General features: G+C 66.9%; 53 protein-coding genes and 2 tRNA genes (1 of these 55 running past the window's edge). 26 read left to right on the forward strand and 29 right to left on the reverse strand.

The window, feature by feature from the left end:
* A protein-coding gene (locus tag ACFQXB_RS04750) for a ComEC/Rec2 family competence protein (protein ID WP_377399905.1) crosses the window boundary here: on the forward strand, positions 1–83 show its 3' end. Its footprint begins 2008 nt before the window's first position; 83 of the gene's 2091 nt are visible here — the last part of the coding sequence; its start codon lies off the left edge, out of view; its stop codon occupies positions 81–83.
* Positions 84–798: 715 nt separating this feature from the next.
* On the opposite strand, the gene lexA is transcribed toward ACFQXB_RS04750, so the two are convergent.
* The 6 genes from lexA to ACFQXB_RS04780 all read right to left on the reverse strand — a co-directional run bounded on the left by lexA (position 799) and on the right by ACFQXB_RS04780 (position 5607).
* Complete coding sequence (gene lexA, locus ACFQXB_RS04755; protein ID WP_377399908.1) at positions 799–1488, reverse strand: transcriptional repressor LexA; 690 nt, start codon at positions 1486–1488, stop codon at positions 799–801.
* Positions 1489–1552: 64 nt separating this feature from the next.
* The gene (locus ACFQXB_RS04760; RefSeq protein WP_377399911.1) at positions 1553–2722 is read right to left on the reverse strand and encodes a molybdopterin molybdotransferase MoeA; all 1170 of its coding nucleotides are present in this window, start codon (positions 2720–2722) and stop codon (positions 1553–1555) included.
* Entirely contained in the window at positions 2719–3198 is a 480-nt protein-coding gene (moaC, locus tag ACFQXB_RS04765; RefSeq protein WP_377399915.1) for a cyclic pyranopterin monophosphate synthase MoaC, read from the reverse strand. Before moaC ends, ACFQXB_RS04760 begins: the two co-directional genes overlap by 4 nt.
* On the reverse strand, positions 3198–4007 hold the full coding sequence (gene trpC, locus ACFQXB_RS04770; protein ID WP_377399918.1) for an indole-3-glycerol phosphate synthase TrpC: 810 nt from the start codon (positions 4005–4007) through the stop codon (positions 3198–3200). The genes moaC and trpC overlap by 1 nt, the downstream gene beginning before the upstream one ends.
* Positions 4004–5029, reverse strand: coding sequence for an anthranilate phosphoribosyltransferase (gene trpD, locus ACFQXB_RS04775; RefSeq protein ID WP_377399921.1), 1026 nt, complete (start codon positions 5027–5029; stop codon positions 4004–4006). The genes trpC and trpD overlap by 4 nt, the downstream gene beginning before the upstream one ends.
* On the reverse strand, positions 5026–5607 hold the full coding sequence (locus ACFQXB_RS04780) for an anthranilate synthase component II (protein ID WP_377399924.1): 582 nt from the start codon (positions 5605–5607) through the stop codon (positions 5026–5028). Before ACFQXB_RS04780 ends, trpD begins: the two co-directional genes overlap by 4 nt.
* Positions 5608–5740: 133 nt before the next feature.
* Between ACFQXB_RS04780 and ACFQXB_RS04785 the strand changes: the two genes are divergently transcribed.
* Positions 5741–7153: a hypothetical protein gene (locus ACFQXB_RS04785; protein WP_377399927.1), complete on the forward strand. Its 1413-nt coding sequence runs from the start codon at positions 5741–5743 to the stop codon at positions 7151–7153.
* Between the two features lie 650 nt (positions 7154–7803).
* Here ACFQXB_RS04785 and ACFQXB_RS04790 read toward each other — a convergent pair.
* The 6 genes from ACFQXB_RS04790 to fabI form a co-directional block, all read right to left on the reverse strand.
* Complete coding sequence (locus tag ACFQXB_RS04790) at positions 7804–8316, reverse strand: GNAT family N-acetyltransferase (RefSeq protein ID WP_377399930.1); 513 nt, start codon at positions 8314–8316, stop codon at positions 7804–7806.
* Positions 8317–8343: 27 nt separating this feature from the next.
* Entirely contained in the window at positions 8344–9855 is a 1512-nt protein-coding gene (gene trpE / locus ACFQXB_RS04795; protein WP_377399933.1) for an anthranilate synthase component I, read from the reverse strand.
* 1 nt (position 9856) lies between these two features.
* Positions 9857–11707, reverse strand: coding sequence for a peptidyl-prolyl cis-trans isomerase (locus ACFQXB_RS04800; RefSeq protein ID WP_377399936.1), 1851 nt, complete (start codon positions 11705–11707; stop codon positions 9857–9859).
* 79 nt (positions 11708–11786) lie between these two features.
* Positions 11787–12965, reverse strand: a complete 1179-nt coding sequence (locus tag ACFQXB_RS04805) for an aminotransferase (protein WP_377399939.1) — start codon at positions 12963–12965, stop codon at positions 11787–11789.
* Positions 12966–12998: 33 nt separating this feature from the next.
* Complete coding sequence (gene gpt, locus ACFQXB_RS04810; protein WP_377399942.1) at positions 12999–13502, reverse strand: xanthine phosphoribosyltransferase; 504 nt, start codon at positions 13500–13502, stop codon at positions 12999–13001.
* A gap of 3 nt (positions 13503–13505) precedes the next feature.
* Positions 13506–14327: an enoyl-ACP reductase FabI gene (gene fabI, locus ACFQXB_RS04815; protein ID WP_377399945.1), complete on the reverse strand. Its 822-nt coding sequence runs from the start codon at positions 14325–14327 to the stop codon at positions 13506–13508.
* 137 nt (positions 14328–14464) lie between these two features.
* Between fabI and pdxH the strand changes: the two genes are divergently transcribed.
* The 4 genes from pdxH to ACFQXB_RS04835 all read left to right on the forward strand — a co-directional run bounded on the left by pdxH (position 14465) and on the right by ACFQXB_RS04835 (position 16333).
* Positions 14465–15070, forward strand: coding sequence for a pyridoxamine 5'-phosphate oxidase (gene pdxH / locus ACFQXB_RS04820; RefSeq protein ID WP_377399948.1), 606 nt, complete (start codon positions 14465–14467; stop codon positions 15068–15070).
* A gap of 124 nt (positions 15071–15194) precedes the next feature.
* Entirely contained in the window at positions 15195–15734 is a 540-nt protein-coding gene (locus ACFQXB_RS04825; protein ID WP_377399951.1) for a cold-shock protein, read from the forward strand.
* Positions 15701–16198 carry a DUF192 domain-containing protein gene (locus ACFQXB_RS04830; RefSeq protein ID WP_377399954.1) on the forward strand — a complete coding sequence of 166 codons (498 nt, stop codon included), beginning with the start codon at positions 15701–15703 and terminating at the stop codon, positions 16196–16198. The genes ACFQXB_RS04825 and ACFQXB_RS04830 overlap by 34 nt, the downstream gene beginning before the upstream one ends.
* 58 nt (positions 16199–16256) lie before the next feature.
* Positions 16257–16333 (forward strand) — tRNA-Pro (locus ACFQXB_RS04835).
* A gap of 581 nt (positions 16334–16914) precedes the next feature.
* Here the strand turns inward: ACFQXB_RS04835 and infC are convergent.
* A complete protein-coding gene (infC, locus tag ACFQXB_RS04840) occupies positions 16915–17463 on the reverse strand; it encodes a translation initiation factor IF-3 (protein ID WP_449301242.1) in 549 nt (182 codons plus the stop codon).
* A gap of 177 nt (positions 17464–17640) precedes the next feature.
* Here infC and ACFQXB_RS04845 point away from each other — a divergent pair, with 177 nt between their 5' ends.
* Complete coding sequence (locus ACFQXB_RS04845; protein ID WP_377399957.1) at positions 17641–18291, forward strand: hypothetical protein; 651 nt, start codon at positions 17641–17643, stop codon at positions 18289–18291.
* Between the two features lie 328 nt (positions 18292–18619).
* Here the strand turns inward: ACFQXB_RS04845 and ACFQXB_RS04850 are convergent, their stop codons facing one another.
* A complete protein-coding gene (locus tag ACFQXB_RS04850; RefSeq protein WP_377399960.1) occupies positions 18620–18937 on the reverse strand; it encodes a hypothetical protein in 318 nt (105 codons plus the stop codon).
* Between the two features lie 83 nt (positions 18938–19020).
* Between ACFQXB_RS04850 and ACFQXB_RS04855 the strand changes: the two genes are divergently transcribed.
* Positions 19021–19743: a hypothetical protein gene (locus ACFQXB_RS04855; protein ID WP_377399963.1), complete on the forward strand. Its 723-nt coding sequence runs from the start codon at positions 19021–19023 to the stop codon at positions 19741–19743.
* Between the two features lie 633 nt (positions 19744–20376).
* On the opposite strand, the gene ilvN is transcribed toward ACFQXB_RS04855, so the two are convergent.
* The 5 genes from ilvN to ACFQXB_RS04880 form a co-directional block, all read right to left on the reverse strand.
* On the reverse strand, positions 20377–20937 hold the full coding sequence (gene ilvN, locus ACFQXB_RS04860) for an acetolactate synthase small subunit (RefSeq protein ID WP_377399966.1): 561 nt from the start codon (positions 20935–20937) through the stop codon (positions 20377–20379).
* Positions 20938–20978: 41 nt separating this feature from the next.
* Positions 20979–22733 (reverse strand): acetolactate synthase 3 large subunit, encoded by a 1755-nt coding sequence (locus tag ACFQXB_RS04865; RefSeq protein WP_377399969.1) that lies wholly within the window; start codon positions 22731–22733, stop codon positions 20979–20981.
* Positions 22734–23076: 343 nt separating this feature from the next.
* On the reverse strand, positions 23077–23913 hold the full coding sequence (locus ACFQXB_RS04870) for an arginyltransferase (RefSeq protein ID WP_377399972.1): 837 nt from the start codon (positions 23911–23913) through the stop codon (positions 23077–23079).
* Positions 23914–24225: 312 nt separating this feature from the next.
* The gene (locus ACFQXB_RS04875) at positions 24226–24618 is read right to left on the reverse strand and encodes a DUF2852 domain-containing protein (RefSeq protein WP_377399975.1); all 393 of its coding nucleotides are present in this window, start codon (positions 24616–24618) and stop codon (positions 24226–24228) included.
* A 112-nt stretch (positions 24619–24730) separates the two neighbouring features.
* Positions 24731–25201 (reverse strand): YbaK/EbsC family protein, encoded by a 471-nt coding sequence (locus ACFQXB_RS04880; RefSeq protein ID WP_377399978.1) that lies wholly within the window; start codon positions 25199–25201, stop codon positions 24731–24733.
* 72 nt (positions 25202–25273) lie between these two features.
* Here ACFQXB_RS04880 and ACFQXB_RS04885 point away from each other — a divergent pair, with 72 nt between their 5' ends.
* Positions 25274–28048 carry a [protein-PII] uridylyltransferase family protein gene (locus ACFQXB_RS04885; protein ID WP_377399981.1) on the forward strand — a complete coding sequence of 925 codons (2775 nt, stop codon included), beginning with the start codon at positions 25274–25276 and terminating at the stop codon, positions 28046–28048.
* Between the two features lie 507 nt (positions 28049–28555).
* Here ACFQXB_RS04885 and ACFQXB_RS04890 read toward each other — a convergent pair.
* Positions 28556–29209, reverse strand: a complete 654-nt coding sequence (locus ACFQXB_RS04890; protein WP_377399984.1) for an alpha/beta hydrolase — start codon at positions 29207–29209, stop codon at positions 28556–28558.
* A gap of 166 nt (positions 29210–29375) precedes the next feature.
* On the opposite strand from ACFQXB_RS04890, the gene ACFQXB_RS04895 reads away from it, so the two are divergent.
* The 10 genes from ACFQXB_RS04895 to ACFQXB_RS04940 all read left to right on the forward strand — a co-directional run bounded on the left by ACFQXB_RS04895 (position 29376) and on the right by ACFQXB_RS04940 (position 37432).
* Positions 29376–29837: a Fe-S cluster assembly transcriptional regulator IscR gene (locus ACFQXB_RS04895; protein ID WP_377399987.1), complete on the forward strand. Its 462-nt coding sequence runs from the start codon at positions 29376–29378 to the stop codon at positions 29835–29837.
* Complete coding sequence (locus ACFQXB_RS04900) at positions 29834–30880, forward strand: cysteine desulfurase family protein (protein WP_377399990.1); 1047 nt, start codon at positions 29834–29836, stop codon at positions 30878–30880. The genes ACFQXB_RS04895 and ACFQXB_RS04900 overlap by 4 nt, the downstream gene beginning before the upstream one ends.
* A 44-nt stretch (positions 30881–30924) precedes the next feature.
* On the forward strand, positions 30925–32445 hold the full coding sequence (gene sufB, locus ACFQXB_RS04905; RefSeq protein ID WP_377399993.1) for a Fe-S cluster assembly protein SufB: 1521 nt from the start codon (positions 30925–30927) through the stop codon (positions 32443–32445).
* The gene (locus ACFQXB_RS04910) at positions 32445–32672 is read left to right on the forward strand and encodes a hypothetical protein (RefSeq protein WP_377399996.1); all 228 of its coding nucleotides are present in this window, start codon (positions 32445–32447) and stop codon (positions 32670–32672) included. Before sufB ends, ACFQXB_RS04910 begins: the two co-directional genes overlap by 1 nt.
* Before the next feature lie 44 nt (positions 32673–32716).
* Positions 32717–33472, forward strand: coding sequence for a Fe-S cluster assembly ATPase SufC (gene sufC, locus ACFQXB_RS04915; RefSeq protein ID WP_377399999.1), 756 nt, complete (start codon positions 32717–32719; stop codon positions 33470–33472).
* A complete protein-coding gene (gene sufD, locus ACFQXB_RS04920) occupies positions 33472–34761 on the forward strand; it encodes a Fe-S cluster assembly protein SufD (RefSeq protein ID WP_377400002.1) in 1290 nt (429 codons plus the stop codon). The genes sufC and sufD overlap by 1 nt, the downstream gene beginning before the upstream one ends.
* Positions 34762–35256 carry a YIP1 family protein gene (locus tag ACFQXB_RS04925; protein WP_377400005.1) on the forward strand — a complete coding sequence of 165 codons (495 nt, stop codon included), beginning with the start codon at positions 34762–34764 and terminating at the stop codon, positions 35254–35256. It abuts the gene before it with no gap.
* A 20-nt stretch (positions 35257–35276) separates the two neighbouring features.
* A complete protein-coding gene (locus ACFQXB_RS04930) occupies positions 35277–35861 on the forward strand; it encodes a Yip1 family protein (protein WP_377400008.1) in 585 nt (194 codons plus the stop codon).
* Complete coding sequence (locus ACFQXB_RS04935; protein WP_377400011.1) at positions 35854–37074, forward strand: cysteine desulfurase; 1221 nt, start codon at positions 35854–35856, stop codon at positions 37072–37074. The genes ACFQXB_RS04930 and ACFQXB_RS04935 overlap by 8 nt, the downstream gene beginning before the upstream one ends.
* Before the next feature lie 281 nt (positions 37075–37355).
* Positions 37356–37432, forward strand: a tRNA-Arg gene (locus ACFQXB_RS04940).
* A 65-nt stretch (positions 37433–37497) separates the two neighbouring features.
* Here ACFQXB_RS04940 and ACFQXB_RS04945 read toward each other — a convergent pair.
* Positions 37498–37896 (reverse strand): hypothetical protein, encoded by a 399-nt coding sequence (locus tag ACFQXB_RS04945; protein ID WP_377400014.1) that lies wholly within the window; start codon positions 37894–37896, stop codon positions 37498–37500.
* A gap of 144 nt (positions 37897–38040) precedes the next feature.
* Between ACFQXB_RS04945 and ACFQXB_RS04950 the strand changes: the two genes are divergently transcribed.
* From ACFQXB_RS04950 to ade, 6 genes are all read left to right on the forward strand, one after another.
* Entirely contained in the window at positions 38041–38796 is a 756-nt protein-coding gene (locus ACFQXB_RS04950) for an RNA methyltransferase (protein WP_377400017.1), read from the forward strand.
* Between the two features lie 45 nt (positions 38797–38841).
* Positions 38842–39984 carry a heme A synthase gene (gene ctaA, locus ACFQXB_RS04955; RefSeq protein WP_377400020.1) on the forward strand — a complete coding sequence of 381 codons (1143 nt, stop codon included), beginning with the start codon at positions 38842–38844 and terminating at the stop codon, positions 39982–39984.
* Complete coding sequence (locus ACFQXB_RS04960) at positions 39981–41450, forward strand: carboxypeptidase M32 (protein WP_377400023.1); 1470 nt, start codon at positions 39981–39983, stop codon at positions 41448–41450. The genes ctaA and ACFQXB_RS04960 overlap by 4 nt, the downstream gene beginning before the upstream one ends.
* A gap of 149 nt (positions 41451–41599) precedes the next feature.
* Positions 41600–42769, forward strand: a complete 1170-nt coding sequence (locus ACFQXB_RS04965) for an MFS transporter (protein ID WP_377400026.1) — start codon at positions 41600–41602, stop codon at positions 42767–42769.
* A gap of 54 nt (positions 42770–42823) precedes the next feature.
* Positions 42824–43246 (forward strand): PaaI family thioesterase, encoded by a 423-nt coding sequence (locus ACFQXB_RS04970; RefSeq protein ID WP_377400737.1) that lies wholly within the window; start codon positions 42824–42826, stop codon positions 43244–43246.
* Positions 43243–44928 (forward strand): adenine deaminase, encoded by a 1686-nt coding sequence (ade, locus tag ACFQXB_RS04975; RefSeq protein ID WP_377400029.1) that lies wholly within the window; start codon positions 43243–43245, stop codon positions 44926–44928. The genes ACFQXB_RS04970 and ade overlap by 4 nt, the downstream gene beginning before the upstream one ends.
* Before the next feature lie 659 nt (positions 44929–45587).
* On the opposite strand, the gene ACFQXB_RS04980 is transcribed toward ade, so the two are convergent.
* The 7 genes from ACFQXB_RS04980 to ACFQXB_RS05010 form a co-directional block, all read right to left on the reverse strand.
* Complete coding sequence (locus tag ACFQXB_RS04980; RefSeq protein WP_377400032.1) at positions 45588–46745, reverse strand: iron-containing alcohol dehydrogenase; 1158 nt, start codon at positions 46743–46745, stop codon at positions 45588–45590.
* Positions 46742–48130, reverse strand: coding sequence for an aldehyde dehydrogenase family protein (locus ACFQXB_RS04985; protein WP_377400035.1), 1389 nt, complete (start codon positions 48128–48130; stop codon positions 46742–46744). Before ACFQXB_RS04985 ends, ACFQXB_RS04980 begins: the two co-directional genes overlap by 4 nt.
* A 20-nt stretch (positions 48131–48150) precedes the next feature.
* Positions 48151–49518: a glutamine synthetase family protein gene (locus tag ACFQXB_RS04990; protein ID WP_377400038.1), complete on the reverse strand. Its 1368-nt coding sequence runs from the start codon at positions 49516–49518 to the stop codon at positions 48151–48153.
* Between the two features lie 114 nt (positions 49519–49632).
* Entirely contained in the window at positions 49633–50712 is a 1080-nt protein-coding gene (locus ACFQXB_RS04995) for a TRAP transporter substrate-binding protein (RefSeq protein WP_377400041.1), read from the reverse strand.
* A gap of 33 nt (positions 50713–50745) precedes the next feature.
* The gene (locus ACFQXB_RS05000; protein ID WP_377400044.1) at positions 50746–52068 is read right to left on the reverse strand and encodes a TRAP transporter large permease; all 1323 of its coding nucleotides are present in this window, start codon (positions 52066–52068) and stop codon (positions 50746–50748) included.
* Positions 52065–52577: a TRAP transporter small permease subunit gene (locus tag ACFQXB_RS05005; protein ID WP_377400047.1), complete on the reverse strand. Its 513-nt coding sequence runs from the start codon at positions 52575–52577 to the stop codon at positions 52065–52067. Before ACFQXB_RS05005 ends, ACFQXB_RS05000 begins: the two co-directional genes overlap by 4 nt.
* Before the next feature lie 20 nt (positions 52578–52597).
* Positions 52598–53353, reverse strand: a complete 756-nt coding sequence (locus ACFQXB_RS05010) for a DeoR/GlpR family DNA-binding transcription regulator (protein ID WP_377400050.1) — start codon at positions 53351–53353, stop codon at positions 52598–52600.
* A 427-nt stretch (positions 53354–53780) separates the two neighbouring features.
* Here ACFQXB_RS05010 and ACFQXB_RS05015 point away from each other — a divergent pair, with 427 nt between their 5' ends.
* Positions 53781–54074 (forward strand): DUF4389 domain-containing protein, encoded by a 294-nt coding sequence (locus ACFQXB_RS05015; protein WP_377400053.1) that lies wholly within the window; start codon positions 53781–53783, stop codon positions 54072–54074.
* 7 nt (positions 54075–54081) lie between these two features.
* Here the strand turns inward: ACFQXB_RS05015 and phnF are convergent, their stop codons facing one another.
* Entirely contained in the window at positions 54082–54810 is a 729-nt protein-coding gene (gene phnF, locus ACFQXB_RS05020; protein WP_377400056.1) for a phosphonate metabolism transcriptional regulator PhnF, read from the reverse strand.
* Between the last annotated feature and the right edge of the window lie 17 nt (positions 54811–54827).

Raw genomic sequence — 54827 nt, forward strand, 5'->3', positions numbered from 1 at the left:
GCCGCTACCGCCCTCCCGCGCCCCCGCCTGACGCAGCGGGTCCGGACGTGCTGCATCTGGCCGCGTCCTCCGGGTCCGGGTGATGCGGCGACCGGGCGCGGGGCGACCGGGTGGAACAGCGCCCGGCTGCTGCCCGGGCAGCTGCGCCATGCTGCAGACCGCTGGCAGATGAACGGCAGCTGGAACAGCAGATGGCACCTGCGCTGCACAAGCGCTGCTGGCTTGCGCCGGGGCCGAAGGCTCAGGGCCGATGCGCCAGTCGCCGCCGAGGTCTTGCGTTACCTGGGGAAGCAGCCTCCGACGCCCTGGCCGAGTGTCACCGACCGGCTTTGCGGCATTTCGGTCGCGGCCCTGCGCCTCGCGCCAAAGGGAATGCGCCTGTGCCGCCGCGGCTGAATACCCCAGTCGCCGCGGTTCGTTGCGGGATCTTGCGCGGCGGCTCCGACGTTGCCCTGATCGCTCCTGCGGCGAGCGCTGCGCCCTGGCGCGCGCGGCTGGCAGATCTGCCTGTTTCCCGGCCATGAGCGGACAGGACCGCGCGGGGATCCTGCTGACAGGCGCGGATCCCGGACCCACGGACTGGCCCCGCAAGACCGACTTTCGTCCTCGGCCGCGATCGCGGGGTTCTCGGTTGGACGCGCAAGGGCAACGGTTCCGTATTCCGGCAGCGGACCGGCTCCACGGACCGAGAGGCGCACCATTCGCCCGTCCAGCAGATATGCGTGATCGCGAGCCCTGCCCACGCCGCGGGGCTGAAGCCCTGCGGACATACACGTCCCTGCCAACCCTGCGGCGCGGTCAGTAGTTGCGGATGAGTCCGACAAGCCGCCCCTGAACCCGCACCTGCGACTCGGGAAGCATGCGGGTTTCATAGGCAGGATTGGCGGCTTCGAGTGCGATCATGCTGCCCTTGCGGCGGAACCGCTTGAGTGTGGCCTCCTGGCCCTCGATCAATGCGACGACGATATCGCCGTTATCTGCGGTCGTCTGTTCGCGGATCACGACGATATCGCCATCGTTGATCCCGGCCTCGATCATGGAATCACCGCGCACCTCAAGGGCATAATGCTGACCACGCCCTGCAAGCATCGATCCCGGCACCGCGACATGATGCGAGACCTCCGATATCGCCTCGATCGGTGTGCCGGCGGCAATGCGCCCCATCACCGGAAGTTCAAGCGCATGGACGGCATCCACGGACAGCGCGTTGTGCGGGCGATCCGGGCGGTCCCCCTCGATCACGCGGGGCGAAAATGCTGCCCCTTTCCCCATGGCCTCGGGCAGCTTGACGATCTCGATCGCACGGGCCCTGTGGGCGAGGCGGCGGATGAAGCCGCGTTCCTCAAGCGCCGTGATCAGCCGGTGAATGCCGGATTTCGACCGCAGTGCCAGCGCCTCCTTCATCTCGTCGAACGAGGGGGGGACGCCGTCCGTCTGAACCCGCTTGTGGATGAACTCCAGCAATTCCGATTGCTTGCGGGTCAGCATGTCGTCCTCCGTGCCTGTTGGGAATGTTCTACAGACGTTCCCGTTTCGGGTCAAGCACTTCCGCTCAGATCGGCAGGTATTCGACCAGTTCGCCGGGCGCCCGTGCCCCATCGCCAGCGGGGCGCAGCAGCAGCGCGTCGGCCTGCGCAAAAACGGACAGGAGCGAGGAATCCTGTTGATCCATCGGCGCGATCCCCGCGTCGGTCAGGCGCGCGCGCATGTAATGGGCGCGCTGTCCGTTCGGGCCAACCGGGCCGGCAAGGCGCCCTGTCTGCATGGCGGCAGGATGACACCCAAGCCCCAGAAGCGCGCGCAGCGCCGGCAGCAGGAACAGATGCCCGCAGACGATCGCGGAAATCGGATTCCCGGGCAGGCCCAGCATCGGCACCCCGTTCAGCGTGCCGGCGATCAGCGGCTTGCCCGGCCGCATGGCGATCTTGTAGAAGGCGCGTCTGAGGCCAAGCTCCTCGCCGATCCGCGCCACCAGGTCGTGATCCCCGACCGAGGCGCCGCCGATCGTGACGATCAGATCCGCCCCTTCGGCCAGATCGAAGGCCATCCGCAAGGCGGGCGCGGTATCGCGGGCGATCGGCAGAACCCGCGCCCGGCCGCCCTCGGCCTCGATCATCGCCCGCAGCGCAAAGATGTTCGAGGCGATGATCTGGTCGTCCCGCGGGATCTCGCCCGGCATGACAAGCTCATCCCCGGTCGCGATCAGCGCCACATCGGGACGGCGGGTCACCGAAACCTCGGCGATGTTCATCGCGGCCAGGAGCGCAAGATCGGCCGGACGCAGCCGGCGGGGGGCCGCAACTTCAGCGCCGATCCCGAAATCGACCCCGGCGGGGCGAATATGGGTCCTGCCATCCAGCCGGGCGGCCAGAACGATGCGGTCTCCCTGAAGATGCACATCTTCCTGCATGACGACGCGGGTGGCGCCTTCGGGCACCGGGGCGCCGGTCAGGATCCGCACCGCGGTGCCGGGGGCAAGGCTGCCCCCGAAGGCACGGCCTGCCGCCGCTTCGCCCACGATGTGAAACACCGCTCCGGGACGCGGATCGCCCGCAAGGGCATAGCCATCCATCGAGGCCGCCGGGAAGGGCGGCTGGGCGCGGGCGGCCCGCACCGGATGGGCCAGAACCCGGCCGGCCGCCTGCGCCAGCGGCACGGTTTCCGCGCCAAGCGGCGCAAGCAGTGCAAAGATCTGCGCAAGCGCCTCGTCGACCGAGATCATTCCGCGGTGTAACGGCCCGATTTGCCGCCCTCTTTCATTTCAAGGCGGATATCGGTGATGATCATCCCCTTCTCGACGGCCTTCACCATGTCATAGACGGTCAGCGCGGCGGTGCTGACGGCGGTCAGGGCCTCCATCTCGACGCCGGTCTGCCCGGTGGTGCGGACGGTCGCCTCGATCCGGATGCCGGGCAGGCCGGGGTCGGGGGCAAGCTCCACCGCGACCTTGGTGATCGGCAGCGGATGGCAGAGCGGGATCAGATCGGCGCATTTCTTCGCGCCCATGATCCCCGCCAGACGGGCCACGCCCAGAACGTCGCCCTTCTTTGCGCGACCCTCGGTGATGAGGGCCAGCGTTTCCGGCTGCATGATCACGGCGCCGCTGGCAATGGCCGTGCGCGAGGTCACGGCCTTGTCCGAGACATCGACCATATGCGCGTGGCCTTCCGCGTCGAAATGGGTCAGGGGGCTGCTCATCACAGCGGGCCCGCGGTCAGGGGATTGGCCAAGAGGCGCCGGGTGGCATCGGCCACATCCGGCTGGCGCATCAGGCTTTCGCCGATCAGGAAGCAGCGCGCGCCATAGCGGGCCAGATCGGCAAGATCTTCGGGTGTTGCAAGGCCACTCTCCGAGATGATCGTGCGGCCTTCCGGCACGCGCCGTGCCAGCTTGCGCGATGTTTCAAGTGTGACCTCGAACGTATTGAGATCACGGTTGTTTATCCCGATCAGGGATGAACGGAGCTTGGTTGCCCGTTCCAGTTCGGGCTGGTCATGCACCTCGATCAGCACGTCCATTTCCCAGGCTTCGGCGGCGGCTTCCAGCTCTGCCGCCTGGCTGTCCGAAACGCTGGCCATGATGATCAGGATGCAATCGGCGCCCCAGGCACGGGCCTCGACCACCTGATAGGGATCATAGAGAAAATCCTTGCGCAGCGCCGGCAGGCGCGTCGCCTCGCGGGCGGCGGTCAGATATTCGGGCGCGCCCTGGAACGAGGGGCCGTCGGTCAGCACCGAGAGACAGGCGGCGCCGCCCTCCTCATAGGCACGCGCCAGGGCGGCGGGATCGAAATCGGCCCGGATCAGGCCCCTGGAGGGGCTGGCTTTCTTGATTTCGGCGATCAGCCCGTAACCCTTGCGCGCCGCGGCGACCAGCGCCTTGGCAAATCCGCGTGGGGCGGTGGCTTCGCGTGCGGCGGCCTCAAGCTCGGCCAGCGGGCGGGCTGCCTTGGCAGCGGCGATCTCCTCCAGCTTGTAGGCCTTGATCTTGTCGAGAATGCTGCTCATCGCGGCTGTCCTTCCGATGTCAATGCGGCAAGTGCCGCGACCTTGGCGCCTGCGGCACCCGAGTCGATGCTTTCCCGTGCAATGGCAACGCCATCGCCCAGCGATGCGGCGCGCCCGGCGACCACAAGCGCCGCGGCGGCATTCAGCAGCACCGCATCGCGATAGGCGCCCTGGGTTCCCGCCAGCAGCGCCCGCAAGGCTCGGGCGTTCTCTGCGGGGTTTCCGCCCAGCAGATCCTCGAACGGGTGCAGGGGCAGGCCAGCCTCTTCCGGATGCAGGGTGAACGTGCGGATGTCGCCATCCTCAAGCGCGACAACCTGGCTTTCTGCCGCGATCGACAATTCGTCGGTGCCATCGCCGCCATGCACCAGCCAGGCGCGGTCAGAGCCGAGCGTCCGCAGCGTCTCGGCCATGGGCTGCAGAAGGGCGGCCGAAAAGGCGCCGGTCAGTTGACGCCTGACGCCGGCGGGATTGGTGAGCGGCCCGAGGATGTTGAAGATCGTCCTTGTGCCCAGCTCGGCCCGCGCGGGCATCACATGGCGCATCGCCGGGTGGTGCATGGGCGCCATCATGAAGCCGATCCCGGCCTCGGCCAGCGCGCGCTCTACCACAGCCGCTCCCTGCATCACGTTGATGCCCAGTTCGGTCAGCGCGTCCGCCGCGCCCGATTTCGAGGACAGATTGCGATTGCCATGCTTGGCGACCGGCACGCCCGCACCCGCCACGACAAAGGCTGTCGCGGTCGAGATGTTCAGCGTGCCCTTGCCGTCACCGCCAGTGCCCACAATGTCGATTGCGCCTTCGGGTGCCTGCACGGGCAGGCAGCGGCTGCGCATCTGCGCGGCTGCGGCGGCATATTCGTCCACGGTTTCGCCGCGGGTCCGCAGCGCCATCAGAAAGCCCCCGATCTGCGCCGGCGTCGCCTCGCCCTCGAACAGCGCGGCAAAGGCGGTTTCGGCTTCGGCGCGGGTCAGGGGCCGGTCGGCGGCAGCGGCGATGAGGGGCTTGAGCCGCTCGCTCATGCCGGAACCTTCGCGCTGGACAGGAAGTTGCGCAAAAGCGCGTGGCCATGTTCGGAGGCGATGCTCTCGGGGTGGAACTGCACGCCCTCGATCGGCAGGTCGCGGTGGCGCAGCCCCATGATGGTGCCATCCTCAAGCGCTGCGGTCACCTCCAGGCAGTCGGGCAGGCTGGTGCGATCCACGACAAGGCTGTGGTAGCGCGTCGCCTCGAACGGCGAGGGGAGGCCGGCGAACACCCCTTGCCCATGATGGTGCATCACGCCCATCTTGCCATGCACGATCTCGTGGCAGCGCACCACATCGCCGCCGAAGGCCTGTCCGATGGTCTGGTGGCCAAGGCAGACGCCCAGCAGCGGCGTGCGGGTTTCCGCCGCAGCATGGGTCAGCGGCAGGCAGATCCCCGCCTGATCCGGGGCACAGGGCCCCGGCGAGAGGACGATGGCGTCGGGGCGCAGCGCCATCGCTTCCTGCACATCCAGCGCATCATTGCGCCGAACCACGACATCGGCGCCCAATTCCCCCAGATAATGCACCAGATTGTAGGTGAAGCTGTCGTAATTGTCGATGAGAAGGAGCATGGCACCGTCCGTAAGGGTCAGGGGCGGGGCTTGCAAAGGGGGATGAACCCCGCCAAGGGTCGCGCTATAGATGGTCAGAGCCGGTGCCCGGGGTCAAGGGCGAGAAGCGGCCAAAAAACGGCGGAGGCGCAAAGTGGGCAGGGGGTTTCTTCTGGGGATGGTCTCGGGGCTTGCGGTTTCCGCCGCGGCGCTCGCGACCCTGTCGCTTCTGCTGCCGCTGCCGGCGCCGGTGCCGCGGATGGCCGGCCCCGACATCCTGCCCGCCCCGCCACCGCCCGCCGCCGCCCCCGAAGCGCCGCTTGTGACCGGCCGCATCGGCATGGCCGAGGTCACGGCCCCCGCGCCGATGATCGCCCATCCCGCCGATCCGCCCGAGCCGCGCCCCGCACCGCCGCCCGTCCCGGGCGCCGGGGGGCTGCCCCCCGCCGACCCGCCGCCTGACCTCGCCGCACTGGCCGAGGGCGGGATGGTGACGGTTGCGGCCGGGGATGAGGACAGGCCGCCTGCCGCTGCCGAGGGCGCCGTGACGGACCTTGCCGCGCTGGCCGCGCGCGGCGGGATGGCTGCCGATGACGGAACGGATGATGACGCGGCGCCTGCCCGGGTCCAGGAGGAACCCGCACGGGCGCCGGTATCCGGGGATCTGGATACGGCGCCGGGTCGGCCGCAACCCGCGACGCCGCAGCGGGCGCCGGATCTGTCGCAGCCTGATCCGCTTGCCCCGGTTGCTGCTCCGACACCGCCGGTGGTCAGCGTGACCACGCCCGAGCCGTCCGATCCGGCCGAAGCCACGGATGAACCCGCGATAATGGTGCCGGATGCGGCCCAGCAGGCATCGGATCCGGCCGCAGATCCTGCGCCGGGTGCGCCTGACGCCGAAGCGATGGCGGCGGCTGCCCCCTTGCCGGAAGATGCGGCAACACCGCCCTCGCCGGACGCGCCGGCCCTGTCGCCGCTGGAGCGTCACGCGGCGCCTTTTGAAGGCGCGGCGGGCCGGCCGCTCTTCGCCATCGTGCTGCTGGACAGTCGGGCGCGGTCCGAGGATCGCGTGGCTCTGACCGCGCTCGGCCTGCCGCTGACGGTTGCCGTCGATCCGGGGCAGGCGGATCTGCCCGCGCGCATCAGCGCCTATCGCGCAAGCGGGATCGAGGTGATGGTGCTGGGTCCCGGTGATGCCGAGCTTCTTGATGCCTCCGGGGCGATCGGGCTTCTGGATCTGCCGCGGCAAAGCGGCGCGCAAAGCCTGCGACTGAACCGCGATCCGGCCGGCTTTGGCACCGTCTCGGCTGATCCCGAGGCCGAGGGTGCGCCGGTGGAACTGCGGTTGCTGGTGCCGGACGCCAGCGGCGCCGAGGGGCTGCGCCGCAGCCTTGACAGGGCGGCGTTCCGTGCCGCGCAGGACGGCGCGATGGTGGTGCTGGGCGAGGCGACTGCGCCGACGCTTGCCGCGCTTGCCGATTGGGTCCGTTCCGGAGGGCGGGCCGAGAGCGTGGCGCTTGCCCCCGTCTCGGCGGTGCTTCGTCTGCGCGCCACGCGCCCGGAGTGACGCGGCAGCCGGACCATCGCGGGCAAGAGCCTGTCGGGTGCCGGCGCGATCAGTCTCACCGCCGGATGGCGGCCGGATGCGCCCGTCAACCCCGGGGCTCTCGCTGTTGATGCGGGCCTCGGGCGAGCTCGTGCATGTCCCGCCATGGGGCCTGCCCACCGGAAGGGGGCGTGGCGGTGGCAGAACGCGTCGGGCGACCGGTTGTCACGAGGATCCGCCGCACTCCCGGTTCGTGGCAGGAGGGGCGGTTGCCGAAGCTCTCGTGGCGGGCTGAACAAGCCCATGCACGGCGGAGTGATCCGCAAGCCGACCGTTACCGCCACGGCGATCGCGCCAGCGGACCATGATGCGGCCCTTGTCGAAGCGGCACGTGCCACAGGACACCCCTTGTCACGACGCCGTCGGGCGACGCGATCCTGACGGAGAGCCCGTGCAGCGCAGTCCAGGGCACCAGCAGAGGCCGGCCCCGCCCGGGCGCGGGAGCCGGCCGTGCGCGCGGGGCCGGGCAACCGTGCCGGCCTGCCGGCAGCTGCGGAGGCAGAGCGCCTGCCCTGTTCCGGCCTGCTGCCCCCTGCATGCCGAACGGGCGCTGCGCCAGGGGGGCGCTCTGGACAGTATGACGTACTGCAGCCCGCTTGCGGCAGGACGGCTCAGGCCCAGCCATAAACCCATTCGGCAAGGGCGGGCTGCCCGGGATCGCTGCGGGTGAGGATGGGCTTGCCGCCCATCGCCGTGTAGAAAGCACGGGCGGGCGCATTCGCGGCCAGCACCCACAGCGATACCGGGCCCGGACAGCGGGCGGCCAGGTCGCGGCGCGCCGCCTCGAACAGCTTCCGGCCCAGTCCCTGACCCTGGGCTGCGCGCTCCAGATACAGCGCCGAAATCTCGCCGCGAAAGCCAAGCTGCGCCAGTTCGGGATCGTCCTGAGCGCGGGTGGAGACGAAGCCGCAAATCCGTCCGCCCTGCCCGGGCATTTGGGCCACGGCGACGAAAGGCGGGCGCGGTCCGCTCAGGATGCCGTGCCAGAAGTGAGCGAGATTGTCGGCCTCGTGGATCCGCTCCTCGGGCAACAGGCCGGAGTAGGTTTCCGCGCGGCTGCGTGAATGGGTCCGGGCGATACCTTCGGCATCGGCGGGCCGGGCAGGGCGGATCAGCTCCGGCATCTGCCTGACCGCGTCACCGCCGGACGCTCACCGATTGCCATTGCGCACGAAGAGGCCTGCATCCTCGGCCGCGCGCATCAGGGCGCGCGACTTGTTGACCGTCTCCTGCCACTCGGCCTCGGGGTCGCTGTCATAGACAACGCCGCCGCCGGCCTGCACATAAAGCTTTTCGTCCTTGAGGACGGCGGTGCGCAGCGCGATGCACATGTCCATCTCGCCATTCGCTGCGAAATAGCCGACGGCGCCCCCATAGACACCGCGCTTCTCCGGCTCCAGCTCGTCGATGATCTGCATCGCACGCACCTTGGGCGCGCCCGAGACCGTCCCGGCCGGAAGGCCCGCCAGCAGTGCCGACAGCGCATCCTCGCCCTCGGCCAGTTCGCCGACCACGTTCGACACGATGTGCATCACATGGCTGTAGCGTTCGATGATGAACTTCTCGGTGGGATGCACCGTGCCGATCCGGGCGACACGGCCCACGTCATTGCGGCCAAGGTCGAGCAGCATCAGATGCTCGGCCAGTTCCTTCTTGTCCGACAGCAGGTCGGCCTCCAGCGCGCGGTCTTCCTCGGGGGTGGCGCCGCGGGGGCGGGTGCCGGCGATCGGACGGATCGTCACCTCGCCGTCGCGCAGCCGCACCAGGATCTCGGGGCTGGCCCCGATGATCTGGAAGGCGCCGAAGTTGAAGAAGAACAGGAAGGGCGACGGGTTGGTGCGCCGCAGGCTGCGATAAAGCGCGAAGGGCGGATGGGGAAAATCCTGCGTCCAGCGCTGCGCGGGAACCACCTGGAAGATGTCACCGGCGCGGATGTATTCCTTCGCCTTTTCGACCGCCGCCTTGTAGGCGTCCTTTGTGAAGTTCGACACCGGCGCCGATACGGGGCGCGTCTCGCCCAGGGTGCGGGTTTCGCCCGGCACCGCCCGGTCCAGGTCGCGCAAGGCATCGGCCACGCGTTCGGCCGCCTGGGCATAGGCTGCCCGCGCCGACAGCCCCGAGGCCACCCAGGCCGGCGCAACCACCGTGACCTCGCCCTTCACGCCATCAAGCACCGCGACCACCGAGGGCCGCATCAGCCGCGCGTCGGGCAGGCCCAGCGGGTCGGGGTTCACATCCGGCAGATGCTCCACCAGCCGGATCATGTCATAGCCGAGATAGCCGAACAGGCCCGCCGCAATCGCCGGCAGATCGTCGGGCATGTCGATCCGGCTTTCGGCGATCAGCGCCCGCAGGGTTTCCAGCGGATGGCCGTCAAGCGGTTCGAACGCATCCTCGTCAAAGCGGGCCTGCCGGTTGATGCGGCTTTGGGTGCCATGGCATTCCCAGATGAGATCGGGCTTCATGCCCACCACGGAATAGCGGCCGCGCACCTCGCCCCCGGTCACGCTTTCCAGCATGAACGTGTCCTTGCGCGCCTCGGCCAGCTTGAGCATCAGCGAGACGGGCGTATCGAGATCCGCTGCCAGACGCGTATAGACAAGCTGGTTACGGCCCTCGGCCCAGCCTGCGGCGAATGTGTCGAAATCCGGCGTCATGCGCATCTCAGCGGAACTGCGCGTGGACGGCGTTGATCGCCGTTTCGTTGAGGCGGATCCCTGCCTCGGAGATCAGCGCGCTGGCGAAAAGGTCGAAGACATCCCGCGCCATGCCCTGCGACAGCTCGGTCACCACGGCATTGCGCAGGCCGTTCAGTTCCGCCTGGGCCAGCACCGCCTGCTGCACCCGTTCAAGCCGTACCAGATGCACCGCCTCGTCGCTTGCAAGGACCCGCGTCTCGCCCGGCTCCATCGTGAAGACATCATCGAGAAGCGACCGCGGGAAACCTTCGATAAAGCCGTCGCGGCTGGCGGATTCGATGATCTGCACCGGATAGCCGAAGGATTGCAGCGTTGCACCTTCGGCAACGGCCGCGCGCATCGTCTCGGCCTGCTCGGCCAGAAGCCGCAGCGTTTCCTGGCGTTGCCATCCGGCGACAACCTGGTCGCGCACCTCGTCCAGGGGCGGCTGGGTGGCCGGGGCAAGCTCGTCAATGCGCAGCGCCGCGATACCGCCATCTTCCAGCACGAGCACTTCGGGGAAATCGCCGGGCTGCATGTCGCGCGCGGCCTCGCGCACGGTGCCGTAGCCGGCGATACCCTCGGTCGTCTCGGCGGTCATCGCGATCTGGCCCAGCTCCATCCCGGTTTCCTCGGCAAGCTCTTCCAGGGTGGCGCCGCCGGCAAGAAGGTCGTCGGCATCCTCGACCAGCGCGGTGATGGCGCGGCGGGCAGCGTCAAGCGCCAGCTCGTCGCGCAGGATTTCCTGCGCCTCCTCGAAGGTGATTTCCTGCGCGGACAAGATCGCGTTCACCCGGTAGATCGCCGGGCCGAACTCGGACGGCAGCGGGCCAGCCACGCCCGGGCCGTCAAGCGCGAAAACCTCGGCGCCGGCGGCGCCAAGCTCGGCCTCGGTCACATCGCCCATGTCGATATCCAGAAGCGCGAGACCGCGTTCCTCGACGATCGCGTCGAACTGCTCTTCGTCGGCGGCAAGGCGGCTCATGGCTTCGGCGGCCTCTTCCTCGGTGCCGAAGACCAGCCGTTCGACAAGGCGGCGCTCGGGCTGCACGAATTCCGACAGGCGCTGCTCATAGGCGGTGCGCAGCATCGCTTCGTCCACCTCGACCCGGTCGAGCATCATTTCCGGCGTCAGCAGCGCATAGGTGATCTGCCGCGTTTCCGGCCGGGTATAGGCGCTGGCGTTTGCCTCGTAATAGCTGGCAAGCGCCGCATCGTCGGGCTGCGGCACATCTGCCTCCAGATCGCCGGGCGCAAGGCGCAGATGCACGAGGCTGCGCCGTTCCGTGATGTAATCCATCAGAAGGGCGGTATAGGCCTCGGGCGCGCTGACCGACCCCAGCACGGCGCCCTGCAGGATGTCGCGGGCGATGTCGCGGCGGATCTGTTCCTCGAACTCGGTTTCGCTCAGCCCCGCCTGTTGCAACGCAAAACGATAGGCCGAGCGATCGAACCCGCCGTCAAGCCCCCGGAAGGCCGGCGTGCCCAGCAGTTCGTCGCGCACCGCGCCGTCGCCCACGGAAATTCCAAGCCGGCCGGTTTCGTTGTCCAGCGCGGCAAGCGTCACCAGACGTTCGCGCACCCCCCGGTCCACCCCAAGCGCCAGTGCCTGCTGAAAGCCGACGGCCTGCCCGACCTGGGCCTCGAAGGCGCGGATTTCCTGCTGAAGGGCGCGGGCATATTCGTTCACGCTGATATCGCGGTCGCCCACCGACCCGATGTTGCGGGTCTGGCCGCCCAGGCCGCCGGTGCCGAAGCCGGCAAGGCCGACAATGAGCAGGATCAGGATGATCCAGACAAAGATGTTCGCACCTTTGCGTCTTGCGCCCTTGGCCATGGTCCTCGCCTTCCTTCGGTCGTCCGATTTCGCAGTTGTGTAAGGGCTTGCGGGCAGGGGGGCAAGCCGGATCGGGGGATCAGCCCTTCAGCGCGGCAAGCCGGTCGAAAAGCTGCGCAATGCCTGCCCGGTCGATATTGGCGAAGGCGACACGCAACTGCCGCTGTCCCGCGGCATCACCTGTGGGCGTGAACATCGTGCCGGGCAGCATCAGCACGGCCGCCTCGCGCACCATCCGGCGGGCCAGCGCATCCGCGCTTTCCGCGAAGGGATGTTCCACATAGGCAAAATAGGCGCCGCAACCCAGAAGCCGCCAGCCGTCAAGCCGGGGAAAGCCCTCGGTGATCGCGGCGCGCCGGTCGAGGATCTCGGCGCGTTCGCCCGCCACCCACTGCCCGAGGTTGCGCATGCCCCACAAGGCGCCCTGCTGCCCAAGCTGGTTGGGGCAGATGGCGACGGTATCCAGAAACTTCTCCACCTCGGCAAGCTGCGCCGCAGCGGCCACGACCGCCCCCACCCGGTGCCCCGTCAGGCGATAGGCCTTGGAGAAGGAATACAGATGGACCAGCGTGCCGGCCCAGTCCGGATCGGCGAAAAGATCATGCGGAGCGCCGCTGCGGCTGTCAAAGTCGCGGTAGGTTTCATCGACGATCAGTGCGATCCCGCGCGCCTGCGCCAGATCGAAGAAGGCGCGCAGCAGCGACGCGGGATATTCGACGCCGCCGGGATTGTTGGGGCTGACCAGAACGATCGCGCGGGTGCGCGGCGTGATCATCGCCGCCGCCTGATCCGGATCGGGCAGAAGCGTGGCGCCGGTCGGCAGCGGCAGGGCAGAAACGCCCTGCATGTCCAGCCACATCTTGTGGTTGAAATACCACGGCGTCGGCAGGATCACCTCGTCGCCGGCGCGCGCAAGCGTCGCCATCACCGCCACAAAGGCCTGATTGCAGCCCGAGGTGATTGCCACCTGTTCGGAAGCAATCTGCCCGCCATAGGCCGCCGACCATTGCTGCGCCACTTCGGCGCGCAGGTCCGGCAAGCCTAGGACCGGGCCGTAAAGATGCACCGAAGGATCGTTCAGCGCCGCCTCGGCCAGGGCCTGGCGCAGGGGCAGGGGCGGCGGATCGACGGGCGCCGCCTGGCTCACGTTGATCAGCGGGCGGTCGGGCGTGAACTGCACCTCGGACAACCAGCGCCGCGCCTCCATCACCGGCGGCGGGAAGGTGCGGGCCATGTCTGGGTTGAGGGGCAGGCTCATGCAGTGCTCCGGTCAGGGCCCGTGACGGGCAGATCAGTCCTTGCCGCGATAGGGCTCGACATATTGCAGGGCCATGTCCCAGGGAAAGAAGATCCAGGTGTCCTGGCTGACCTCGGTGATATAGGTGTCCACCATCGGCTTGCCGCTGGGCTTGGCATAGACGGTCGCGAAATGCGCCTTGGGGTAGAGCCGGCGCACAAGTTCCAGCGTCTTGCCGGTATCCACCAGGTCATCCACGATCAGGATGCCGGTGCCGTCCCCCATCATCTCGGCCTGGGGCGACTTGATGACCCGCGGTTCCGACTGTTCCTGCTTGTTGTAGGACTTGACGCTGATCGTATCGACGGTGCGGATATCCAGTTCGCGGCTCACGATCATCGCGGGGGCCATGCCGCCGCGGGTGATCGCGACGACCGCACGCCAGGCGCCGTCATCAGGCCCCTTGCCATCCAGCCGCCATGCGAGGGCGCGCGCGTCCCGGTGGATCTGGTCCCAGCTGACGTGAAAGCCCTTTTCGTGGGGCAGACGGTCGGCCATCGCTCAGCCCTCCTTCTTGATCGTCGCGTCGATGTCGGGGGCGTCCACGGCCTTCATGCCCACGACGTGATAACCCGCATCGACATGCAGCACCTCGCCCGTCACGCCCGAACCGAGATCTGACAGCAGATAGAGCGCCGACTTGCCCACCTCGTCCTGCGTCACGTTGCGGCGCAGCGGGCTGTTCAGCTCGTTCCACTTCATGATGTAGCGGAAATCACCGATGCCGCTGGCGGCCAGCGTCTTGATCGGGCCGGCACTGATCGCGTTCACGCGGATGCCGTCCTTGCCCAGATCTTCGGCCAGATACATGACGGATGCCTCGAGCGCGGCCTTGGCAACGCCCATCACGTTGTAATGGGGCATGACCTTTTCGGCGCCGTAATAGGTGAGCGTCAGGCACGAACCGCCCTCTGCCATCAGCCGGGTCGCGCGCTGCACGACGGCCGTGAAGGAATAGACCGAGATGTCCATCGTGGTGCGGAAGTTCGCCGCCGTCGTGTCCACATAGCGGCCGCGCAGTTCGTTCTTGTCGGAAAAGCCGATGGCGTGGACCACGAAATCCAGCTTGCCCCAGACCTCGCCCAGCCGTGCGAAGAGCGCGTCGAGCGAGCCTTCGTCGGCGACATCGCATTCGATCATCTCGGTCGCGCCGATCGAGGCTGCAAGCGGTTTGACCCGTTTCAGAAGCGCCTCGCCCTGATAGGAAAACGCAAGTTCAGCGCCCTGATCTGCAAGGGCTTTCGCGATGCCCCATGCGATGGATTTGTCATTGGCAAGGCCCATGATGAGCCCGCGTTTGCCTTCCATCAGTTTTCCCGACATGCCCCGCTCCTTGCAGCCCTGGATGTTGGGGGAGCATTAGGGCAAAGCATCAGGCGCATCAAGTGCGGCTCGACTCTGCGCGCCGGGGGACTAATCTGCTGCGCGGGCGCGAGGCGCCGTCAAGCAGGAGCAGCACCATGTCCGACCGCAGCGGCATCTTTGCCGGAGACGACCCGTTCGAAATCGCCCGCCAATGGCTTGCCGAGGCGGAAAAGACCGAGCCGAACGATCCCAATGCCATCGCCCTTGCAACGGTCGATGCCGAGGGAATGCCCAATGTGCGCATGGTGCTTCTGAAGGAGATCGAGCCGGCCGCCTTCGTCTTCTACACCAACTACGAAAGCCGCAAGGCCGAGGAAATCGCCCAGGCCGGCAAGGCCGCCTTCGTCCTGCATTGGAAAAGCCAGCGTCGCCAGATCCGCGTGCGCGGCCTCACCGAGCGTGAGGACGGGCCGCAGGCCGATGCCTATTATGCCTCCCGCTCGCTCAAGAGCCGGCTGGGCGCCTGGGCCTCGGCGCAGTCGCGCCCGCTGTCCTCGCGCATGGCGCTGATGACCGAAGTGGCGAAACGCACCGCCGAATTCGGGACCAATCCGCCGCGCCCGCCCTTCTGGGGCGGAATCAGGATCATCCCGCATGAGATCGAATTCTGGGCCGATGGAGCCTTCCGGTTGCATGACCGTTTTCGCTGGCAACGCAGGGACATTTCGGGCTCGTGGCAAATTGATCGCCTCAGCCCTTGATGTTACAGGGAAAGACGCTCTCATCGTATCAACGGCGCCTTAACCATGATGATTGTGCTTGCGCAAACAAGGAACATTCTAAAAAATTGACCTATAGTTCAGGCATTTTTATGAAGCACCAACAATGACCGATGATACGACAACCCTTCTCAAGGCCAAAGGAAGGGTGAAATGGTTTGATCCTGTCAAAGGGTTTGGCTTCATCCTGTCGGACGAAGGCGGACCCGACATATTGCTGCATGCCAACGTCCTTCGCAACTTCGGACAGAGTTCGGTCGCAGATGGCTCGTGCGTGGAAGTCCTGATCCAGCAGACGCTTCGCGGGGTTCAGGCGGTCGAAGTGCTGGCCATCACGCCGCCCGAAGCGCCGGCGACGCCGATCCTGGCCGAGGATCTGGCCGGATTCAGTGCGGACGAGATCGCCGCGCTGCCGCTTGAACCCGCGCGGGTCAAATGGTTCGACAAGGCCAAGGGCTTCGGCTTTGCCAATTGCTTCGGGCGCCCCGAGGATGTCTTCATTCATCTCGAGGTTCTGCGGCGATCGGGGCTTGCGGACCTGCCGCCCGGCGAGGCAGTCTGCCTGCGCGCGATCGAGGGCAAGCGCGGCCGGATGGCTATCGAGGTATCGGCATGGGAGAGCGCATTGCGCAGCTTGGCAAGATGATCCGGTTCGCGGCGGCCTGCGCCGTTGCGGTTCTGGCCGCTTCTGCGGCACAGGCCGACTGCCGCGAGGATCGGGTTGACCTGCGCGGCCCCTGGGGGGCGGCGCGGTTCTCGGTTGAAATTGCCGATGACGACGCCAGCCGCGCCCGCGGGCTGATGTTCCGCGAAAGCCTGCCGGCCCGCGCCGGAATGCTGTTCATCTATGAGACGCCGCGCCGCGCGGCGTTCTGGATGCGCAACACGCTCATCCCGCTTGACATGATCTTCGTCGATGAAACCGGCCGCGTAGCGCGGGTGCATCATGAGGCGATCCCGCATGACGAAACGCCGATCGAGGCCGGCGAGAACGTGCTGCTGGTGCTGGAGATCAACGGCGGTCTGGCGGCGCAACTGGGTATTTCCGAAGGCACCGAGCTGCGCCATCCGCGCCTGGCTCGGGATATCGCGGTCTGGCCCTGTCCCTGAGACGGGGTTCGGAAAAGGGCTTTCCTCTGCCCGCAAAGGCGGCTAAGGAAGGCGCGATCGGGGCGTAGCGCAGTCTGGTAGCGCGTTGGTTTTGGGTACCAAAGGTCGTGAGTTCGAATCTCGCCGCCCCGACCACTTCCTGCGGAAGCGCCCCCGAGGGTGCAGGGGAACACCCCTGCCGCGGCATCATCACACCGTCCAAGACTAGCTGCGCCTCCCACCGGCGTTCCTGAACATCGGGCAGGCTAAGCGGTCACGGCCGAAAGCGATGCCGCCGGTGGCAGGCAGGATCCCTGGGATCGCGGCAGGGGCGCCATCTCGGGCGGGGCGGGGACGGCCACGAGGAACATCGGCTGTTCGGCCTTCGACCGCAGGCAAGGGCGGCACAGGCGACGTTGTTCCGGCCTTGCCCCGAGCAGCAACGGCGGCCCGGGCGCCGGTCCGCGGCATGCGAAGGGATCGTCGATCGCATCCTTGCGGCCTGCGCCGGGAAGGGTTCTTGCACGGCAGCGATCGCAAAGGCTCTCGGACACTGTCCCGGTCCCGGTGGGACGCCGCGCGGCGCGCAGGGTCCACGATCCTGACTCCGGAAGGGCCGGCGCACCTGCCGGTGTGCTGCCAAGCCCGCGGGGCTGCCCGGCAAAGCCGGAGAAGCGCGCAACAAAAAGGCGGGTGCAGCATCTGCCCCGCCTCGTTCGTGATCTGTGGCAAACGGCCTAGCGCGGGCCGATCATCATCACCATCTGCCGGCCTTCCAGCTTGGGGAAGTTCTCGATCTTGCCGATTTCGGCCACATCGGCCGCAACACGGTTCAGAAGCTCGAGACCAAGCTGCTGGTGCGCCATTTCCCGCCCGCGGAACCGGAGGGTCACCTTCACCTTGTCGCCGTTCTCGAGAAACTTGACGACCGAACGCATCTTGACCTCGTAGTCATGGGTATCCGTCCCGGGACGGAACTTGATTTCCTTGACCTCGATGATCTTCTGCTTCTTGCGGGCTTCGGCCTCGCGCTTCTGCTGTTCGTACTTGAACTTGCCGAAGTCCATGATCTTGCACACGGGCGGTTCGGCATTGGGCGAGATTTCGACAAGATCAAGGCCGGCTTCTTCAGCCATGGCCAGCGCCTTCGCCGGGCTTACGACCCCAACGTTCTCTCCGTCTGCCCCGATCAGCCGAATTTCGGGGGCGCGGATGCGATCATTGATGCGGGGGCCTGTGTCGCGCTGTGGCGGGGCATTGTGGGGTCTGCGGGCTATGGTGAATATCCTTCTGAAGTGGAATGATGGCGGGCAAAATAAACTTCGCGTGGCCTTCTTTCAACCCGTAATCCTTGGTTGGCGGGGGATAGGTGCAGGAAAGCGGCGGATGAAGCGTGCATCCTTCCCAACGGATCGCCGTTCTGCCATATCAAGGGCACATAACCACAACCCATCGGGGGAATAATGAACAAAATCGTGGGGATTCTTGCTGTGCTCGTCGTGCTCGGGGCGGGCGGATATTACTGGTATGATACGCAACAGGAGGCCGCGGCCGAGGCGGAACGCAGGGTTGCCGCAGAAACGGCCGAGGCCGCCCGCGCCGAGGCCGAGGCGGCCGAGGCCGCTGCCGCCGAAGCTGCCGCTGCCGAAGCCGAAGCTGCCGCCGAGGCCGCCCGCGCCGAGGCCGAGGCTGCCGAAGCCGCAGCCGCCGGCGCTGCAGGCACCACCGCCGAAGCGGCCGCCGAGGCCGCTGCCGCCGCTGCCGATGCGGCTGCCGATGCGGCCGCACAGGCCATAGATTCCGCGGTGCGCGCAGTCGGGGGCGCTGCCGAAGCGACCGCCGAAGCGGCAGCTCAGGCCGCCGAAGCCGCCGCCGATGCCGCGGCGAACGCGGCCGCCGATGCGGCCGAGGCGGCGGGGGGCGGCGCGGCAGCCGGGCCGCTGTCCTGGGATGCCACCGAGGTGGACAGTGACGAGGTTCTGGCCCGGATCGAGGCTGCGCCGGTTGCGCCGATGCTCAAGGCCTCGCTCCGCGCCGCGCATCAGCAGGCGCGCAACAACCCCGAGGCCATGCAGGATGTGCTCGATCAGCTGCGACGCGCGCTCGGACTGTGACGGAAATCGCCGCCGAACGAGTATGAGCTTCCGGATCGGCCGGCGAGGAACCGGGGCAGGCGAGAGGCCTCTCGCTCGGGTGCATGCGTGGGGAAAACCAGGTCGCTGCGTCCGGATGCCGGTGTCCGGCCTCCGGTAGCATCCGGCAGGCGGCTGTTTCCCCACCGCGCTCTCGTCAGGCTGCGCGGGTGCCGAAAGGCAGGCAGTTCCGGTTCTGTCGAAAATCGGCCGTGCAACAGGCAGCCTCGGGATCAAGCTGCCCGTCCTGGATCTCGTACATCCTGCCGCAGTTCGTGGAAGACCGCTTGGGCAACCGGCACAGCCCGGATCACCTGCTGCTCGGGTCGTCGCGATCGGAGCCCTGATCCCGCAGGTCGGGAAACTCGCCCTGGTTCTGCAGTGCGATCTTCGGCTCGGCCGCCGGCCCAAGCTGGTCGCGCGGCGCGTGGCCGGCCTCGGGGACTTCCTCAAGCGCAAGAAGCTCGCGCGCGCGGTCGCGATAAAGATCCATCGCCCCCTCGGGCGCGCCCGCCTCCTGCCAGAGGACGCGTGCGCGATCCTCGATGCGGGCTTCCCATGCGTCGAATTCCTGCCGGTTCATGCTGCGCTCCTCGTCATGGCTGTTGCAGGGGAACCGGCCAGCCATGCCTCTGGTTCCGAAGGGGCGAAAAAGGGTGTTGCTCCTGCATCCCCATGGCTATGATCCCGCCGAAGACGGAGGTTCATGTCATGATGGCCGCAATCTATGCCTGTTACGGAATGCCCAAATCGGGCTCCACCCTCGCGTTCGAGATGACGCTGGCGGTGCTCGAACTCGGCGGCATTCCTCAGCGCCGCCTGTCGCGCGAGGCGATTCCGGGCGAGACGGGCGCGAATGTGCTGCCGCTGTTCCGCCCGGTCTACATCAAGGCTGCGCTGCGCGAGATCGGCGAGGCGGGCCATCCACGCCCGATCGCGATCCGCACGCACGGAGGGGTCTGGCAGATTACCGCCGACACGATCGCCGCTGGCCAGATGATCGGTCAGGCGGTGGCGCGCGATCCGCGCGATCTGGCGCTGTCATTGCTTGATTCCGCACGGTTCGGCGGTGCCTGGGGCACACGCGACGGTCAGCCTCTGGCGACGTTGGATGACGCCATGGAGATCGTGCGTGGACATGTGCACAAGTTCAGGCAATGGCAATCGCAGCCCGGGTTCCTGACCCTGAATTACGAAGAACTCGCGTTCAAAAGCCACCGCGCGGTTGCCCGCATCGCCGCGCAGCTCGAGATCGAGGTGGACCCCAGGCAGGTGCTTTCCCGGATCGAGCGCCGCTTTACCCAATTGAACAAGGGCGTGTCGCAACGCTGGCGCGATGAAATGCCCCCCGAGGTGGCGAACCGCTACTATGACGAATTCGCCGAGTTCATCGAGACCTGGTGTCTGCCTCCCGGCCTGCCGGGCCGCGTCTGACCCGGAGCCATCGCCTCAAGCCTGCCCATTGCGGACGGTGATGGCCGCGCAGACGCGCCCGCAGCCGTTTCGGCCGGCACAGGCAGGGCCGGCACCACCCCGCGCAACCGCCGCGGGCATCTGCCCGCGGCCCGGCCCAACGGGATGAGCCTGCCGAAGGCGGGCGAAGACGGGCGGGAGCGCCCCCCACACGCCCGGCTGCCTTTGCCGTCCGGGCGTTGTGCAGATGGTGGCTCCCCGCGCGCCTGCCGGCGATCCGTCGCTCACGCCGCGCAACGCCGCCGGGTCCGCAGGGTCACCGAAGCCAGGGTGGCACGGCCGGGCGCCGCCTCCGCGTGATGCGATCCAGGACGAGAACCGAACGACTTTCGTCCGCAGCGCGTCGCGCACTGCCGTTGCCACAGCGGCACCGCAGCCGCAGGGGCGTCATGGACACAGCTGCACCGTCAGCGCAGATGCACATCGAAACCGTGGTTTGACGCTGCCGTGCCCGGCTGCACATTTGCATCCGGCTGACCCAGGGGGCAACCCGGGCCTCGCCCAGGGCCCGCGGCCCCCGGAACATCCGTTCCGGCAGCTGCCCAGCCCTCGGGGGAGGCCACTGCCGTGCCCCCGGAGCCATGGCAACAGGCGTTACATCCCGCGTGCGAGTGCTGCTACCCCGGTCCGGGCGATCTCGCGCAGGCCCAGCGGCCGCATCAGCTCGGCAAAGGCGTCGATCTTCTCGCCGGTGCCGGTGATCTCGAACACGAAGCTCTCCAACGTCGAATCCACCACATTGGCGCGGAAGATATCCGCCAGCCGCAGCGCCTCGACCCGTTGATCGCCCTTGCCCGCGACCTTGAGCAGCGCAAGCTCCCGCTCGACCGAGGGGCCCTCGACCGTCAGGTCATGGACCTCGTGCACCGGCACCATCCGGTCCAGCTGGGCCTTGATCTGCTCGATCACCTGCGGCGTGCCGCGCGTGACGATGGTGATGCGCGACCGATGGCCCTGATGGTCCACCTCGGCCACGGTCAGGCTTTCGATGTTGTAGCCGCGGCCTGAAAACAGGCCGATCACCCGGGCGAGAACGCCGCTTTCATTGTCGACGAGCAGGGCAAGCGTATGGGTTTCGATCACATCGGCATAGGGATCGCGCAGATCATAGGCCGAATGGCGGGAGGAGCCTTGCTGGATATTCAAACGGGTCATATCTGTTCTTTCCGAAATCGCTATGGGCCAGGGCGCCCGGTTCAGACCAGGACGGCACCCTTGGCGCCGATCACGCCCTGGGTATCGGCCTCGCCCAGCAGCATCTCGTTGTGCGGGCTGCCCGAGGGGATCATCGGGAAGCAGTTCTCGTGCTTCTCTACCAGGCAGTCGAAGATTACCGGCCCGTCATAGCGGATCATCTCCATGATCGCGTCATCCAGATCCTTCGGATCGGAACAGCGCAGGCCCTTGCAGCCGAAGGCCTCGGCGAGCTTCACGAAATCGGGCAGGCTTTCCGACCAGCTGTGGCTGTAGCGCTCGCCATGCAGCAGTTCCTGCCACTGGCGCACCATGCCGAGACGTTCGTTGTTCAGGATGAACTGCTTGACCGGGGCGCGGAACTGCATTGCCGTGCCCATTTCCTGCATGTTCATCAGCCACGATGCCTCGCCGGCGACATTGATGACCAGCGCCTCGGGATGGGCGATCTGCGCGCCGATCGAGGCCGGCAGGCCATAGCCCATCGTCCCCAACCCGCCCGAGGTCAGCCACCGGTTCGGTGCCTCGAAGCCCAGGAACTGGGCGGCCCACATCTGATGCTGGCCCACCTCTGTCGCGACATAGCGGTCCATGCCACGGGTCAGCGCCTCGAGCCGTTCCAGCGCATATTGCGGCTTGATCGTCTTTTCCGACGGCTTGTAGCTCAGGCAGCGCACCGCGCGCCATTCGTCGATCTGCGCGGTCCAGCGCGACAGGGCTTCCCTGTTCACCTTGCGCCCGCGTGATTTCCAGATCCGCAGGAGATCTTCAAGCACATGGCCGACATCGCCGATGATCGGGATGTCCACCCGGATCACCTTGTTGATCGAGGACGGATCGATGTCGATATGGGCCTTGCGCGAATTGGGGCTGAAATCGGCCACCCGGCCGGTGATCCGGTCATCGAAGCGCGCACCGATGTTGATCATCAGGTCGCAGCCATGCATGGCAAGGTTGGCCTCGTACAGCCCGTGCATCCCCAGCATCCCCAGCCAGCCCTTGCCGGAGGCCGGATAGGCGCCAAGCCCCATCAGCGTCGAGGTGATGGGAAAGCCGGTCGCATCGACCAGTTCGCGCAGCAGCTGGCTGGCGCCGGGACCCGAGTTGATGACGCCGCCGCCGGTATAGAAAACCGGCCGCTCGGCGGTCTCGATCAACTCGACCAGAGCGGTGATCGCCTCGATATCGCCTTTCACCTTCGGCTGGTAATGGGCCACACGCGCCTTTTGCGGCGGGGTATAGGTTCCGGTGGCGAACTGCACATCCTTGGGGATGTCGATCAGCACCGGGCCGGGGCGGCCCGTCGTGGCGACATGGAAGGCCTGATGCAGGGTTTCGGCCAGCTTGTCGGTTTCCTTCACCAGCCAGTTATGCTTGGTGCAAGGCCGCGTGATGCCGACGGTGTCGGCCTCCTGGAAGGCATCGTTGCCGATCATGAAGGTCGGAACCTGGCCCGACAGAACCACCAGCGGGATGGAATCAAGCAGCGCATCCACGATTCCGGTCACCGCATTGGTCGCACCCGGACCCGAGGTGACCAGAACCACCCCCGGCTTGCCGGTCGAACGGGCATAGCCTTCGGCCGCGTGGACGGCGCCCTGTTCATGGCGCACCAGAATGTGGCGAATGTCGTTCTGCTGGAAGATCTCGTCGTAGATCGGAAGCACGGCGCCGCCGGGATAGCCGAATACGACCTCCACGCCCTGATCCTTGAGGGCCTGAACCACCATTCTTGCGCCGGTCATCACTTCCGTCATCGCTTGCTCCATCGCCTCTCGGCTGCCGTTGTTGCTGGTAACAAAAAGCCCCCGGAGTTTCCTCGGGGGCGCATGGGGTCCATCAAGGGAGTCCGGTTACCGGCCCATGCGCGTCTTTCCTACAAGTACGAGAATGCCGGTCATCATCGGGTCCTTCCGTTACCGAACCGGACATTATGGGCGGGTCACCGGGGCGTCAACCGGCAATATCGGAAATTTTATATCCCGGCGGGATATTTTTCCGCATCTAAGTTTCGCAAGGTGGCGTTTCCGGGCAAGAAACCGTGATTGCGGCCATGTCGCTGCCGCGCATGACCGGCGCGTCGCGGCGCGGGACCGAGGCTCAGCCCCTGCCGGCGCGGGTGTCGGGCAGGCTGATGCGGGCCACCTGCTCGGCGATCGGATCCACCGCAAGGGGATGGGTTTCCGAACTGTAGCTTTCCGGGTCGCCGATCGGCTGCCATTCGCCGCCCCGGTAAATCTCGAGCCCGCTGAAGCGGGCCTTGTAGCCCATCTTGCGGCTGCCCGGCACCCAGTAGCCCAGATAGACGAAGGGCAACCCCGCCTCGCGCGCCAGCGCGATGTGGTCCAGCACCACATAGGTGCCAAGGCTCGTATCCATCCGGTCGGGATCGTAGAAGGAATAGACCATGCTCAGCCCGTCATCCATCACATCGGTCAGGCAGACGGCAGTCAGCTGGCGGCGGCGTTCGCCGGGTTCGGGCGGGCGGGAATACTCGACGACGCGGCTGCGGATCGGTGTTTCCTCGATCATCGCGGCGAATTCGAAGATGTCCATATCGGCCATGCCGCCATCGGCGTGGCGGCTGTCGAGGTAGCGGCGGAACAGCGCGAACTGGTCCTCGGTGGCCCAGGGGCTGGTCGCCTCGCGTCTGAGGTCGGCATTGCGCCGCAGGGTGCGGCGCTGGCTTCGCGACGGCGTGAAATCCGCGACCCGGATGCGCGCCGACATGCAGGCGGTGCATTCCGAGCAGGACGGCCGATACAGCACATTCTGCGAGCGCCGGAAGCCCTGTTTGGACAGGGCATCATTCAGCTTCTCGGCATAGTCGCCCTGCAGGGCGGTGAACAGCTTCCGTTCCTGCCGCCCGTCCAGATACGGGCAGGGTTGCGGAGCCGTCACATAGAACTGGGGCACTATGGGAAGGGTATGACGCATGTTGTCGGCGGGCCTTGCGGTTGTTCCGGACGTGGTCCTGCCCCCCGAGGTTAGCAAGAGGCCACAGCATCGCCAAGTGGGCTTTTTACCCGCGCGTTGCAAGCCCGTCACCGATCCTTGATCCGATCATCCCGCCCCGGAAATGCCGGAAACCCCACAAGGGGTGCAGTATAAGCGGTGAGCTGCCCGGCCAGCGCCACGTCGCCCAAACCGCGAGGAAGGCGCCGGGCCCCCGGCCCTCCGGCCGTATCCGGGATGACCAGCGCAGCGCCCGGGCCAAGACAGGGCGGCCGGCGGCCGCCCTGTTCGCGATCAGACCTGTTCGTCGTTGCGGGGCGCACGGGCGGTTCGGGCGCGATCCTCCATGAACTGGTCGAACTCGGTCTTGTCCTTGGCTTCGCGCAGCCGGGTCAGGAAGGCTTCGAATGCCTCCTGTTCTTCCTCAAGCCGGCGCAGCGTATCGGCCTTGTAGGCGTCAAAGGCGCTGTTGCCGGAACTGCGGGTGCCATGGAAGGGGCGGGCCTTGCGGCGCGAGGTGCAGGAAAACATGCGTTTGCTCCAGATCATGTAGGCAAGGATGGCAAGGCCCAGGGGCCAGAACAGGATGAATCCAAGGATCATCGCGACGATCCAGGCGGGCCTGCCGCGCTGGTCCAGCCAGGCTTCGACCTGAGAAGGCCAGCTGGTGATCGAGGTGGTGGTCATGGGCGCTGCTCCTTTCGGCGGGGGATGTAAATCGCTTTCACATCCCCAAGATCGGCACGGTTCCCGCGCCGGTCAAGGGGTGATGTGAATCTTTTTTACATGCCTCGGAGGATCAGACGGTGAAGTCCTGCCGCTCGGCGCCGCTGACCGCGAGCAGGCGTTCGGGCGTGATGGCGAAGATGTGGCGCGGCGTTCCCGCGGCAGCCCAGACCAGCGGGAAGTCATGCAGCCGCGGATCGCAGAAGCTGCGGATCGGGGTCAGATGCCCCACCGGTGCCACCCCGCCGATGGCAAAGCCGGTTTCGGTGCGGATCTGCGTGGCCTCGGCCTTGCCCAGGGGTTCCCCCGCCAGGGCCGAGGCCTTCGCGGCGCAGACCTGATTGCCGCCCGCCGTCAGGAACAGGAACAACCGTCCCGAGCGATCGCCCCGGAACACGATCGACTTGACGATCTGGTCAAGCCCGCAGCCTGCCGCATCCGCCGCCTGAGCGGCCGTGCGGGTTTCGGCCTGCATCTCGAGGATCTCGCCACTTTCGCCGGCCTGTTTCAGGGCCTCCCGCACGCGCGTTACGCTCTTGCTCATGCTGTACTCCTTTCCCTCTGTGGTCCGCTGATCCTGGTTGACCCGGCTCGCGCGCCACCGCAATCATGCGCCATGACCTTTGCCCAACGCATCACCCGCTGTCCCATTCCCCATGATCGCACCGCGGGCGCCGAGGCGGCCGAGGCACTTGGTGCGACAGGCGCGCTGGCCGAGCTTGCCGCAGGGGTAGCTGGCTGCAGCCCCTATCTCAAGGGCCTTGTCCTGCGCGAACGCGATTGGCTGGCCAAGGCACTGACCCGTCCGCCGGAACGGGTGCTCGAGGAAACGCTGGGCGCGCTTGACGCCGTGCCGCTGGCCGATCTGGGCGAGGCCCTGCGCGCGGCCAAGCGCCGGCTGGCGGTTCTGGCGGGGCTGGCGGATGCCGGAGGGGTCTGGACGCTCGAGGAGGTGACCGGCGCCCTGACCGCGCTGGCCGACCGGTCGGTGCATCTGGCGCTGACGCGGCTCGTCGCCGAGGAGATCCGTCGCGGCAAGCTTCCCGGCGCCGCGCCCGAGGATGCGGCGCGGGCAGGGGGGATGGTCGCGCTTGCAATGGGCAAGATGGGTGCGGGCGAACTGAACTATTCCTCGGACATCGATCTGATCTGCCTGTTCGACGAAAGCCGCTATGAGGCGGCCGATTACCACGAGGCCCGCGCCGCCTTCATCCGCGTGACGCGCAAGATGACGGCGCTTCTGTCCGATCCGATGGCGGGCGGCTATGTGTTCCGCACCGATCTGCGGCTGCGGCCCGATGCCTCGGTCACGCCGGTCTGCCTGTCGATGGAAGCCGCCGAGCGCTATTACGAAAGCCTTGGCCGCACCTGGGAACGCGCCGCCTATATCAAGGCCCGCCCCTGTGGGGGAGATCTGGAGGCGGGCGCGCGGTTTCTGCGCACGCTGACGCCCTTTGTCTGGCGCAAGCATCTTGATTTTGCCGCAATCCAGGATGCGCATGACATGCGCCTGCGGATCCGCGACCACAAGGGGCTGCACGGCCGGCTGGTGCTGGAAGGCCACGACATGAAGCTGGGCCGCGGCGGCATCCGCGAGATCGAGTTCTTCACCCAGACCCGCCAGATCATCGCCGGCGGCCGCGACGCCGATCTGCGCGAACGGGGCACGGTGCCGGCGCTGCGGGCCCTTGCCGCGAAAGGCTGGGTTCCCGATCCGGTGGCCGAAGAGCTGATCACGCTGTACCGCCACCACCGCGAGGTCGAGCACCGCCTGCAGATGATCCATGATGCCCAGACCCATGCCCTGCCAACCACGCCCGAAGGATTTGACCGGCTCGCGCGGTTCATGGGCGAAGCGGACACGGTGCGCTGGCGCGACGGGGTGCTGGCGCGGCTTGATCGGGTTGCCGAACTCACCGAGGATTTCTTTGCTCCCGGCGAAGCCTCCGAAGGGCCGCCGCTGTCGGCCCGCGCGGCGGCGATCGTCGAGGGCTGGCGCAGCTATCCCGCGCTGCGTTCGGCCCGCGCGGTCGAGATCTTTGACCGGGTGCGGCCGGAATTGCTGACGCGCCTGAACCGCGCCGCCAATCCGGACGAGGCGCTGACGCAGTTCGACGGCTTTCTGGCAGGATTGCCTGCGGGGGTTCAGCTTTTCTCGCTGTTCGACGCCAATCCGCAGCTGACGCAGCTGATCGTGGACATTGCGGCCACGGCGCCGGGGCTGGCGCGCTATCTTTCGCGCAATTCGGCGGTGCTGGATGCGGTGATCGGCGGGGATTTCTTTGCCCCCTGGCCCGGGACCGCCGCATTGCAGGCCGAGCTGTCGCGGCACCTGCAAGAACCTGCGGATTACGAGCGCAAGCTGGACGCGGCGCGGCGCTGGGCGAAGGAATGGCATTTCCGGATCGGCGTGCATCACCTGCGCGGGATCACCGATGCCTTCGAAAGCGCCAAGCATTATGCCGAACTGGCCGAGGCGGTGGTGGCCGCCCTCTGGCCGGTCTGCCTTGCGGAATTTGCCAGTCGGCATGGGGCGCCGCCCGGACGGGGCGCGGCGGTCATCGGGATGGGCAGCCTTGGCGCCGGGCGGCTGAACGCGGCATCCGATCTCGACCTGATCGTGATCTATGACGCGCAAGGCGTTGAGAATTCGGATGGGCCGCGCCCGCTGGCTGCCCGAAGCTATTATGCGCGGCTGACCCAAGCCCTTGTCACGGCGCTGACTGCGCCGATGGCCGAGGGCCGGCTCTACGAGGTGGACATGCGGCTGCGCCCTTCGGGGCGGCAGGGGCCAGTGGCAACCAGTCTTGCCGCCTTCCGCGCCTATCAGCGGGATGAGGCCTGGACATGGGAACATCTTGCCCTGACGCGCGCGCGTGCAGTGGCCGGAAATCCCGAGCTGGGCGACGAGGTCGAGGCGTTCCGCCGCAGCCTGCTGGCCGAGAAAGGCCAGGCCGATCATGTGTTGCGTGACGTGGCCGAGATGCGCCAGCGCCTGCGGCAGGCCAAGCCCGGCGACGGGCCCTGGGATGCCAAGGCCGGCGCCGGGCGGCTGCAGGACATCGAGCTTCTGGCCCAGACGGCGGCGCTGCTGTCGGGCGATCCGGCGCGGCGGGTCGAGGCCCAGCTGCGCGCCGGCGGCCGCGCGGGATGGCTTGAGGCCCAACAGGAACAGGCGGTGCTGACGGCCTATCGTCTGCTGTGGCGCCTGCAGGCGGCCGGGCGGCTGCTGAGCGACCGTCCGCTTGACATGGGCGATCTGGGCGAGGGCGGCTGCGCCTTTCTTCTGCGCGAGCTGGACGCGACCGACATCCCCGCCCTGCGGGACCGCCTGGATCAGGCGGTTGCGGCGGCGGCGGCGGTGATCGACGACCGGGTGGGAGCGCTGTAGAGCCGGCGATGAGCCCGAGCAGGCCGGGCCCCGCCGAAGGCTGATGGGCCTCGGGATGCGCCCGCCCGCTTTCGTCCTTGCCGCCGGGGAGGCGTCTGGCGGCCCTGGAACTCGCGGAAGAATGCCGCCCCGCAATCCGCGCCGAGGCCACGGCAGCATACGCCCGCCTTCCGGGCGGTGAGCGCGAAGGCTTCGCGCCTTGACGCCTGCGATGAGGTCGAGCCCACCCCGGAGGGCAGCAAGGAAGCGGAAGATGTGCAGGCGGGCCGGGGTGGCCGGCGAAGGTGGCACACGCGACGGGCGCCAGACCCTGGGCCGGCCAGCGCTGTTCCGCGGGACGCCGGAGGATCAGCGGATCGTGCCGGCGGCCGAGGACCGGCCCGAGCGATGGCCGATGGCGGCACATTCGCTCGCCGCGGGCTGCCGGCCGGACCTTGCCCCGATGATGCGCGGATCATGCGGCTGGCGGACAGGGCCGGACGGAAAGCCCGCCGGCGGCGGAAGTCTTCAGCGGGTGCCTTCGGTCAGGCGGCGCTTCACATAGCTGGTGACGCTGCCGATCATCGTATCCATGTGTGGATCCTGAAAGAAGTGGTCCGCGCCCTCGATCTGTTCGTGGGTGACGGTAATCCCCTTCTGTTCGTGCAGCTTGTTGACCAGGTTCACCGTGTCGCGCGGCGGGGCGACGCGGTCGGCGGTGCCGTTGATCACCAGCCCTGACGAGGGGCAGGGCGCGAGGAAGCTGAAATCATACATGTTCGCCGGCGGCGATACCGAGACGAAGCCGGTAATCTCGGGGCGGCGCATCAGAAGCTGCATGCCGATCCACGCGCCAAAGCTGAAGCCGGCCACCCAGCAATGCTTGGCGTTCTGGTTCATCGACTGGAGGTAATCGAGCGCCGAGGCGGCATCCGACAGTTCGCCGATGCCCTGATCGTATTCGCCCTGGCTGCGCCCCACGCCGCGGAAGTTGAAGCGCAGCACCGTGAAGCCCAGATTGTAGAAGGCATAATGCAGGTTGTAGACAACCTTGTTGTTCATCGTGCCGCCGAACTGGGGATGCGGATGCAGCACGATGGCGATCGGGGCGTCTCGTTCCTTCTGGGGATGGTAACGGCCTTCAAGGCGCCCTTCCGGGCCGGGGAAGATGACCTCGGGCATAAGTCTCGCCTGTCTTTCCTGTCTCATGCCGATTTCGACGCGACATTTCTTGACGCATTCGCTCGGACAATCTAGAACTGTTCTAAATCCGGTCTCGGCCGGCCTGGATGCTTTGGGACTTAAGCAGCCTGCCGCGCAAGGTCAATCTCTTTGGTGAGGACATGCGATGAAACTCTCGACGAAGGGCCGCTATGCGATGGTGGCACTTGCCGACCTGGCCGCAGCCAAGGGTGACGGGCTGGTATCGCTGGCCGAAATCTCGCGGCGGCAGGATATTTCGCTGCCCTATCTCGAACAGCTGTTCGTCAAGCTGCGCCGGGCGGGGCTGGTTGAATCGGTCCGCGGGCCCGGGGGCGGTTATCGCCTGGCGCGATCGGCCGATGCGATCCGGGTCAGCGAGATCTTCGAGGCGGTCGACGAGACGGTCAGCGCCATGCACCAGGGGGCGGGCGCGTCGGGCGGCTTGTCGGGCACACGGGCGCAATCCATGACGAATCGACTGTGGGAAAGCCTCTCGGCCCATGTCTTCGTGTTTCTGCACCAGACGCGGCTGGCGGATGTCGTCAACAACGGCCTGACGCCCTGTCCGGCGGTGCCGTCCCTGTTTCAGGTGGTGGACGAGCCATGAGAACCCGGGTCTATCTGGACCACAACGCCACGGCGCCGCTGCTGCCCGAAGCGCGGGCGGCGATGATCGCGGCGATGGATCTGCTGGGCAATCCGTCCTCGGTTCATGCCGAGGGCCGCGCGGCCAAGGCGGTGATCGAACGTGCCCGTGCGCAGGTGGCCGCGGCGCTGGGGGCGGAAGGGGCGGATATCGTCTTTACCTCGGGGGCGACCGAGGCGGCGGGCCTTGCACTGGCGGGGCGCAGCTTGCGGACCGCGCCGGTGGAACATGACGCGGTCGCGGCCTGGACCACGCCAGATCTGGCGGTGGACGGGCAGGGCCTTGTGCAGGTTGCCGACCCCGCGCGCACGGCGCTGCAGATCGCCAATTCGGAAACCGGCGTGATCCAGGATCTGCCAAAGGGGCTGGCGGTCTCGGATCTGAGCCAGGGCTTCGGCAAGCTGCCGATCGCCTTCAACTGGCTCGGCTGCGACATGGGGCTGGTTTCGGCGCACAAGCTGGGCGGACCGAAGGGCGTGGGCGCCCTTGTCCTGCGGCGCGGGCTGGATGTGACGGCCCAGATCCGCGGCGGCGGCCAGGAGATGGGCCGCCGATCGGGGACCGAGAATGTGATCGGCATCGCGGGCTTCGGCGCCGCGGCCGAGGCCGCCGCCCGGGCACTTGCCGATGGCGTCTGGTCGCGGGTTGACGAACTTAGAAATATTCTAGAAACCGCTCTGGAATCAGAGGCGGAAGGGATTACTTTTGCAGGCAAGGCTACGGGCCGGCTTCCGAACACCACCTGTATCGTCACCCCCGGCTGGAAGGGCGAAACGCAGGTGATGCAGATGGATCTGGCCGGTTTCGCGGTTTCGGCGGGGTCGGCCTGTTCCAGTGGCAAGGTCCGGGCAAGCCGGGTCCTGCAGGCGATGGGCTTTGATGACGTTGCGGCCGCTTCGGCGATCCGCGTGTCGCTTGGCCCTGCCACGACCGAAGATGAGGTGCTGCGCTTCTGCGAGGCGTGGCTGGCCCAATACCGGAAGTTCCGGGCGCGGGCGGCATGAGGACGCGCGGTGGGGACCGCGCAGAACGGAAAGTGGGTAACGACATGGCAGCTTTGGAAGCGGAAGTCCGCGAGGGCGTCGATCGCGAAACGGTCGAAGCCGTCCAGGCGATGGCCGGCAAGTACAAGCACGGCTGGGAAACCGAGATCGAGATGGAGTTCGCGCCCAAGGGGCTGAGCGAGGATATCGTGCGCCTCATCTCGGAAAAGAACGGCGAACCGGAGTGGATGCTTGACTGGCGTCTGGCCGCGTATCGCCGCTGGGTGCAGATGGAAGAGCCCCGCTGGGCGATGCTCAACTATCCCGAGATCGACTATCAGGACCAGTATTACTACGCCAAGCCGAAAAGCATGGCCGAGAAGCCCAAGTCGCTGGACGAGGTCGACCCCAAGCTGCTGGCCACCTATGAAAAGCTGGGCATCCCGCTGAAGGAACAGATGATCCTTGCGGGCGTCGAGGGTGCGGAAAACGCCCCCGCCGAAGGGCGCAAGGTTGCGGTCGATGCGGTCTTTGACAGCGTGTCCCTGGGCACGACCTTCAAGGATGAACTCGCCAAGGCCGGGGTGATCTTCTGCTCGATCTCGGAAGCGATCCGCGAACATCCCGAACTGGTCAGGAAATACATCGGCTCGGTCGTGCCGCAGTCCGACAACTTCTTCGCGACGCTGAATTCGGCGGTGTTTTCCGACGGCTCGTTCGTCTACATCCCCGAGGGCGTGCGCTGCCCGATGGAGCTGTCGACCTATTTCCGGATCAATGCCGAGAATACCGGTCAGTTCGAACGCACGCTGATCATCGCCGACAAGGGCGCCTATGTCAGCTATCTGGAAGGTTGCACCGCGCCCAAGCGGGATACCCATCAGCTTCACGCTGCGGTGGTCGAGATTGTCGTGCTGGACGATGCCGAGGTCAAGTATTCCACCGTCCAGAACTGGTATCCGGGCGACGAGGAAGGCCGTGGTGGCATCTACAACTTCGTGACCAAGCGCGCCGACTGCCGGGGCGACCGCTCCAAGGTGATGTGGACCCAGGTGGAAACCGGCTCGGCCATCACCTGGAAATACCCCTCGTGCATCCTGCGGGGCGATGACAGCCAGGGCGAATTCTACTCGATCGCCATCGCGAACAACATGCAGCAGGCCGATACCGGCACCAAGATGATCCATCTGGGCAAGAACACCCGCAGCCGGATCGTCTCGAAGGGGATCAGTGCGGGCCGTGCCCAGAACACCTATCGCGGACTGGTGACGATGCATCCGCGCGCCAAGAACAGCCGCAACTATACCCAGTGTGACAGCCTGCTGATCGGCGATCAGTGCGGCGCGCATACGGTGCCCTATATCGAGGTCAAGAACAATTCGAGCCGGGTGGAACACGAGGCGACCACGTCGAAGGTGGATGACGACCAGCTGTTCTACTGCCGGTCGCGGGGCATGGACGAGGAAGAGGCGGTCGCCCTGGTGGTGAACGGCTTCTGCAAGGAAGTGCTGCAGGCCCTGCCGATGGAATTTGCGATGGAAGCGCAGGCGCTGGTGGCGATCAGCCTTGAAGGCAGCGTCGGCTGATGCGTGACGACCGATCCCTGGCCGCGACCTTTCGGCGCGGCTGGAACGGGTCGGTGCGGGCGCTGCTGCTGGGGGCGCTGCTGGCCTTGTGCCTGTCGCTGCCCTTCGCGGTGCTGATGTCACTTTTCACTTCCCTCGGCCCCGCCGCCCTCACGGTGCTGGCGGGGGTTCTTCAGGGAAGTCTGGGCATTCTTTTCGCCGGCATTCTGGTCCGGCGGGGTTACTGAACAAGGGCGCAGGGCGCCGAACGAATGATGCGGAGAGACTGAAGATGTTGGAAATCAAGAACCTGCACGTGAAACTTGAGGAAGAGGACAAGGCGATCCTCAAGGGTGTTGACCTGACGGTCGAGGCCGGAAAAGTGCATGCGATCATGGGGCCCAACGGCTCGGGCAAATCGACCCTGTCCTATGTGCTTTCCGGGCGCGACGGCTATGAGGTTACCGACGGCAGCGCCACGCTCGAGGGCGAGGATCTGCTGGAGATGGAGCCGGAAGAGCGCGCGGCGGCCGGTCTGTTCCTCGCGTTCCAGTATCCGGTCGAGATCCCGGGCGTCGGCAACATGACCTTCCTGCGCACCGCGGTGAACGCACAGCGCAAGGCCCGCGGCGAAGAAGAGATGAGCGCGGCCGAGTTTCTCAAGGCCGTGCGGGAAAAGGCCAAGGCGCTGAAGATCGACGCGGACATGCTCAAGCGGCCGGTGAACATGGGCTTTTCGGGCGGCGAGAAGAAGCGCAACGAGATCCTGCAGATGGCGATGCTCGAACCCAAGATGTGCATCCTCGACGAAACCGACTCGGGCCTTGACGTGGACGCGATGAAGCTTGTCTCGGAGGGGGTGAATGCCCTGCGCGACGCGGGCCGCGCCTTCCTTGTCATCACCCATTACCAGCGGCTTCTGGATCACATCCGCCCCGACGTCGTGCACATCATGGCCGACGGCCGGATCGTCAAGACCGGCGGGCCCGAGCTTGCGCTCGAGGTCGAGCAGAACGGCTATGCCGACATCCTGTCGGAGGCGGTGTGATGGCGCTGGCAGAGGCACGGCAAGGTCTTCTTGCCGCCCGTCTGGCGGGGCTTGGGGCGCCAAAGGCGGCCCTTTGGCTGCAGGCGGCGCGGGATCAGGCGCAGGCGCGATTGGCGGCCACCGGCCTGCCGGGGCGGCGCGATGAATACTGGCGCTATACCGATGCGCAGGCGCTGAACGCGGCCGATGCCGCGCCGGCGGCCCTGCTTCCGGATGACGGCGAAGGCGAGGTGTTCGATGCAATCCCGCGGTTGCGCATCGTGTTCGTGGATGGCGTTTTCGATGCCGAAGCCTCGGATGACCTGCGCCTTGCCGGGATCGAGATCGAGCGACTGGCCGATGCGGGCACGCGCGATATCCACTGGGCGCGCGACCTCTACGGCGTGCTTGAAACGCGCGGCCAGTCGCCGGTGGCGCGGCCCTTCGCGGTGCTCAACACCGCCTTTGCAACCGACGGCATCCTGATCCGCGTCACGGGCCGTGCCGAGCGCCCTGTCGCGCTGGTTTATCACCAGACATCAGAGACTTCCGACGCGATCCTGCACCACTGCGTGAAGCTGGAGCCGGGCGCCGAGATGACGCTTCTGGAGACCGGTCCGGCGGCTGCGCGGTTCAACACGGTGCTTGAGGTCGATGTGGCCGAGGGCGCACGTTTCCATCACATCCGCACCCAGGGCCGCAGCCGGGGCCGCGTGGCCGCCACCCATGTCTTTGCGCAGGTGGGGGCCGAGGCGCTGTTCAAGTCCTTCACGCTCACGGCCAACGGCGCGCTGACCCGCAACGAGGCCTTCATCGACCTGATCGGCGGCAATGGCGTTGCCCATATCGCCGGCGCGGCCGTGGGCGACGGGGCCTTCCACCATGACGATACGGTGTTCATCACCCATGGCGCCCCGGGCTGCGAAAGCCGGCAGGTGTTCAAGAAGGTGCTGCGGAACGGCGCTGTCGGCGTGTTCCAGGGCAAGATCCTGGTGAAGCAGATCGCGCAGAAGACGGATGGCTACCAGATCAGCCAGTCGCTGCTGCTGGACGATGACAGCCAGTTTCTGGCCAAGCCCGAGCTGGAAATCTATGCGGATGACGTGAAATGTTCGCATGGCTCCACCTCGGGGGCCATCGACGAGGAGGGGCTGTTCTACCTCCGCTCGCGCGGGTTGCCCGAGGCCGATGCGCGCGTGCTGCTGGTGCTGGCCTTCCTTGCCGAGGCGCTGCAGGAAATCGAGGACGAGACGATCGCGGAAGATGTGCGCGGGCGGCTCGAAGCCTGGTTGCTGCGCCGGAAGGGCTGAATGTCGATCACGCGCGATGTTGTGCAGAGCTATCGGGCGCCGCGCGGGGTCGTGCGGCGCCTTCTTGCCGCCGGACCGCGGGAAGACCGGGCACTTGCCTATCTGATGATCGCCTCTCTGCTGATCTTCGTGGCGCAATGGCCGCGGCTTGCGCGCGAGGCGCATCTGGCGCCCGAGATCCCGCTTGAAGCGCGGCTCGGGGGCGCGCTGATGGCCATGATCTTCATGTTCCCGCTCTTGTGCTATGCGCTTGCGGCGCTGGCGCATCTGGTTGCCCGGCTTCTGGGCGGGCGGGGCAGCTGGTATGGGGCGCGGCTGGCGCTGTTCTGGTCGCTGCTGGTCGTCAGCCCGCTGATGTTGGTGCATGGCGCCGCGGTGGGTTTTCTGGGCGGGGGGCCGCTGGCCTTTTCCGCCGGGCTTGTGGTTCTGGCGGTTTTCCTGCTCATCTGGGGCAGTGCGATGCGTGAAGCCGAAGGGGCCGGCGCCGCGTCCTGAAGCCGCGCAAGGAGATGGTGATGGAGCTGAGTTTTTCCGCGCTTGGCGCGCTTCTGCGCGAGACGCTGCGCGATCCGCAGGCTGCGGCGCGGCGGGTGATGGCGGTCGATCTGCCCGACGGCGCGCGCTGGCAGGCGCTGGCGCTGGTGGTCGTGCTGAGTGTGCTGCTGGTCCAGGTCGCAATGATGCTGACCGCCGGCCCCGAGGTGATGGGCGGTGTCTGGCGCTCGGCGCTGCTGCAGGGCGGGGTGCTGGTGGTCACGGTGCTTGCCGTTCATCACATCGGGCGTGGCTTTGGTGGCACCGGGACGCTGCGCGACGCGGTGATCCTGGTCGCCTGGCTGCAATTCGTCACCTTGTGTTTCCAGGTGGCGCAGATCTTCGTCCTGCTGATCGCGCCGCCCCTGGCCAGCCTCGTCGCGATCGCAAGCATCGCGGTGTTCCTCTGGCTTCTGGTCAGCTTCGTGCAGGCGCTGCATGGATTCCGGTCGCGCGGGCTGGTGCTTCTGGGGCTGGTGGTCAGCTTTTTCGCTTTGGCATTTGCCCTGTCGCTGGTTCTGGCGGTTCTGGGCTTCGAGGTTCCCGGGGGATTTGACGATGTATGATGTGGACGCGATCCGCCGCGATTTTCCGATCCTCGCGCGCGAGGTGAACGGCAAGCCCCTGGTCTATCTCGATAACGGCGCCTCGGCGCAGAAACCGCAGGTGGTGATCGATGCGATCACCCGCGGCTATGCCGAGGAATATGCCAATGTTCACCGTGGGCTGCACTATCTGTCCAACCTGGCCACTGACCGCTATGAGGCGGTGCGCGGCAAGCTGCAGCGTTTTCTGAATGCCGCCCATGAGGATGAGATCATCTTCAACACCGGCACGACGATGGGCATCAATCTTGTGGCCTATGGCTGGGCCATGCCCCGGTTCGAGCCGGGCGACGAGATCGTGCTCTCGGTGATGGAGCACCACGCCAACATCGTGCCCTGGCATTTTCTGCGCGAACGCCAGGGCGCGGTGCTGAAATGGGTCGAGCCCGAGGCCGATGGCAGTCTTGATCCTCAGGCGGTGCTGGATGCCATCGGGCCGCGGACGCGGCTGATCGCCATCACCCATATGTCGAATGTTCTTGGCACCAAGGTGGATGTCGCGGCGATCTGCGCCGGCGCACGGGCACAGGGCGTCCCGGTTCTGGTGGACGGGTCGCAGGCCGCAGTGCACATGCCGGTCGATGTTCAGGAAATCGGCTGCGATTTCTATGCGATTACCGGCCACAAGCTTTACGGGCCGTCGGGGTCGGGCGCGATCTATATCCGCAAGGACCGTCTGGACGAGATGCGCCCCTTCATCGGCGGCGGCGACATGATCCGCGAAGTGCATCGCGACCGGGTGATCTACAACGAGGCGCCGCACAAGTTCGAGGCCGGCACGCCGGGCATCGTCTCGCAGATCGGGCTGGGCGCGGCGCTGGATTACCTTGCCGGCATCGGGATGGAGCGCATCGCGGCCCATGAGGCCGATCTGCGCGACTATGCGCAATCGCGTCTGGGGGCGCTGAACTGGCTGCAGCTTCAGGGCACGGCCCCGGGCAAGGGGGCGATCTTTTCCTTCACGCTTGATGGCGCGGCCCATGCCCATGACATTTCGACCGTGCTGGACAAGAAAGGCGTCGCAGTGCGCGCGGGCCAGCATTGCGCCGGCCCGTTGATGGAGCATCTGGGGCTGTCGGCAACCTGCCGTGCCTCGTTCGCCATGTACAACACCCGCGCCGAGGTTGACGCCCTGATCGAGGCGCTGGAGCTGTGCCACGAGCTTTTTTCCTGAGCTTTCATGAGGAGGCGGGCATCGCGGAGCCCCTCGCTTCCCGACCCTGGGCGACGACGCTGTTGGGCGCGGCTTTTGTTGCGCCCAACGATTTCCCAGAGCTTTGCCGCAGGCTCGTGCCGTCTGAATGAACGGCGTCGATCGGGCTGCTCCGGCGTTTCCAAAGGATCAGAGCAGTTGCGGACCATGCACATGGCCGGACAGCCCGGCGTGGATTTTTCGCCCAGGACATGATTGCCGGTTGCAGCGTCCTGCGGCCAACGTTATAGAAAACCCGTTGCGCACCCGTAGCTCAGCTGGATAGAGTGCTGCCCTCCGAAGGCAGAGGTCACAGGTTCGAATCCTGTCGGGTGCGCCAATAAAACAAGGGCCTCCAGAAAATCAGCCGATCCGCAGCGCACAAGATAGCGCACAAGTTCCGCATTAGGACCGGCTGTCCATCGCCTTGCGGGCGCTGTCCTGATGGTCTGCCGAATGATGGCCGTAGGTCGATTCGATGGTCTCGACGCTCGCGCCGAAAAAGCCGGCCGCATCTGGCAGGCCGGCGGCGTCACGGGCCGCTATCCAGCCGGTTTTGATGTCTCCCACCCGTTGCCCCTGATAATCCACGGCGAAGCGCGCACCATTCCGCGCCCAGCGTCTGACGTGCGCCAACAGCCGGTCGGGCAGGCGGGCTGGCGGCTGGCGCTTTTTCGATAAATGCCGGCATGTCGCAACCCGTCCACGAGCCGACCTAATCTGCCCCGGTTGCTGCCTGCCTGACGCCGCAGAACGGCACCAAGCGCATGTGTCGAACATGCCGGCAAGAATGGTGGTCGCCACTACCCAGCCTGAAGACGGGACGGCGTTACGGCCAGGCGACTGTTTCAGAGACCGGCGAGATCGCCACGGCAGTTGGTCCAGGGATTGCTCTCGGCGTCAGCGCGGCCTATGCCCGGCGCATTGGATTTCGCGGAGCAAAGGCGCATGGACGATCAGGATTGGGACGGGCCGGGGCCGGCGATGGTGCTGGTGCGCCCGCAGATGGGCGAAAATATCGGCGCGGCCGCGCGGGCGATGTGGAACTTCGGTCTTGACCGGATGCGCATCGTCGATCCGCGCGACGGCTGGCCCAATTCGCGCGCCGTGGCGATGGCAAGCGGCGCCGGACGGGTGCTCGACCAGGCCGGGCTGTTCGCGACGGTCCCCGAGGCTCTGGCCGACTGCACCTATGTCTTTGCGACGACGGCGCGCGGCCGGGGGCTGACCAAGCCGGTGATGACGCCGGAGCGCGCGATGGAACATGCGCGCGAACTGATCGGGCAGGGGCAGAAGGTGGGCGTCCTCTTCGGTCCCGAACGCGCGGGGCTTGAAAACGAGGATGTGGCACGGGCGAATGCCATCATCTCGGTTCCGGTCAATCCTGCCTTCCCCTCGCTCAACCTGGCGCAATGCGTGCTGCTGGTGGGCTATGAGTGGCGGCGGCAAAGCGTGGTGACGCCGCCCGAGGTGATGGAGATGGCCAAGACCGAATTCGCCGAGGCGATCGAGATCGAGAAGCTGGGCGATCATTTCGAACAACGCCTCGAGGAGGTCGGGTTCTTCTTTCCCGACCACAAGGCGCCGGGGATGAAGATCAACCTGCGCAACATGTGGTCGCGCATGGCGCTGACGCGGGCCGATGTGCAGACGCTGCATGGCATCCTGCGGCAGCTGGTGCGACGCAATGGCCGGGATACTTGAAGGGGCAGGGGGCGGAGCCTAGTCTTCGCCCGACAGGAGGCTTTCATGGCACAAAAACGCGCGATCTTCGAAGAGGTGGGCACAGCCGAGCGTGCGGCCCCGACCGCCGGTGTGATTTCTGCCGGGCGCAGCGGCGCCCGCAAGGCGATCCGGGCCTGGCTGATGGTGCTGTTTGCGCTGGTCGTCGTGATGATCGCCGTGGGCGGGCTGACACGGCTGACGGATTCGGGCCTCTCGATCACCGAATGGCGCCCCGTCACCGGCGCCTTGCCGCCCCTGTCGCACGACGCCTGGCTTGAGGAATTCGAAAAGTACCGCCAGATCCCGCAATACCAGCTGGTGAACCAGGGCATGAGCCTGGCCGAGTTCCAGTTCATCTACTGGTGGGAATGGGGCCACCGGCAGCTGGGCCGGGTCATCGGCCTTGTCTGGGCGGCGGGTTTCCTCGGGTTCTGGGCGACGGGACGCCTGCCCTCGGGCTGGGCCGGGCGGCTGTGGCTGCTGGGGGGGCTTGGCGCCGCCCAGGGTGCGATTGGCTGGTGGATGGTCGCCTCGGGCCTGACCGGCGATATGGTGAGCGTTGCCTCCTACCGGCTTGCCACGCATCTCGGGCTGGCCTTCGTGATCCTGGGCTTCATCGCCTGGTACGTCTACCTCCTGTCGCGCAGCGAGCCGCAGTTGCTGCAGGCGCGCCGTGCGCGTGAGGGGCGGCTGTTCAGCATGTCCACCGGGCTGATGCATTTCGCCTTCCTGCAGATCCTGCTGGGGGCGCTGGTGGCCGGGATCGACGCGGGCCGCAGCTATACCGACTGGCCGCTGATGCACGGGGCGTTCTTTCCGCCCGAGAGCTTTGATCTGCGGCCGCTCTGGACCAACTTCTTCGAGAACCCGGCGCTGGTGCAGTTCATGCACCGGATGGCGGGCTATCTGCTGTTCGTCTTCGCGGTGGTGGTCTGGCTGCGCGCCCGGCGCAGCCCGCATGGCGAGACGCGGATGGCGATGCACCTGACCTTCGGGCTGTTCGTCCTGCAGGTCGTGCTGGGCATTCTGACGGTTGTTGAAGGGGCGCCCTGGCAGCTTGCCATCCTGCACCAGTTCACCGCCGTCCTTCTGTGGATCATGATCCTTCGTGTGCGCTTCCTTGCGCAATATCCCATCGTCACCACCCTGCGCGGGGCCCGCACATGACAGCCTTTGCCGAACTGATGGCCTTTCAGCGCGAAACCGAGGCGCTGGCCCAGGTCGCCGGGCGTCTGGGCTGGGACCAGGAAACCATGATGCCGCGGGCCGCCGCACAGCAACGCTCGGAAGAGATCGCGGCGCTTGAAGCTGTGCTGCATGCGCGCCGCACCGATCCGCGCATCGGCGACTGGCTTGCCGCCGCCGACCCGCAGGATGACGTGGCCGCCGCGCAACTGCGCGAGATCCGGCGCGGATATGAACGCAACAGCAAGGTGCCCGGCGCGCTTGCGGCGGAAATCGCCCGCTGCACCAGCCTTGCGCAGGGAATCTGGGCGCAGGCCCGCGCCGACGAGGATGTCGCCGCCTTCCTGCCGACCCTGGAAGAGGTGCTGCGCCTGCGCCGCGAGGAAGCGGCAGCCCTGGCCGATGGCGGCGATCCTTATGACGCCCTGCTGCAGGATTACGAGCCGGGCGCCACGGGGGCTGGCATTGCGGCGCTGTTCGACCGGATGCGCCCGCGCCTTGTTGCCCTGCGCGAGGCGATCCTCGGGGCCGACTATCAGCCGCCGGCCCTGGGCGGCCACTATCCCGAGGCGGCGCAACTGCGCCTTTCGCGCGAAATCGCCCGCGCCTTTGGTTATGATTTCACCCGTGGCCGGCTGGATCTGGCCGTGCATCCGTTCAGCTCGGGCTCGGGCAGCGATGTGCGGATCACCACGCGGGTCAGCGAGAACGATCCCTTCAACTGCTTCTATTCGACGATCCACGAGGTCGGCCATGCCTGCTACGAACTGGGCGTCGATCCGGATTTTGCGCTGACGGCGCTGGGGCAGGGTGCCTCGATGGGGGTGCATGAAAGCCAGAGCCGGATCTATGAAAACCAGCTTGGCCGCAGCCATGCCTTCACCGGCTGGCTGTTCGGACGCATGCGGCAGGCATTCGATCTGCCGGTTGCGGATGCCGACACCTTCCACGCCATCGTCAATCGCGTGACCCCGGGTTTCATCCGGACCGAAGCCGACGAGGTTCAGTATAACCTGCATGTCATGCTGCGCTTCGATCTGGAGCGCGCGCTGGTTGCCGGCACGCTGGCCGTTGCCGATCTGGAAGAGGCCTGGAACAACCGGTTCCTGGCCGATTTCGGCGTGGCGGTGCAGCGGCCTTCGGATGGTGTGTTGCAGGATGTGCACTGGTCGGTCGGCCTGTTCGGCTATTTTCCGACCTACAGCCTGGGCAATGTCTATGCCGGATGCCTGCATCAGGCCCTGCGCAGGGCGGTTCCCGATCTGGATGCCGATCTGGCCGAGGGCCGCACCGCACCGGCAACCGAATGGCTGCGCGAGACCGTGCAACGCCACGGCAAGCGCCTGCTGCCCGGCGAAGTGATTGCGGCCGCCTGCGGGGCCGAGCCGACCGAGGCGCCGCTGCTGGAGTATCTGGAGCAGAAATTCCGCGCGATCTACCGCCTCTGACAGGGGCGGAACCTGCCTGGGACGCGCGCCGGCGCCGGGCACGCCCGCGTCGCCGTTTCGCCATGATCCGCGTCAAGGTGGCATTGCGGAATTGACTCTTGCCGCGCCTGCGCCTTGTCTGACGCCAACGGGCAGGGCGAGGGCAAGCAATGCGCAACGGGGCGGTCTGGGCTTTGGCCGTGGGGCAGACGCTGGGCTATGCAAGCCTGTTCTACATCTTCGCGGCACTGATCCTGTGGTGGGAGGCCGATCTGGGCTGGGATCGCGCCACGCTTGCGCTGGGGCCGATGCTGGCTGTGGCGCTGGCGGGGCTTGCCGCGCCGCTGGCCGGGCGGCTGGTCGATCGCGGGCTGGGGCCCGAGCTTCTGGGCGCAGGCCCGGTTCTGGGGGCGGCGGCACTGGCCCTTCTGGCCGTGGCCGACCGGCCGGCAGTCTATCTTGCGGCATGGGCGGGGCTGGGGCTGGCACAGGGCGCCTGTCTTTACGAAGTCTGTTTTGCCTTTCTGATCAGACGCTTCGGCAGCGCGGCGCGTCCGGCGATCATCCGGGTGACGCTGGTGGCGGGCTTTGCCTCGACCCTCGCCTTTCCGGCGGGGGCGGCGCTTTCGGGCGCCCTGGGCTGGCGCGGCGCCGTCTGGGTGGCGGCCGCGGTCGTGCTGGGGGTGATGGCACCGCTTCAGGCGCTGGCTGCCCGCGCGATTCGTCGCAGCGCGCCACCGCCGCGTCCTGCCACGCTCGAAGCCGATCGGGGCGCGCTTGGGCGCGCCCTGCGGCAGGGCGGGTTCTGGGGCTTGGCGAGCGTCTTTGCACTTGTGTCGCTCAATCACTGGATGCTGATCAGCTTTCTGGTGCCGGTGCTCAGTGAGCGGGGCATGTCGGGGACGCTTGCCGTGACTGCGGCGTCCTGCGTGGGGCCGGCGCAGGTGGCCGGGCGGATCCTGCTGATGCGCTGGGAAAGCCGGATCGGCACCGCGCAGGCCACGCTGATCACAATGGCGGGGCTGGTGCTGGGGGCGCTGCTGTTGCTGGCCGCGGGGCTCGCGCCGCTGCTTGCCTTCGGCTTTGCCCTGGTTCAGGGCGCGGCCCTGGGGGTCATGACCATCCTGCGGCCGATCCTTGTGGCGGAAACGCTTGGGCAGGCGGGCTATGGCGCGATCGCCGGCGCGCTGTCCCTGCCGCCGCTCGCCGCCTCGGCAGCGGCGCCGGTCACGGGGGCAGTGCTTTTGTCGGCGGGCGGGGCGGGGGCGCTGATCGGCGCAAGCCTTGCGCTTGCCGTGGCGGCCTTGGCGGGTGCGGCGATCCTGTTGCGCAAGGCTTGAACTTTGTCCGGATTGCGGGAAGGCTTGGCCGGAACGGAGGGACGGATGCTGAGGATGGAGCCCGAGGCGCTGAGCGCCTTTCTTGCCCGGGAATTTCCGCAGGTGGCAGATGACTTTGCCATCGAGGAGGTGACGCCCGACCGGCTGGTCATGCGCCTGCGGGTCGCGGATCGGCATCTGCGCCCCGGCGGGACGGTGTCGGGGCCGAGCCTCTTTGCCCTGGCCGATGTGGCCTTCTACCTGGCCGTTCTAGCGCGGATCGGGCCGCAGGCGCTGGCGGTGACCACCAGTTGCGCCATCGACTTCATGCGCAAGCCGCCCGCCGGCCATGACCTGCTGTGCGAGGCGCGTCTGCTCAAGCTGGGCCGCCAGCTTGCGGTGGGCGATGCGCTGATCTGGTCCGCGGCGCAGGAAGGGGTGGTGGCGCGCGCCAGCCTCACCTATGCCATTCCCCCGAAACGACAGGAGATGCCATGACCCTTGCACGACGAATCGATCAGGCGCGCGGGGCCGAACCGGCCGATCTCGTGCTGCGGGGCGGGCAGGTCCTTGATCTGGTGACCGGCGCGATGCTGAAGGGCGACGTGGCGATCTGCGGCGACCGTATCGTCGGCACCTGCGCCGATTACGAGGGGCGCACGGTCATCGATGTCACCGGCAAGATCCTTGTGCCAGGGTTCATCGACACGCATCTGCATATCGAATCCAGCCTCGTGACCCCCTTCGAGTTCGACCGCTGCGTCTGCCCGCGCGGTGTCACCACCGCCATCTGCGACCCGCACGAGATTGCGAATGTGGTGGGGCTGGAGGGGATCCGCTATTTCCTGGAGGCCAGCGCCGAAACGCTCATGGATATCCGTGTGCAGCTGTCGTCCTGCGTGCCCTCGACCATGATGGAGACGGCGGGCGCCGAGCTAGGCGCCGATGACCTTGTGCCGCTGATGGACCATCCCCGCGTGATCGGGCTGGCCGAGTTCATGAATTATCCGGGCGTGATCCACAAGGATCCCGGCTGCATGGAAAAGCTTGCGGCCTTTGCCGGGCGCCATATCGACGGCCACGCCCCGCTGCTGGGGGGGCGCGACCTGAATGCCTATATCAGCGCCGGCATCCGCACCGAACACGAGGCGACCAGCGCCGAAGAGGCGCGGGAAAAGCTGCAGAAGGGCCTGCGGGTGCTGATCCGCGAAGGCTCGGTCTCGAAGGACCTGCACGCGCTGGCGCCCCTGCTGACCGAGGTGACGGCGCCTTACATGGCGCTTTGCACCGACGACCGGAACCCGCTGGACATCGCCGAACACGGGCATCTGGATTACATGATCCGCACGCTGATCGCGCTGGGCGTGCCGCCACTGGCCGTTTATCGCGCGGCAAGCCTCTCGGCTGCCGAAGCCTTCGGCCTCAAGGATCGCGGGCAGATCGCCCCCGGCAAGCGCGCCGATATCGTGGTGCTTGACGATCTGGCCGACTGCCGCGCGGAGCTGGTGATCTGCGGCGGCAAGCGCGTGGATGAGGCGGGTTTCGCCGCGCGCCGGATCATCGCGCCGGTAGCACGGGACAGCGTGCGCGCGCCGACGGTCACGGACCGCGACTTCCGCCTTCCGGGAGAAGGCAGGACGCCCGTCATCGGCATCCTGCCCGGAAAGATCATCACCGAGCACCTGACCGAGCAGATCCCCGCGACCGGGGGCGACCGCCGTCCGGATCCCGCGCGCGATCTGGTCCGCATCGCGGTGGTGGAACGGCACGGCCGCAACGGCAATATCGCCAACGGCTTTGTGCGCGGCTTTGGCCTGAAGAAAGGGGCCATTGCCTCGACCGTATGCCACGATCATCACAATATCGCGGTCGTGGGCGCCGATTATGCCGACATGGCGCTGGCCGCGAACCGGCTGGGGCAGATCGAGGGGGGCTTTGTCGTGGTCTCGGGGGGCGAGGTTCTGGCCGAACTGGCCTTGCCGGTCGCCGGGCTCATGAGCCTCGAGCCCTTCGAGACAGTGCATGAGACCCTGGTTGCACTGCGCACGGCCGCCCGGTCGCTGGGCGTGACGCTGGAAGAGCCTTTCCTGCAGCTTGCTTTCCTTGCCCTGCCGGTGATCCCCCATCTCAAGATCACCGATCACGGGATGGTGGATGTGGATCGCTTTGCCGTCATCTGAGCGGTGCGGCAGGTTCTGGCGGGCCAAGACGGGGGTGGGCTGCGCTGCGGATGCTGGCGGGCGGCCATGGGCGACGCGGCAGGGCATCGCGCGGCGCAAGGGCCTGGGGGGCTGGGTTCCGGCCTCGACCGGCGCCGCTGGCGGGCCATCCGCAGCCGTCCTCAGCGCCTGACACCGATCTTGCAGGCAGCGCAAGCCGGCGCGATGGACGGCCGGGTGCAAGAGACAGCAGGCGGGGCGTCGGGCGGGGAGGCTCCCGCCCGTCTTCGGCAGCGGCCTTGCCGCTGTCTCATCCCGTTGGGCCGCGCGCCGCTGCGCGGCGCGGGTGCGTGCATGACGCGAGGGGGCGACATCGGTCGGATGTCGATCATGCCATGACGCCGGGATCGGGAGCCGTGACCGACAGACTGTCGTTGCCATAGGTGAGAGACAGCGAATGCATCGCTGCTGCGCGGCGCGGCGGGTGGTGCAAGCGGCGCCCCTCTCGTTCGGGCGCGGGCGGATGCCGAAGATGGCAGTCGCGCTTGGCAACCTGTTCCCTGCGGAACGACGGGGCGAGGCGGCCTCTCTCCGGCAGGGAGCGGTGGCAATTCCCCTGGATCACGGGGCGGCACGGCCGGCTCGTGACCGGCCGGGCCGGGCGGCAGGCCCCGCCAGGCCTAGGGGTTCGCCGTGAAGCAATCCTCGAACAGGGCGAGGGTGTTCTCCCGCGTCATGGCAACAGGATTGCCGCCGACCGAGGGATCCTGCAGCGCCATCTCGGTCAGTTCATCCAGACGATCGCGCGCGACGCCCAGATCGGCGAGGGTATCGGGGATGCCCAGATCGCGTCGCAGCGTCAGCACCCGGTCATAGAAGCCATCAAACCCGCCCGCGATGCCGAGATAGGCGGCGGCGCGGGAAATGCGCTCTTCGATTGCGGGGCGGTTGAAGCGGAGGCAGGCCGGCATCACCACCGCATTCGTGGTGCCGTGGTGGGTGTTGTAAACCGCGCCAATGGGATGCGAAAGGGCGTGGATAGCGCCAAGGCCCTTCTGGAAGGCGACGGCCCCCATGGCGGCGGCCGACATCATTTCCGCCCGGGCCGCGAGATCGGTGCCGTCGGCGTAGGCGCGCGGCAGGTTCTCGAAGACCAGCCGCATGCCTTCAAGCGCGATGCCCTGGCTCATCGGGTGGTAGAAGGGGCTTGAATAGGCTTCAAGGCAATGGGCCAGCGCATCCATGCCGGTGCCGGCAGTGATGAAGCGCGGCATGCCCACGGTCAGTTCAGGGTCGCAGATCGTCACCGAAGGGAGGATCTTCGGGTGGAAGATGATCTTCTTGACGTGGGTTTCACTGTTGGTCAGCACGCCCGCCCGCCCGACTTCGGACCCGGTGCCGGCCGTGGTGGGAACGGCGATGATCGGGGCGATGCCGGCAGCATCGGCGCGCGTCCACCAATCACCGATATCCTCGAAATCCCAGACCGGGCGGCTTTGCCCCGACATGAAGGCGATCAGCTTGCCCAGATCAAGCGCCGAGCCGCCGCCGAAGGCGACGACGCCGTCATGCCCGCCCTCGCGGTAAACCTTGAGCCCTGCGGCCAGGTTCGTCTCGTTCGGGTTCGGATCGACCTCGGAGAACACCGCCCGGCCAAGGCCCGCTGCATCCAGAACATCAAGCGCAGCGGCGGTGATCGGCAGGCCCGCCAGCGCCTTGTCCGTGACCAGCAGCGGGCGCGCGATGCCGGCGGCGGCGCAGGCCTCGGCCAGTTCGGCGATGCGGCCGGCGCCAAAGCGGACGGCGGTGGGGTAGGACCAGTTGGCGCGCAGCGTCATTTCAGCACCTTCTTGAGATGGTAGGATTTCGGTCGCGTGACCGCGTGATAGCCGATGACCGACAGCGCGCCGCCGCGCCCGGTGTCCTTGCAGCCCGTCCAGCACAGCGCCGGGTCAAGATAGTCGCAGCGGTTCATGAAGACCGTGCCGGTTTCGATCTGCGCGCCCACCCGTTCGGCATTGGCCGGATCCCGGGTCCAGATCGAGGCGGTGAGGCCATAGGGGCTGTCGTTCATCAGGCGGATCGCCTCGGCCTCGTCCTGCACGGGCATGATGCCGACGATCGGGCCAAAGCTCTCTTCGCGCATCACCCGCATGTCATGGGTCACGTTGATCAGGATCTGCGGCGCCAGATAGGTGCCGCCGTCATCGGCCGGGAAATGTGCCGGATCAACCAGCGGTGTCGCGCCCTGCGCGATGGCCTCGGCCATCTGCGCCCGCACCGTATCGGCGAAGCGGCGGTTCGCCATCGGCCCGAGCGTGGTTTCCGGGTCAAGCGGATTGCCCAGACGCAGGCCTTTCACCCAATCGACAGCCTTGTCCACGAAGGCGCTGTAAAGCGTGTGGTGGACATAGATCCGCTCGATCCCGCAGCAGCACTGCCCGGCGTTGAACATCGCGCCGTCCATCAGGCCATCCACCGCCGCGTCAACATCGGCATCGGCCATGACATAGCCCGGGTCCTTGCCGCCCAGTTCCAGCCCCATGGCAGTGAAGGTCCCGGCCGCGGCCCGCTCCATCGCCTGACCGCCGCCGACGGATCCGGTGAAGTTGACGAAGCCGAAGGCGCGCTGGCCGATCAGCGCTTCGGTCGTCGCGTGGTCCAGGAAGAGGTTCTGGAACACCTCTGCCGGAACCCCACCCTTGTGGAAGGCCTGTGCCAGGCGTTCCCCGGCCAGAAGCGTCTGGCTCGCGTGCTTGAGCACCACGGCATTGCCGGCAATCAGCGCGGGCACGATGGTGTTGATCGCGGTCAGGAACGGATAGTTCCACGGCGCCACCACGAAGACGACGCCGTAGGACACCCGTTCAAGCCGGCGGGTGAAGCGGTCGCTGTCCTCGACGATCGTGGGGGCCAGCGCCTCGGCGGCGATGCTGGCCATGTGTTCGGCGCGTTCGTTCACGCCGCCGAACTCGCCGCCATAGCGCACCGGGCGGCCCATCTGGTGGGCAAGCTCGGTCACCACCTCGTCCTTCATGGCGTTCAGCGCGGCCACCCCGGCGCGAACCCGCGCGATGCGGTCTTCAAGCGGCAGGGCCGCCCAGGCGGGTTGCGCGGCACGGGCGCGATCGACGGCGGCCCGCGCCTCTGCCAGCGGCAGGGCCGGGCGTTCGGCATAGACCCGCCCGTCGATGGGCGAGATACACTGGATCATCCTGGTCATCTGGTCCTCACTTGGGCCGCTCAGGCCCGTTCAAGCCCGCGCTGCAACTCCCAGTCGGTCACGACGCGGTTCTGTTCCTCTATCTCCCAAAGCGCGGCGCGGTGGTAGTGGTCAATCACCGCCTCGCCGAACGCCGCGCGCAGCATGGCGGAGGCCCGCATCAGCTCGGCGGCCTCGCCCAGGGTCTTGGGCACCTGGGGCAGGTCGGCGCCCTGATAGGCATCGCCGGCCATGGCGGGCGGCAGGTCCATGCCTTTCTCGATCCCGTCAAGCCCGGCGGCCAGCAGGGCGGCCATGGCCAGATAGGGGTTCAGGTCTGCCCCGCCGATCCGGCACTCGACCCGCACGCCCCGGGTGCCATCGCCGCAGATGCGGAAGCCCGCGGTGCGGTTGTCCAGGCTCCAGACGGTTTTCGTGGGGGCGAACATGCCGACGACAAAGCGTTTGTAGCTGTTCACATAGGGCGCAAGAAGGCAGGTCAGGTCGCGCGCATGATGCAGAAGCCCGGCAACATAGTGCCGCATCAGCGCCGACATGCCGTGTTCGGCCGTCTCGTCGAAGAAGGCCGGTGCGCCCCCGGTGGTCCAGAGCGACTGATGCACATGGCTGGAGGAGCCGGCGCGGTCATGGCGATACTTGGCCATGAAGGTCACCGAGCGGCCCTTGGCATGGGCGATCTCCTTCACGCCGTTCTTGACGATCGCGTGCATGTCGGCGGTATCAAGGGCATCGGAATAGCGGATGTTGATCTCTTCCTGCCCCGTCTCGGCTTCGCCCTTGGAACATTCAACCGGGATGCCGGCCGCGTAGAGCCCGTTGCGGATCGCGCGCATCACCTCTTCTTCCTTCGAGGTGCCGAAGATCGCGTAATCGATGTTGTATCCGCCCAGCGTCCTGGGGTCGCGCCAGTTTCCGTCGCGCAGCGCCTCATAGGTTTGCTCGAACAGGAAGAACTCCAGTTCCGTCGCCATCATCGGCACCAGCCCCATGTCGCGCGCGCGGGCGATCTGGCGCTTGAGGATCGTGCGCGGCGCGTGCGGCACTTCTTCATGCGTGTGATGGTCCAGCAGATCGCACAGCACCAGCGCCGTGCCGGGCAGCCAGGGGATGCGGCGCAGCGTGGCCAGATCGGGCTTCATCACGTAATCGCCATAGCCCGCGGCCCATCCCGTCGCCGCATAGCCCTGCACGGTGACCATTTCCATGTCGGTAGCCAGGAGATAGTTGCAGCAATGCGTTTCCTCCCAGCCACCATCGAGGAAATGCTGCGCATGGAACCGCTTGCCGACCAGGCGGCCCTGCATGTCGATGCTGCAGACCAGCACCGTGTCGATCTCGTCTCCGGCCACGGCAGCGCGCAGGCTGTCCATCGTCAGGTTTGCCGGCATGGTTGCTTCCTTCCCTGTTGTCCCTCTGCGGGGCATGGGACGCCGTTCGGGGCGCCGCCGTCAAGATCTCTCCGGCCCCAAGGCGGGCCGGAGCGGCAGGTTCGGGTGCAGCGGTCAGTAGCGGTAGGGCACGCCCGCCTTTTCCATGACCTCGGAATAGTCCTTGAAGATCTGCACCACCCGGCCCGCGCGTTCGCTGCTGGCCGCGATTTCGTCCCAGAACTCCTCGGCGTCGCGCACGACCTGGTTCCATTCCTCCTGCGGGATCGAGGTCAGCTCCATCTTGTCGCCCTCGACACGCAGCTTGGCCTCGCCGCCCCAGTACCAGACCTGACGGTAGTAATGCGACTGGTCGATGGTGATGCGGAACAGTTCCTGCAGATGCGGCGGCACGCGGTTCCAGCTGTCGGTATTGGCGAAATACGAACCGCACCAGGCGCCGGTCACGTTGTTCGACAGGGCATAGTTGCAGATATCGGCCCAGCCGACCTCATAGGCTTCGGTAAAGCCGCACCAGGCCACGCCGTCCAGCTCGCCCGTCTGCAGCGCGACCTCCACATCATCCCACGGAACCGTGACCGGGATCAGCCCATAGCGCGACAGGAACCGCCCGGCGGTCGGCACGCCAAAGACGCGTTTGCCGCGCATGTCGGCCAGGCTGCGGATCGGGTCCTTGGTGAAGATGTGCAGCGGGTCCCATGCCCCGGCGCTGAGCCATTCGACGCCGCGCACCTCGCCATAGGCTTCGGCCCAGATCTCGTTCAGGCCATACTGGTTGAACAGCACCGGCAGATCCAGGCTGTAGCGCGTCGAGAACGGGAAATAGCCGCCGAAAACCGCGATATCGACGGGCGAGGCCATGGTCGCGTCATCCGACTGCACCGCGTCGATCGTGCCGTTCTGAAGTGCGCGGAACAGTTCCGAGGTGGGCACAAGCTGGTCGGCATAGTAGAGGTCGATCACCATCTCGCCATTCGCGGCCGTGTTGAAGGCGTCGATCTGCGGCTTGATGACATGGGCGCCCAGCGGTGCGCCGGAATAGGTTTGCAGGCGCCAGCGGATCGGTCCGCTTTGCGCGTTGACATAGGGCGCAGCGAGCGTGCCGGTCGCCAGCGCGGCGCTGCCGGCCCCGGCGCGGCGCAGAAAGTCGCGCCGGCTGGCAAGCAGCTTCGAAGTCTTGCTGTCGTTGGTCATCGTCTTCTCTCCTCTGTTGGCCGTTTCGTTGATTCAGCGGGCATTCACGTATTGCGGCAGCCACAGTGCGATCTGAGGGAAGATCATCAGCAGCACCACTGCCGCCACCATGATTGCCACGAAGGGGATGATCGAACGGTAGATATCGACGAGGGAGATCCCCGGCGGCGCCATCGCCCGCATGAGAAAGAGGTTATAGCCGAAGGGCGGCGTCATGTAGGCGATCTGGCAGGTCATCGTATAGAGAACGCCATACCAGATCGGGTCAAAGCCCAGCATCCGCACCAGCGGCACATAAAGCGGCGCCACGATCACCAGCATCGCCGTGTCGTCAAGGAACATGCCCATCAGCAGGTAGGACAGCTGCATCATGATCAGCACTTCCCAGGGCGACAGTTCCCATCGCGTGATGAACAGCCCCTCGATCGCGCGCACGGCGCCGATCCCGTCGAACACCGCGCCGAAGGCGAGGGCGGCCAGGATGATCCAGAGGAACATGCAGGAAATCATCAGCGTCTTCTTCGCGGTCTCGTGCAGCACCCGGAAGGTGAGCCGCCGTTTCCAGGCCGCAGCCAGCGTGGCGCTGGTCGCACCCACGGCCGAGCTTTCGACAAGGCTTGTGTAGCCCAGCACGAACAGCCCGGTCATGAAGAAGAAGATGAGGAAGGGGATGATGCCCGCCCGCAGAAGCTTCAGCTTCTCGCGCAGGGGCATGTTCAGCTCTTCCTCGGATACGGTGGGCGCCAGATGCGGTTGCAGGCGGCAGCGGATCACGATGTAAAGGATGAACATCGCGGCCATCATCAGCCCAGGAAACACCCCCGCAAGCCAAAGCTGGCTGACCGGTTGTCGCGCGATCATGCCGTAAAGCACCAGCACCACCGAGGGCGGGACAAGGATGCCGAGCGAACTGCCGCCCTGAACCACCCCGGTGATCAGCACCTTGTCATAGCCGCGTCGCAGCATCTCGGGCAGGGCGATGGTGGCGCCGATGGCCATCCCCGCGACCGAAAGCCCGTTCATGGCCGAAACCACCACCATCAGAAGGATCGTGCCGATGGCAAGCCCGCCGCGCAGCCGCCCGAACCAGACGTGAAAGGCGCGGTAAAGATCCTCGGCAATGCCCGATTCCGACAGCACATAGCCCATGTAGACAAAGAGCGGCAGCGTCAGCATCGGGAACCAGTTGAACAGCCGGAACGCCGCGTTGAAGGGCATTTCCACCGCCCCCTGCCCATAAAGCAGCAAGGCCGCCCCGGCGGCGACAAAGCCGATGGCGCCGAAGATGCGCTGCCCGGTCAGGAGCATCAGCAGCATCGCCGCGAACATCAGAAGGGCGATAAGTTCATAGCTCATGCAAGGCTCCCTCCGCGCAGCCGCGCCCAGTCCTTGAAGATCATCGAGATCGCCTGAAGGATCATCAGCCCGATCGCGAGCACCATGATCACCTTGATCGGGATCATCGAGGGGTTCCACATCGAGAAGTTCCGCTGGTCATACTCGATGGCGTAAAGGGTGCTGGAGATCGAACCCCACAGCAGCACGCCCAGATAGAACAGAAGACAGAAGGCCGTGATCAGGTCCATCCGCGCGCGGCCCTTCTGCCCCAGCCGTTCATAGAACACATCCATCCGGGCATGGGCGCCTTCCTTCAGCGTATAGGCGCCGCCGGCGAAGTAATAGGCGGCCAGCGTGAACTGCGCGAACTCGATGCACCAGTGCAGCGGGATGTTCAGCGCGTTGCGCGTCACCGCATCCAGCAGCAGCACGGCGATCATCACGAAGATCAGATACATGGCGATCAAGCCGATCAGATGCGACAGACCGTCAACATAGCGCACGTAAAGGCGGATGATCCTGGGCATGGGAGGCTCCGTTGCTGAATTCATGGCACCTGGACCCCTGCCTCGGCCAGCGCGCGCGCCAGCGGCGGCGGGGGTGGGCGGTCGCTGACCAGCATGTCGATCTCGGCCAGGCGGCAGACGCGAAAACCGGCCGTCTTGCCCAGCTTGTCGGAATCGGCCAGCACCACGACCTGCCGTGCGTTTTCCATCATCGAACGGGCCACCTCGGCCTCGTCCAGGCTTGAATCCATGGCGCCGACTTCGGCAGTGACGGCGCTGACCGTCAGCAGCGCGTAGTCGGCCTGAAAGCCCGCGATCTGGCGCAGCACCAGCGGCCCGACCGTCTGGGCATTGCCGTGGCTGAACGTGCCCCCCAGCAGGAAAACCCGGATATCGGAGTGTCCCGCGCCCATCAGCCGCGCGATGGCGAGAGAGTTGGTGATGACCGTCAGCCGCGGCACCGCCACAAGCTGTTCGGCGCAGGCAAGCGTGGTCGATCCGGTATCGATGAACAAGGTGTCGCCCGGCCGCACGATCGCGGCGATCTTGGCGGCGATTTCCTGCTTTGCCGGGGCATTGGTGGCCAGCCGTTCCTCAAAGCTGCCCTCATGGTGCAGGCGCAGCCGTCGTGCCCCGCCATGCACCTTCTGAACGGCGCCGCTTTCCGCCAGGGTGGAGAGGTCGCGGCGGATGGTCTCGGCTGACACCGAGAACCGCCCCGCCAGATCCTCGACCGTCAGCTGCCCGCTTTCGCGGATCGCCCGGGCGATCTGATCGCGCCGCTCGCCTGGCTTCATGTCTCCCCCGCGCTGCTGTGACTTCTTGTCAAGCTAATCGCGGCGGGTTTGCCCGAGTCAACGAATTTGTGGAGAGTTGGCGGCAGGAATGCGGAAAGATCGGGCAGACACAGCCCGCAGGTTGACCATTCGGTCAGAGGCGAAGCTTGAGTGCGGATTTTCAGGGCATCGGGCGGCATTGCCCGGCCACCGTTGAGGCAGGGCGAAGAACGGCCCGGATCGGGCCGCTGCGCACCATCCCGCGCCAGGGCCGGGGCCGCAGGGTCCGCGCCGGGCGGCGGCAGTCACGGTGGTGCCGCGGCCGGACTGTCGCCCGGGCAGAATGCGCCCTGCAGCTTTCCCGCTGATCCCCTTGGTGCAGGTCTTGGTCGCGCAGGTGGGGCGGTGCTATGCTTGCCGGGGACCACCCGCTTGAAAGGGAAACGTCATGTCACACCCGTCCGAACCCGATCCCGTCCTGCCTGCACCGGAACGTCTGTGGCGGCGCGGGTTGATCATGGTGCTTCTGGTGCTGCTGATCAATCTGGCCCAGACGGCGCTGGGCCTTTGCGCAGTGCTGCAGTTCTTCTGGATGCTGTTTGCCAGCCAGCGCAATCCCGGAATTGCGCGCCTGGGCGCGGGGATCGGCGCCTGGCTGGCCATGGCGGGGCGCTATGTCGCCGGCGCGTCGGATCATCTGCCTTTCCCCTGGACCGAATGGACGGATCAGCCGCGCGGCTGAGTCGCGGTCAGGGGCTGACGGAGGGGTCATCGGCCGAAACCACAAGCGTCAGCCGCTCGCCCGCATAGTGGGTTTCGCCGTATTCGACCGGCTGTCCTGCCGTATCGACGTTCAGGGCGCGGCTTCGCAGCAATGGCGCGCCTTCGCGCAGCCGCAGGTGCAGCGCCTGGACCGGGCCGGCCGGAACCGCCGTCAGCCGGGTTTCGGCACGGGTATAGTCGGCCAGACCCTCTGCCAGCAGCGCCGCGGTGACCGAGGAGGTCTGGCGCAGCCGCTCGGGCAGGGCGGGAAAGCGCGCCGCGGGGAAGATCGACAGGAAATGCGCCAGCGGGAGCCCGTCGGCCAGCGACACGCCTTCATAGACATGCACCTGCGCGCCCGGCTCCATCCGCAGGGCGCGCGCCTCCTCGGCGTCGGCAGGCCGGGTTTCAAGCCGCAGGAGCGCGCGTTGCGGGATCTGGCCGGCGGCCCGCAGGTTCTGGTGAAAGCGGACGCGGCGGCCCAGCGGGTATTCCACCGGGCGCGCGGCGGCAAAGACGCCGGCGCCGCGCCGCGAATGCACAAGACCTTCCTGCGCGAGCACCGACAGCGCGTGCCGCAGCGTATGGCGGTTAACGCCGAATCGGGCGGCAAGCGCCGCCTCGGTCGGCAGCTTCGCCCCGGGGGGGTACAGGCCCGCCGCCAGTTCGCGGCGCAGCGTGTCGGCAATCGCAGTCCAAAGCGGCGTTCGGGTCATGGGCGGCCTGTCATGGA

The organism is Halodurantibacterium daqingense (assembly GCF_042666235.1).
GTDB lineage: Bacteria > Pseudomonadota > Alphaproteobacteria > Rhodobacterales > Rhodobacteraceae > Halodurantibacterium > Halodurantibacterium daqingensis.

Bases quoted from the DNA above. Each gene is read 5' to 3' on its own strand.
- lexA (WP_377399908.1), bottom strand. From the start codon at position 1,488: ATGCTGACCCGCAAGCAATCGGAATTGCTGGAGTTCATCCACAAGCGG.
- ACFQXB_RS04760 (WP_377399911.1), bottom strand. From the start codon at position 2,722: ATGATCTCGGTCGACGAGGCGCTTGCGCAGATCTTTGCACTGCTTGCG.
- moaC (WP_377399915.1), bottom strand. From the start codon at position 3,198: ATGAGCAGCCCCCTGACCCATTTCGACGCGGAAGGCCACGCGCATATG.
- trpC (WP_377399918.1), bottom strand. From the start codon at position 4,007: ATGAGCAGCATTCTCGACAAGATCAAGGCCTACAAGCTGGAGGAGATC.
- trpD (WP_377399921.1), bottom strand. From the start codon at position 5,029: ATGAGCGAGCGGCTCAAGCCCCTCATCGCCGCTGCCGCCGACCGGCCC.
- ACFQXB_RS04780 (WP_377399924.1), bottom strand. From the start codon at position 5,607: ATGCTCCTTCTCATCGACAATTACGACAGCTTCACCTACAATCTGGTG.
- ACFQXB_RS04790 (WP_377399930.1), bottom strand. From the start codon at position 8,316: ATGCCGGAGCTGATCCGCCCTGCCCGGCCCGCCGATGCCGAAGGTATC.
- trpE (WP_377399933.1), bottom strand. From the start codon at position 9,855: ATGCGCATGACGCCGGATTTCGACACATTCGCCGCAGGCTGGGCCGAG.
- ACFQXB_RS04800 (WP_377399936.1), bottom strand. From the start codon at position 11,707: ATGGCCAAGGGCGCAAGACGCAAAGGTGCGAACATCTTTGTCTGGATC.
- ACFQXB_RS04805 (WP_377399939.1), bottom strand. From the start codon at position 12,965: ATGAGCCTGCCCCTCAACCCAGACATGGCCCGCACCTTCCCGCCGCCG.
- gpt (WP_377399942.1), bottom strand. From the start codon at position 13,502: ATGGCCGACCGTCTGCCCCACGAAAAGGGCTTTCACGTCAGCTGGGAC.
- fabI (WP_377399945.1), bottom strand. From the start codon at position 14,327: ATGTCGGGAAAACTGATGGAAGGCAAACGCGGGCTCATCATGGGCCTT.
- pdxH (WP_377399948.1), top strand. From the start codon at position 14,465: ATGTCCGACCGCAGCGGCATCTTTGCCGGAGACGACCCGTTCGAAATC.
- ACFQXB_RS04825 (WP_377399951.1), top strand. From the start codon at position 15,195: ATGACCGATGATACGACAACCCTTCTCAAGGCCAAAGGAAGGGTGAAA.
- ACFQXB_RS04830 (WP_377399954.1), top strand. From the start codon at position 15,701: ATGGGAGAGCGCATTGCGCAGCTTGGCAAGATGATCCGGTTCGCGGCG.
- ACFQXB_RS04845 (WP_377399957.1), top strand. From the start codon at position 17,641: ATGAACAAAATCGTGGGGATTCTTGCTGTGCTCGTCGTGCTCGGGGCG.
- ACFQXB_RS04850 (WP_377399960.1), bottom strand. From the start codon at position 18,937: ATGGCTGGCCGGTTCCCCTGCAACAGCCATGACGAGGAGCGCAGCATG.
- ACFQXB_RS04855 (WP_377399963.1), top strand. From the start codon at position 19,021: ATGATGGCCGCAATCTATGCCTGTTACGGAATGCCCAAATCGGGCTCC.
- ilvN (WP_377399966.1), bottom strand. From the start codon at position 20,937: ATGACCCGTTTGAATATCCAGCAAGGCTCCTCCCGCCATTCGGCCTAT.
- ACFQXB_RS04865 (WP_377399969.1), bottom strand. From the start codon at position 22,733: ATGACGGAAGTGATGACCGGCGCAAGAATGGTGGTTCAGGCCCTCAAG.
- ACFQXB_RS04870 (WP_377399972.1), bottom strand. From the start codon at position 23,913: ATGCGTCATACCCTTCCCATAGTGCCCCAGTTCTATGTGACGGCTCCG.
- ACFQXB_RS04875 (WP_377399975.1), bottom strand. From the start codon at position 24,618: ATGACCACCACCTCGATCACCAGCTGGCCTTCTCAGGTCGAAGCCTGG.
- ACFQXB_RS04880 (WP_377399978.1), bottom strand. From the start codon at position 25,201: ATGAGCAAGAGCGTAACGCGCGTGCGGGAGGCCCTGAAACAGGCCGGC.
- ACFQXB_RS04885 (WP_377399981.1), top strand. From the start codon at position 25,274: ATGACCTTTGCCCAACGCATCACCCGCTGTCCCATTCCCCATGATCGC.
- ACFQXB_RS04890 (WP_377399984.1), bottom strand. From the start codon at position 29,209: ATGCCCGAGGTCATCTTCCCCGGCCCGGAAGGGCGCCTTGAAGGCCGT.
- ACFQXB_RS04895 (WP_377399987.1), top strand. From the start codon at position 29,376: ATGAAACTCTCGACGAAGGGCCGCTATGCGATGGTGGCACTTGCCGAC.
- ACFQXB_RS04900 (WP_377399990.1), top strand. From the start codon at position 29,834: ATGAGAACCCGGGTCTATCTGGACCACAACGCCACGGCGCCGCTGCTG.
- sufB (WP_377399993.1), top strand. From the start codon at position 30,925: ATGGCAGCTTTGGAAGCGGAAGTCCGCGAGGGCGTCGATCGCGAAACG.
- ACFQXB_RS04910 (WP_377399996.1), top strand. From the start codon at position 32,445: ATGCGTGACGACCGATCCCTGGCCGCGACCTTTCGGCGCGGCTGGAAC.
- sufC (WP_377399999.1), top strand. From the start codon at position 32,717: ATGTTGGAAATCAAGAACCTGCACGTGAAACTTGAGGAAGAGGACAAG.
- sufD (WP_377400002.1), top strand. From the start codon at position 33,472: ATGGCGCTGGCAGAGGCACGGCAAGGTCTTCTTGCCGCCCGTCTGGCG.
- ACFQXB_RS04925 (WP_377400005.1), top strand. From the start codon at position 34,762: ATGTCGATCACGCGCGATGTTGTGCAGAGCTATCGGGCGCCGCGCGGG.
- ACFQXB_RS04930 (WP_377400008.1), top strand. From the start codon at position 35,277: ATGGAGCTGAGTTTTTCCGCGCTTGGCGCGCTTCTGCGCGAGACGCTG.
- ACFQXB_RS04935 (WP_377400011.1), top strand. From the start codon at position 35,854: ATGTATGATGTGGACGCGATCCGCCGCGATTTTCCGATCCTCGCGCGC.
- ACFQXB_RS04950 (WP_377400017.1), top strand. From the start codon at position 38,041: ATGGACGATCAGGATTGGGACGGGCCGGGGCCGGCGATGGTGCTGGTG.
- ctaA (WP_377400020.1), top strand. From the start codon at position 38,842: ATGGCACAAAAACGCGCGATCTTCGAAGAGGTGGGCACAGCCGAGCGT.
- ACFQXB_RS04960 (WP_377400023.1), top strand. From the start codon at position 39,981: ATGACAGCCTTTGCCGAACTGATGGCCTTTCAGCGCGAAACCGAGGCG.
- ACFQXB_RS04965 (WP_377400026.1), top strand. From the start codon at position 41,600: ATGCGCAACGGGGCGGTCTGGGCTTTGGCCGTGGGGCAGACGCTGGGC.
- ACFQXB_RS04970 (WP_377400737.1), top strand. From the start codon at position 42,824: ATGGAGCCCGAGGCGCTGAGCGCCTTTCTTGCCCGGGAATTTCCGCAG.
- ade (WP_377400029.1), top strand. From the start codon at position 43,243: ATGACCCTTGCACGACGAATCGATCAGGCGCGCGGGGCCGAACCGGCC.
- ACFQXB_RS04980 (WP_377400032.1), bottom strand. From the start codon at position 46,745: ATGACGCTGCGCGCCAACTGGTCCTACCCCACCGCCGTCCGCTTTGGC.
- ACFQXB_RS04985 (WP_377400035.1), bottom strand. From the start codon at position 48,130: ATGACCAGGATGATCCAGTGTATCTCGCCCATCGACGGGCGGGTCTAT.
- ACFQXB_RS04990 (WP_377400038.1), bottom strand. From the start codon at position 49,518: ATGCCGGCAAACCTGACGATGGACAGCCTGCGCGCTGCCGTGGCCGGA.
- ACFQXB_RS04995 (WP_377400041.1), bottom strand. From the start codon at position 50,712: ATGACCAACGACAGCAAGACTTCGAAGCTGCTTGCCAGCCGGCGCGAC.
- ACFQXB_RS05000 (WP_377400044.1), bottom strand. From the start codon at position 52,068: ATGAGCTATGAACTTATCGCCCTTCTGATGTTCGCGGCGATGCTGCTG.
- ACFQXB_RS05005 (WP_377400047.1), bottom strand. From the start codon at position 52,577: ATGCCCAGGATCATCCGCCTTTACGTGCGCTATGTTGACGGTCTGTCG.
- ACFQXB_RS05010 (WP_377400050.1), bottom strand. From the start codon at position 53,353: ATGAAGCCAGGCGAGCGGCGCGATCAGATCGCCCGGGCGATCCGCGAA.
- ACFQXB_RS05015 (WP_377400053.1), top strand. From the start codon at position 53,781: ATGTCACACCCGTCCGAACCCGATCCCGTCCTGCCTGCACCGGAACGT.
- phnF (WP_377400056.1), bottom strand. From the start codon at position 54,810: ATGACCCGAACGCCGCTTTGGACTGCGATTGCCGACACGCTGCGCCGC.